This window comes from Collinsella sp. WCA1-178-WT-3 (M1) (genome assembly GCF_009696325.1).
GTDB lineage: Bacteria > Actinomycetota > Coriobacteriia > Coriobacteriales > Coriobacteriaceae > Collinsella.
In genome coordinates, this window is sequence record NZ_VUME01000009.1 from 1 (window position 1) to 57,671 (window position 57,671).

At 60.4% G+C, this 57,671-nt stretch carries 45 protein-coding genes and 1 tRNA gene (1 of these 46 running past the window's edge); 18 read left to right on the top strand and 28 right to left on the bottom strand.

Features of this window, described 5'->3' with window-relative positions:
* Positions 1-572: 572 nt before the first annotated feature.
* From rplT to recJ, 9 genes are all read right to left on the bottom strand, one after another.
* Positions 573-932 carry a 50S ribosomal protein L20 gene (gene rplT, locus FYJ40_RS06410; protein WP_006234421.1) on the bottom strand — a complete coding sequence of 120 codons (360 nt, stop codon included), beginning with the start codon at positions 930-932 and terminating at the stop codon, positions 573-575.
* 46 nt (positions 933-978) lie between these two features.
* Complete coding sequence (gene rpmI, locus FYJ40_RS06415; protein ID WP_006234422.1) at positions 979-1,170, bottom strand: 50S ribosomal protein L35; 192 nt, start codon at positions 1,168-1,170, stop codon at positions 979-981.
* 32 nt (positions 1,171-1,202) lie between these two features.
* A complete protein-coding gene (gene infC, locus FYJ40_RS06420; RefSeq protein ID WP_006234423.1) occupies positions 1,203-1,772 on the bottom strand; it encodes a translation initiation factor IF-3 in 570 nt (189 codons plus the stop codon).
* 432 nt (positions 1,773-2,204) lie between these two features.
* Positions 2,205-2,291: transfer RNA gene (locus tag FYJ40_RS06425), tRNA-Leu, on the bottom strand.
* Positions 2,292-2,330: 39 nt separating this feature from the next.
* Positions 2,331-3,764, bottom strand: coding sequence for a transglutaminase-like domain-containing protein (locus FYJ40_RS06430; RefSeq protein WP_154517214.1), 1,434 nt, complete (start codon positions 3,762-3,764; stop codon positions 2,331-2,333).
* Between the two features lie 253 nt (positions 3,765-4,017).
* Complete coding sequence (gene fba, locus FYJ40_RS06435) at positions 4,018-4,884, bottom strand: class II fructose-1,6-bisphosphate aldolase (RefSeq protein WP_154517212.1); 867 nt, start codon at positions 4,882-4,884, stop codon at positions 4,018-4,020.
* Between the two features lie 194 nt (positions 4,885-5,078).
* Positions 5,079-5,762 carry an MBL fold metallo-hydrolase gene (locus FYJ40_RS06440; RefSeq protein ID WP_154517209.1) on the bottom strand — a complete coding sequence of 228 codons (684 nt, stop codon included), beginning with the start codon at positions 5,760-5,762 and terminating at the stop codon, positions 5,079-5,081.
* Between the two features lie 86 nt (positions 5,763-5,848).
* Positions 5,849-8,209: a bifunctional (p)ppGpp synthetase/guanosine-3',5'-bis(diphosphate) 3'-pyrophosphohydrolase gene (locus tag FYJ40_RS06445; RefSeq protein WP_154517206.1), complete on the bottom strand. Its 2,361-nt coding sequence runs from the start codon at positions 8,207-8,209 to the stop codon at positions 5,849-5,851.
* Positions 8,210-8,223: 14 nt separating this feature from the next.
* Entirely contained in the window at positions 8,224-11,511 is a 3,288-nt protein-coding gene (recJ, locus tag FYJ40_RS06450) for a single-stranded-DNA-specific exonuclease RecJ (RefSeq protein ID WP_154517203.1), read from the bottom strand.
* Between the two features lie 275 nt (positions 11,512-11,786).
* Between recJ and FYJ40_RS06455 the strand changes: the two genes are divergently transcribed.
* Positions 11,787-12,785 carry a bile acid:sodium symporter family protein gene (locus FYJ40_RS06455; RefSeq protein ID WP_154517200.1) on the top strand — a complete coding sequence of 333 codons (999 nt, stop codon included), beginning with the start codon at positions 11,787-11,789 and terminating at the stop codon, positions 12,783-12,785.
* A 30-nt stretch (positions 12,786-12,815) separates the two neighbouring features.
* Here FYJ40_RS06455 and FYJ40_RS06460 read toward each other — a convergent pair whose 3' ends face one another.
* The 8 genes from FYJ40_RS06460 to FYJ40_RS06495 form a co-directional block, all read right to left on the bottom strand.
* Positions 12,816-13,613 carry a DUF4931 domain-containing protein gene (locus FYJ40_RS06460; RefSeq protein WP_370450629.1) on the bottom strand — a complete coding sequence of 266 codons (798 nt, stop codon included), beginning with the start codon at positions 13,611-13,613 and terminating at the stop codon, positions 12,816-12,818.
* A gap of 3 nt (positions 13,614-13,616) precedes the next feature.
* Positions 13,617-14,294, bottom strand: a complete 678-nt coding sequence (locus FYJ40_RS06465) for a copper homeostasis protein CutC (protein WP_154517197.1) — start codon at positions 14,292-14,294, stop codon at positions 13,617-13,619.
* A gap of 123 nt (positions 14,295-14,417) precedes the next feature.
* A complete protein-coding gene (locus FYJ40_RS06470) occupies positions 14,418-15,119 on the bottom strand; it encodes an ABC transporter ATP-binding protein (RefSeq protein WP_154517240.1) in 702 nt (233 codons plus the stop codon).
* 12 nt (positions 15,120-15,131) lie between these two features.
* Positions 15,132-15,992 carry an ABC transporter ATP-binding protein gene (locus tag FYJ40_RS06475; RefSeq protein ID WP_154517194.1) on the bottom strand — a complete coding sequence of 287 codons (861 nt, stop codon included), beginning with the start codon at positions 15,990-15,992 and terminating at the stop codon, positions 15,132-15,134.
* Positions 15,982-17,061: a branched-chain amino acid ABC transporter permease gene (locus FYJ40_RS06480; protein ID WP_154517191.1), complete on the bottom strand. Its 1,080-nt coding sequence runs from the start codon at positions 17,059-17,061 to the stop codon at positions 15,982-15,984. The genes FYJ40_RS06475 and FYJ40_RS06480 overlap by 11 nt, the downstream gene beginning before the upstream one ends.
* Positions 17,062-17,070: 9 nt before the next feature.
* The gene (locus tag FYJ40_RS06485) at positions 17,071-17,952 is read right to left on the bottom strand and encodes a branched-chain amino acid ABC transporter permease (protein ID WP_154517188.1); all 882 of its coding nucleotides are present in this window, start codon (positions 17,950-17,952) and stop codon (positions 17,071-17,073) included.
* 139 nt (positions 17,953-18,091) lie between these two features.
* On the bottom strand, positions 18,092-19,279 hold the full coding sequence (locus tag FYJ40_RS06490) for an ABC transporter substrate-binding protein (protein WP_154517185.1): 1,188 nt from the start codon (positions 19,277-19,279) through the stop codon (positions 18,092-18,094).
* Between the two features lie 269 nt (positions 19,280-19,548).
* Entirely contained in the window at positions 19,549-20,715 is a 1,167-nt protein-coding gene (locus FYJ40_RS06495) for an ABC transporter substrate-binding protein (RefSeq protein WP_154517182.1), read from the bottom strand.
* Positions 20,716-20,965: 250 nt separating this feature from the next.
* Here FYJ40_RS06495 and FYJ40_RS06500 point away from each other — a divergent pair, with 250 nt between their 5' ends.
* Both FYJ40_RS06500 and FYJ40_RS06505 read left to right on the top strand, forming a co-directional pair.
* Complete coding sequence (locus tag FYJ40_RS06500; RefSeq protein WP_154517179.1) at positions 20,966-22,309, top strand: homoserine dehydrogenase; 1,344 nt, start codon at positions 20,966-20,968, stop codon at positions 22,307-22,309.
* Between the two features lie 214 nt (positions 22,310-22,523).
* The gene (locus tag FYJ40_RS06505; protein WP_154517176.1) at positions 22,524-23,273 is read left to right on the top strand and encodes an SDR family NAD(P)-dependent oxidoreductase; all 750 of its coding nucleotides are present in this window, start codon (positions 22,524-22,526) and stop codon (positions 23,271-23,273) included.
* Between the two features lie 408 nt (positions 23,274-23,681).
* Here the strand turns inward: FYJ40_RS06505 and FYJ40_RS06510 are convergent, their stop codons facing one another.
* Positions 23,682-25,244, bottom strand: coding sequence for a cation:proton antiporter (locus FYJ40_RS06510; protein WP_154517170.1), 1,563 nt, complete (start codon positions 25,242-25,244; stop codon positions 23,682-23,684).
* A 184-nt stretch (positions 25,245-25,428) separates the two neighbouring features.
* On the opposite strand from FYJ40_RS06510, the gene FYJ40_RS06515 reads away from it, so the two are divergent.
* Entirely contained in the window at positions 25,429-29,175 is a 3,747-nt protein-coding gene (locus FYJ40_RS06515; RefSeq protein ID WP_154517167.1) for a phosphoribosylformylglycinamidine synthase, read from the top strand.
* Between the two features lie 100 nt (positions 29,176-29,275).
* Positions 29,276-30,211, top strand: a complete 936-nt coding sequence (locus FYJ40_RS06520; RefSeq protein ID WP_154517164.1) for a DMT family transporter — start codon at positions 29,276-29,278, stop codon at positions 30,209-30,211.
* A 101-nt stretch (positions 30,212-30,312) separates the two neighbouring features.
* On the opposite strand, the gene FYJ40_RS06525 is transcribed toward FYJ40_RS06520, so the two are convergent.
* Together FYJ40_RS06525 and FYJ40_RS06530 are read right to left on the bottom strand one after the other, a co-directional pair.
* A complete protein-coding gene (locus tag FYJ40_RS06525) occupies positions 30,313-31,464 on the bottom strand; it encodes a diguanylate cyclase (RefSeq protein WP_154517161.1) in 1,152 nt (383 codons plus the stop codon).
* Positions 31,465-31,614: 150 nt separating this feature from the next.
* Positions 31,615-32,637, bottom strand: coding sequence for a 2-keto-3-deoxygluconate permease (locus tag FYJ40_RS06530; protein WP_154517158.1), 1,023 nt, complete (start codon positions 32,635-32,637; stop codon positions 31,615-31,617).
* 515 nt (positions 32,638-33,152) lie between these two features.
* Here FYJ40_RS06530 and FYJ40_RS06535 point away from each other — a divergent pair.
* On the top strand, positions 33,153-33,965 hold the full coding sequence (locus FYJ40_RS06535; protein ID WP_154517155.1) for an HD domain-containing protein: 813 nt from the start codon (positions 33,153-33,155) through the stop codon (positions 33,963-33,965).
* On the opposite strand, the gene FYJ40_RS06540 is transcribed toward FYJ40_RS06535, so the two are convergent.
* The 3 genes from FYJ40_RS06540 to FYJ40_RS09225 are packed head-to-tail and all read right to left on the bottom strand — an operon-like array spanning position 33,962 to position 37,587.
* Entirely contained in the window at positions 33,962-35,167 is a 1,206-nt protein-coding gene (locus FYJ40_RS06540) for an electron transfer flavoprotein subunit alpha (RefSeq protein WP_154517152.1), read from the bottom strand. The two genes, FYJ40_RS06535 and FYJ40_RS06540, sit on opposite strands and share 4 nt — an antisense overlap.
* Positions 35,168-35,983 carry an electron transfer flavoprotein subunit beta/FixA family protein gene (locus tag FYJ40_RS06545; RefSeq protein WP_154517150.1) on the bottom strand — a complete coding sequence of 272 codons (816 nt, stop codon included), beginning with the start codon at positions 35,981-35,983 and terminating at the stop codon, positions 35,168-35,170.
* A gap of 2 nt (positions 35,984-35,985) precedes the next feature.
* Entirely contained in the window at positions 35,986-37,587 is a 1,602-nt protein-coding gene (locus tag FYJ40_RS09225) for an FAD-binding oxidoreductase (protein ID WP_370450627.1), read from the bottom strand.
* A 344-nt stretch (positions 37,588-37,931) separates the two neighbouring features.
* Between FYJ40_RS09225 and FYJ40_RS06555 the strand changes: the two genes are divergently transcribed.
* From FYJ40_RS06555 to FYJ40_RS06595, 9 genes are all read left to right on the top strand, one after another.
* Positions 37,932-38,228, top strand: coding sequence for a hypothetical protein (locus FYJ40_RS06555; RefSeq protein WP_154517147.1), 297 nt, complete (start codon positions 37,932-37,934; stop codon positions 38,226-38,228).
* Positions 38,225-38,734 carry a hypothetical protein gene (locus FYJ40_RS06560; protein ID WP_154517144.1) on the top strand — a complete coding sequence of 170 codons (510 nt, stop codon included), beginning with the start codon at positions 38,225-38,227 and terminating at the stop codon, positions 38,732-38,734. The genes FYJ40_RS06555 and FYJ40_RS06560 overlap by 4 nt, the downstream gene beginning before the upstream one ends.
* A gap of 87 nt (positions 38,735-38,821) precedes the next feature.
* The gene (locus FYJ40_RS06565; protein ID WP_154517141.1) at positions 38,822-39,424 is read left to right on the top strand and encodes a hypothetical protein; all 603 of its coding nucleotides are present in this window, start codon (positions 38,822-38,824) and stop codon (positions 39,422-39,424) included.
* A gap of 91 nt (positions 39,425-39,515) precedes the next feature.
* Complete coding sequence (locus tag FYJ40_RS06570; protein WP_154517138.1) at positions 39,516-39,665, top strand: hypothetical protein; 150 nt, start codon at positions 39,516-39,518, stop codon at positions 39,663-39,665.
* Between the two features lie 39 nt (positions 39,666-39,704).
* Positions 39,705-41,096: a hypothetical protein gene (locus FYJ40_RS06575; protein ID WP_154517135.1), complete on the top strand. Its 1,392-nt coding sequence runs from the start codon at positions 39,705-39,707 to the stop codon at positions 41,094-41,096.
* Between the two features lie 88 nt (positions 41,097-41,184).
* On the top strand, positions 41,185-41,901 hold the full coding sequence (locus FYJ40_RS06580) for a DUF554 domain-containing protein (RefSeq protein WP_154517132.1): 717 nt from the start codon (positions 41,185-41,187) through the stop codon (positions 41,899-41,901).
* Positions 41,902-41,989: 88 nt separating this feature from the next.
* Positions 41,990-43,750, top strand: a complete 1,761-nt coding sequence (locus FYJ40_RS06585; protein ID WP_370450626.1) for a TerB N-terminal domain-containing protein — start codon at positions 41,990-41,992, stop codon at positions 43,748-43,750.
* Positions 43,743-45,041, top strand: coding sequence for an ATP-binding protein (locus tag FYJ40_RS06590; RefSeq protein WP_154517129.1), 1,299 nt, complete (start codon positions 43,743-43,745; stop codon positions 45,039-45,041). Before FYJ40_RS06585 ends, FYJ40_RS06590 begins: the two co-directional genes overlap by 8 nt.
* 116 nt (positions 45,042-45,157) lie before the next feature.
* Positions 45,158-47,602, top strand: a complete 2,445-nt coding sequence (locus FYJ40_RS06595) for a DEAD/DEAH box helicase (protein ID WP_370450625.1) — start codon at positions 45,158-45,160, stop codon at positions 47,600-47,602.
* 204 nt (positions 47,603-47,806) lie between these two features.
* Here the strand turns inward: FYJ40_RS06595 and FYJ40_RS06600 are convergent, their stop codons facing one another.
* The 4 genes from FYJ40_RS06600 to FYJ40_RS06615 all read right to left on the bottom strand — a co-directional run bounded on the left by FYJ40_RS06600 (position 47,807) and on the right by FYJ40_RS06615 (position 52,300).
* On the bottom strand, positions 47,807-48,682 hold the full coding sequence (locus FYJ40_RS06600) for a spermidine synthase (RefSeq protein ID WP_154517123.1): 876 nt from the start codon (positions 48,680-48,682) through the stop codon (positions 47,807-47,809).
* Positions 48,683-50,590 carry an elongator complex protein 3 gene (locus FYJ40_RS06605; protein ID WP_154517120.1) on the bottom strand — a complete coding sequence of 636 codons (1,908 nt, stop codon included), beginning with the start codon at positions 50,588-50,590 and terminating at the stop codon, positions 48,683-48,685.
* 97 nt (positions 50,591-50,687) lie between these two features.
* A complete protein-coding gene (locus tag FYJ40_RS06610; protein ID WP_195838579.1) occupies positions 50,688-51,584 on the bottom strand; it encodes a DUF4097 family beta strand repeat-containing protein in 897 nt (298 codons plus the stop codon).
* On the bottom strand, positions 51,584-52,300 hold the full coding sequence (locus FYJ40_RS06615) for a helix-turn-helix domain-containing protein (RefSeq protein ID WP_154517114.1): 717 nt from the start codon (positions 52,298-52,300) through the stop codon (positions 51,584-51,586). The genes FYJ40_RS06610 and FYJ40_RS06615 overlap by 1 nt, the downstream gene beginning before the upstream one ends.
* A gap of 267 nt (positions 52,301-52,567) precedes the next feature.
* Between FYJ40_RS06615 and FYJ40_RS06620 the strand changes: the two genes are divergently transcribed.
* The 3 genes from FYJ40_RS06620 to FYJ40_RS06630 all read left to right on the top strand — a co-directional run bounded on the left by FYJ40_RS06620 (position 52,568) and on the right by FYJ40_RS06630 (position 57,391).
* Positions 52,568-53,440 (top strand): class I SAM-dependent methyltransferase, encoded by an 873-nt coding sequence (locus FYJ40_RS06620; protein ID WP_154517111.1) that lies wholly within the window; start codon positions 52,568-52,570, stop codon positions 53,438-53,440.
* 120 nt (positions 53,441-53,560) lie between these two features.
* Positions 53,561-54,442 (top strand): tRNA (guanosine(46)-N(7))-methyltransferase TrmB, encoded by an 882-nt coding sequence (locus tag FYJ40_RS06625; protein ID WP_154517108.1) that lies wholly within the window; start codon positions 53,561-53,563, stop codon positions 54,440-54,442.
* A gap of 267 nt (positions 54,443-54,709) precedes the next feature.
* Positions 54,710-57,391, top strand: coding sequence for an RNA helicase (locus FYJ40_RS06630; RefSeq protein ID WP_154517105.1), 2,682 nt, complete (start codon positions 54,710-54,712; stop codon positions 57,389-57,391).
* 79 nt (positions 57,392-57,470) lie between these two features.
* Here FYJ40_RS06630 and FYJ40_RS06635 read toward each other — a convergent pair whose 3' ends face one another.
* Positions 57,471-57,671: the 3' portion of a DUF2130 domain-containing protein gene (locus tag FYJ40_RS06635; RefSeq protein WP_154517102.1), read on the bottom strand. Its footprint extends 1,557 nt past the window's final position; the window shows 201 of its 1,758 coding nt (coding positions 1,558-1,758); the start codon falls outside the window, past its right edge; the stop codon is at positions 57,471-57,473.

The following is a 57,671-nucleotide window of genomic DNA, read 5'->3' on the forward strand; positions in this document are numbered from 1 at the left end:
TTCATCCTGAGCCAGGATCGAACTCTCCGTCCAAATATGTTTGGGCCTCGAGCCCGTCCGGTCCTCTCAGTCATCGCTGATCGGTTCCGTTCGATTCATATGGTTCTGTTAGATAGGAAAAGGAATTCTCGGGGCCGCCTCTCGGCGGCCTTGCGAAAAACGAATCCAAGTCAGACCATTTCAAATGGTTCGATGTCTGCCCGGATGCGACACATCTGGTGTGTCCATCCTCGCAGTATCCGGTTCTCAAGGTGCACGCCTGCGCGTCTCATCCGGTCCGACCGGGCCGCGCGGCAAGGAGATATATTGCCAGACCGCGAAGCGATGTGGGACGTCAATTCCACTCTTCATAAGTCCTACACAATATATCGCTTTCTATATAAGTAATAGAAAGGCTGGTGCAGAAATACTGCACGTATCAGATGATGACCCTTCGGTTAAGAGATATATAAAGATCGGTCACCTGTAAGTGTCTATCTACCCGCGCTTTTGCTATATAAACCAGCGCCTTAGATAAAAAGAGGGAGCGCCGCGCACAGCGCGACACTCCCCTAGCGATTCAAGAGAATCAATTAGGCCTCGAGAGCCTTCTTGGCGATGGTAGCCAGCTCGTTGAAAGACTCGATGTCCTCGTAAGCCATCTGAGCCAGGACCTTGCGGTCGAGCTCGATACCGGCGACCTTCAGGCCGTGCATGAACTGAGAGTAAGAGATGTCGTTCAGGCGAGCAGCAGCGTTGATACGGGTGATCCAGAGAGAGCGAATCTCGCGCTTCTTATTGCGGCGGTCACGGTACTGATACTGCAGAGAGTGCTGGACCTGCTCTTTAGCATGCTTGTAAGTACGCGAAGCGGCACCGTAGTAACCCTTCGCACGGTGCATAACGGTACGGCGCTTCTTCTTGGCGGCAACAGCGCGCTTAATACGTGCCATGTTCTATCAACTCCTAGACGGTTAAACGAAAAACGGGAACGCTAACTTAGGCGAGACGCGACTTGATGACCTTGCGGTCGGCAGCGGCGATCTCGGTCTCCTGACGGAAGCCACGCTTACGCTTGGTGGACTTCTTGCTCAGGATGTGGCTCTTGAAAGCCTTGGCGCGCATAAGCTTGCCGGTACCAGTCTTGCGGAAACGCTTCTTGGTGCCGCTGTGGGACTTCATCTTAGGCATGAAATACTCCTTAATCGGTTACAGAACACTAGTTACTTAGTATCACTTGCCGCTTTATCCTCATCAAAGGCGCCCTTAATCGGGGCGAGCAGCATAAGCATGTTACGGCCTTCCATCTTAGGCTTGGACTCGACCGTAGCGTAAGGCTTAAGATCCTCGGCGAGACGCTCGAGAACGTTAAGACCCTGCTCCGGGTGAGCCATCTCACGGCCGCGGAACATGATGGTGATCTTAACGCGTGCGCCCTTCTTGAGGAAACGCAGAACGTGGCCCTTCTTGGTCTCGTAGTCGCCAACGTCGATCTTGGGTCGGAACTTCATTTCCTTAACCTCGACCTTGGACTGGTTCTTACGAGCAGCCTTGGCCTTCATGGCCTGCTGGTACTTGAACTTACCGTAGTCCATGACCTTGCAGACCGGCGGCTCCGCGTTGGGAGCGATCTCGACAAGGTCGAGACCCTGATCGTCGGCGACGCGCTGGGCATCGCGGATGGCGAACAGGCCGAGCTGAGAGCCATCGACGCCAATCAAACGGCACGAAGATGCAGTGATCTCGTCGTTGATGCGGGTGTCATCAGACTTAGCTATTTTCCCTACCTCCATTCATAAAAAAATAACCCGGCGCTTTTTTGCAACCAGGTCGTACACATAGACATCCTCGATATGAGGAAGAGAATCTAAGTTGTATGACCAGTCAGCTGCTCATTGGCGCCAAAAGGTGGGAACCCTCGGGTTCCTCTTTAGGGCATTGCGGAAACAACGCCTTGGCGATAATAACACGTACCGCTCGTTATCACATTACGTACACGAAAAAGGGGGCCTCGACCCCCTTGAACGCTCTTTTGCATGTATGGTGCCCGAGGCGAGACTCGAAGGGCCTTCGCTTCGCGAAGCCCCGGGCTTCGGGCGCATGGCGCCCTCGCCACGCTCCGCTACAAACAGGCCACAGGCCTGTTTGCTTAACGCTCCGCGCGCTCACGCGAGTTCGGCACGAAAAAGGGGGCCTCGACCCCCTTGAACGCTCTTTTGCATGTATGGTGCCCGAGGCGAGACTCGAACTCGCACGTTGTTGCCAACGGTGGATTTTGAGTCCACTGCGTCTGCCAATTCCGCCACTCGGGCACGTATTGCGTGAGTTAGTTTATCACAGCTTTCCGTAGATTAGTCCGAAAATGGAACTTCGAGCATTTCGATGAGTTCGACCGTGCGGAGCATCTCGCGCTGACGGCATCCGCGACCGTCGACCGAGGCCTCGCCCATCTGGTTATCGTAGGGGTCCTCACGCATACCGTCAAAGACGGGTTCAAACTCTGCCTGGAACCGACAGTTTGCCACCATGCGCCATGGATCGAGGTTGCCAAAGTAGTGGCGGCGGCGCCATTCCTCCCCCATCCTGCGTGCCGAGGATCCAAACGAGACATCGGCGTTAAGCCAACCCGTCTGCGGTGTATAGAACTCCGCCCAGTCATGCGAGCCCACCGAGTCGGGCGCAACGTACAGGCCGCTCTGCCAACGTGCGGGCACGCCGGCGATGCGGCACATGGTGATAAACGTGAGTGCCATAACACCGCAGTCACCGCGAAGCGAATGCGCGCAGTCATCGGCGATAGAGCCCAGAAGCAGATACGGTGGCTGGTATCGATAGTCGATATGATGCGTCAAATAATCATAGATAGCCCGAGCGCGGTCGAGCTGATCCTCGAGACCATCGATAACATGTTCGGTCAGCTGCTGCAGATACGGCGTGAATGCAATATGCGGTCGGTCCTCGGAAATATCCTTGGGCAGCGGCGCGTCCATACACGGATGCGCCGGAAGCGCTCCCCCGTAGATATCGCAATAAGCGGCATCAATCAGATAACGATAGGTCACTGAGAACGATCGATCAGCCGAGGAAACCCACGAGGCGGTACGCGCCAAAGCGTTCGCGGGAGCAAGGACCCCCTCCGGCGTCATATCGAGAATCTCGATATGAGACTGCTGGCGGCAGGCTGCGGCAACGGGAAGCCACGCGCGAACGGCCTCCCCCTCCAGAGCACCGGGAACAGACACGGATGCTTTAAGCGTAATGGCACGAGACAGCCCGCCCTGTGATTCCATCTTCTTAAGCATCTGGTTGCGCAGCGCAGTTCCATCCGTAGAATCGGGACGCAGGCCCGGAACCTCCTTGGGATACACACGCAAAGAATCAAGGAAGTTGTCGAGAACGAACAGTTCACCATCGATAAAGCGCCAGTCGATGCGTTTGCGATCGATTAGGTCGTCAAACTGATCCTCGGTAAACTCCGGCCACTCCTCGCGGATCATCGCAATAGCCTGATCGCGCGACACCGAAAAATGAAACGACGTCTCGATCATGCGATACCGCTCGGCACGAACGCAAGCGGCCAACGAGGGATCAGGGCTCTGCTCCAAAAGACGGTCGCAAGCCGCAACAGCCTGCGCCAGGTACCCGGCGTCCTTGAGACGAAGGATCTCAGGTGGCAATCCAATGTCGAGATGCCGGAAATCATCACAACAAACATCAACAGAGCAACCAACGGGGCCCTCGGCAACAACCTTTCCATCGGCAGGCAAAACATTAACGACAGCCATAACCACTCCCACGCAGAACGACAACCCGAGACCATTGTACCGACATAAAAAGAAAGCCCCAACAAGGGAGCCATCAACACCGCTGAACGGTAGTCAAATAAATAATTCAGCCCAGTAACCCTGTAGCGAGTTAACGAAGGAGGCCCCGTTTCCCCGGAGCTGATTCCATCGCGCGACTTCTGGCGAAGCCAGGTGAGCGCGAGGGAAACAGCGTAGGGGAAACGGGGCCTCCGGCGGGAAGTTAAACCGCTACTTACGCCTTGTTGACGGAGCCAAACTCCTCCATGAGCTCCTTGGTGCGGGCAACGATGGCCTCGCGACCGGGCTTCAGGAGCTTGCGGGGGTCATAGCCCTTGCCCTGCTGATCCTTGCCAGCCTCAACGTACTCACGCGTGGCGGCAGCGAAGACAAGCTGCAGGTCGGTGTTGACGTTGATCTTGGAGATGCCCAGGGAGATGGCCTTCTTGATCTGATCCTCGGGGATGCCGGTACCACCGTGCAGAACGAGGGGCAGGTCGCCGGTCTGAGCCTTGATCTCGCTCAGACGCTCGAAGGAAAGACCGGCCCAGTCGGCGGGATACACGCCGTGGATGTTGCCGATGCCGCAGGCGAGGAAGTCGACGCCCAGGTCAGCAATCTGCTTGCACTCAGCGGGGTCAGCGAGCTCGCCGTTGGAAGTCACGCCGTCCTCGGTGCCGCCGATGCCGCCGACCTCGGCCTCGATGGACATGCCCTTGGAATGGGCAAGCTCAACGAGCTCCTTGGTGCGATCGAGGTTAAGCTGGAAGGTTTCCTCGTGAGAGCCGTCATACATGATGGACGTGAAGCCGGCCTCGATGCACTTGAAGCAGTCCTCGTAAGAACCGTGATCGAGGTGAAGGGCGACGGGAACGGTAACACCCGTGGCCTCGACGGCAGCCTTGACCATGTCGGCGCAGACCTTGAAACCGCCCATCCACTTAGCGGCACCAGCGGTGCACTGAAGGATCAGCGGAGACTTGGCCTCCTCGGCGGCCTGGAGAATAGCCAGAGTCCACTCGAGGTTGTTGGTGTTGAAGGCACCGAGAGCATACTTGCCGGCCTCGGCCTTCTTGAGCATGTCTGCTGCGTTGACGAGCATAAAAGAAACCTCCTGTAAGGTTGCTCCGATAACGCATGAGATTTTACCACGGCGTACCCGAGCGTAAACGTTCGTTTGTTCACGAATATCGTCCAAACAGACTTTTTTTGACCGTTTGCCCTACGGAATCGGCCCGTTGGGGAAAATATCTTGACGTTTGGACACTTCTCGTGCTTAAGCAGCTGACTACAAAGCTACATCTGCATGAAAGGGTTCTGCATGAGCTCGCGCGCCATAGTGGTCGAATCACCATGCCCCGTTAAACAAACGGTATCGGCTGGAAGCAGCTGGGCGAGCTTGGAGAGCGAGCGCAGAATCGCCGCCTCGTCTCCACCGGCGAGATCGGTGCGGCCGTGGCTGCCCGGGAACAGTGTGTCGCCAACAAAGGCGATGCTTCCCTGCTCGGTGGCGGCGAACAAGACAATGCCACCCGGTGTGTGACCGGGCGTCTCGATCACCTGCAGGCAGATATCACCCAATCCAATCGTATCGCCCTCAGCAAGCAATCGCGTCGGCTCGCCCGGATCGGGCGTATCGATGCCCCACATCGCTCGCTGCTCCTCGATATTCTCACGAGATACCAACACGTCCTTCGCACCTAACTCATATAGGAAACCCTTACCGACGGCGGCTCGCGCTCCGGCAACGCCACCTACGTGATCGGCATGGCCATGGGTGCAGACAGCGCCTAGCACGTGCGCGTCAGGATGCTTGGCATAGATATATTCCACAAGACGCTCACCTTCCCAGGCCGGATCGATAATCAGGCATTCGCCGCTCGAGATTACGGCGTAACTGTTGGTCTGAATGGGGCCGTTTACAAGCGCCTCAATCGAAGCCGTACCCCGAGGGGTTAAGTCCAAAGCCGCAGTGACCATGAGCACGTCCTCCTTCTACAAGCGTCGAGGCATCAAACGATGCCTCGAACGTAGCCAATATCATTACCGTTGTGCGTTCGTCACGCCTATACGCGACGCTTAAGCTGAGCCCCACCCTCGCCAGGCATCAGACGGCGTGCGTCATAGACCGAGTCGACACTGCTGATGGATGCCAGCAGCGGATCCAGACCGCTCGCGTCCGAAATCTCGACCATAAAGCGCAGGGTCGCAATGCCCTCGCGGTTGGTCGAGGTAGCGGCGGAAAGGATATTTCCGCCTGCATCGCCAATGGCGATGGTGACATCCTTGAGCAAGCCCATACGATCCAAGCACTCGACCACGATCTCGACCTGGAAAAGCGTATCGGCAGCACCATCCCACTCCACGTCAATCATGCGCTCGGGGTGTTCCATGAGACCCTTGACGTTGGGGCAGTTGGCACGATGCACCGAGACGCCTCGACCGCGCGTGATAAAGCCCACGATGTCGTCGCCCGTCACCGGATTGCAGCAATGCGCCAGACGAACCAGCAGGCCGCTGTTGCTCTCGCCCTTGACGATAATGCCGTTACTTGCACTCTTGCCACGCTTTTGCGGTTTGCGGTTGGAACCGCGGGCAGGCTGCTTGACGACCTCAGCGATGGCTTCGGCCTTGGTGAGCTGCTCCTCGGGCTTGGGATCCAAGATTTGCTCGACCTTATTGCCCACAGCACGCGGGGCGACCTTGCCCGCGCCAACGGCTGCGAACAAGTCCTCGAGTTGCTTGAAGTTAAACTGCTCCGCCACGGCATTGAGTGCACGCGTGGATCGCGGCGTAGAGATGCCGTACCCGCGCTTGCGCAGGTCCTTGGCCAGCATATCGCGACCGGCAGCAGCGTCATCGTCTTTGGTCGCAGCGGCGAAGTAACGGCGAATCTTTGACTTGGCCGAAGGCGTCTTGACGATCTTGAGCCAATCGCGCGACGGCTTGGAGCTCTTGTTAGTCAGGATCTCGACACGGTCACCCGTCTTGATTTCGTGCGTGAGCGGGGCCACCGCACCGTTGATTTTGGCGCCGACACAGTGGTTGCCGACCTCGGTATGAACAGCGTAGGCAAAGTCGAGCGGTGTAGAGCCCGCACGAAGCGCCATGACCTCACCCTTGGGCGTAAAGACAAAAATCTCCTGGTCAAACAGGTCGACCTTCAGTGAGTGCAGATATTCTTTGGCATCGGTGATCTCGTCAGAGGCTGCCCAATCGAGCGAGTGCTTGAGCCAGTTAATCTGATCGTCCAGACGCTGTGCGTCGTTGGTCTTGGAGGCAGACGATCCGCCCGATTTCTTATATAGCCAGTGGGCGGCGATGCCGTACTCGGCCTGCTCGTGCATCTCGTAGGTTCGAATCTGAATCTCGAGCGGACGGGCCGTGGGGCCGATAACCGTCGTATGGAGCGATTGGTAGTTATTGACCTTGGGCATGGCGATATAGTCTTTAAAACGACCGGGCATGGGATGCCACAAAGTATGCACGGCACCAAGCGTGGAATAGCAATCGCGCACCGAATGGGTGATGACGCGCAGCGCCACCAGATCATAAATCTCGGAGAACTCCTTGCCCTTGCGCTTCATCTTTTGATAGATGGACCAATAGTGCTTGGAACGACCGTTGATCTGAAAACCCTCAAGGCCAATGCGGTCGAGCTCATCGGTAAGCGTCTTGATAGTCTCGGCCAGAAAGCGTTCGCGAACCTCGCGTGACTCTGCCACCATGCGGGCGATGCGCTGGTAAGCGTCGGGTTCAAGGTAGAAGAAGGACAGATCCTCGAGTTCCCACTTGATAGAGCTCATGCCCAGGCGGTCGGCCAGGGGCGCATACACATCCATGGTCTCGCGCGCCTTAAACAGGCGGCGGTCCTCGCGCAGGGCGGCAAGCGTGCGCATATTATGCAGGCGGTCGGCGAGTTTGACGATGATGACGCGAATGTCCTTGGACATGGCGAGGAACATCTTGCGCAGCGTAAGCGCCTGCTTTTCGTCCATGTTGTCGACTTCGATGTTGGTGAGCTTGGTCACGCCGTCGACGAGCTCTGCCACGGTTTCGCCAAACAGACCCGAAACATCGGCAAGCGAGGTATCGGTATCCTCGACGGTATCGTGCAGCAATGCAGCGCACACCACATCGCAGTCCATCTTAAGGTCGGCCAAAATGATAGCCACCTCGACGGGATGGTTAATGTACATCTCACCCGAGCGCCGCTTTTGGTTGCAGTGCTTCTCGGCAGCAAAGCAGTAGGCCTGCTCCACCTTGGAGAAGTCATCCTCACTCATATATTTAAGGCACAGGCGCTCCAGCTTGTCGTAGCTGTCCGCCATAATCTCGGGCGGCAGATCATCGGCATGCGTATAGTGCTCCATCTCCGAAAAGGGCTGGAGGGCGGAATCATGGGCGGTACGGGCTGCGGCATCCATCGAGGTCCCCTTCCCTAGGCCCGCGGTACGATCGGGCGGTTAATTTTGGTAAGCATATCAGAAGCGCACGAATCGAGTGCCCAACTCCGGAAAGCCGAGAACTCCATGCGCGAGCGCAAGCCCTCCAAATAGCGGATCGACCTGCTCAACTGCACGCGCCCGGGGTTTTCGGTCATCGCGATGCGACGGGTATCGTCAAACCCCGAAACGTGACAGAAACCGAGCTCTTCGAAGATTCCCAAGCCGCTTGCCACCGAACGCTCATCGACCGGCGTGCGCGCGTCGATTGCAAGGCACATCTGCGCAATGTCGATATCGCTTGCGCAGAATGAATCGTCCCCCGTCTTGCCACGATTGGAGCGCCACATGGTCTGCAGCGCCCGATAGAGCGTGACAAGCTCATCGCGCTCGGGCGCGTAACAATCGAGCAGGCGCTCATTAATACGAGCGTCACGAGACGAATAGAGCAGGTGAATCACGGCAGGCTGCCCATCGCGGCCGGCACGGCCACTCATCTGGTTAAACTCAATCGCGCCAAACGGCATGTGGTAGAGCACGACATGGCGGATATCGGGCAGGTTGACGCCCTCACCGAAGGCCGAGGTTGAAACGATGCAGCTCAGGCTGCCATCTCGAAACGCCTCCTCGACGCGTCGGCGATCGGAACGCGCAAGCCCGGCGTTATAGAACGCGATATGGGTCGCGCAGTCGGGCACACGTTTGCGCAACGTCTTGGCAAGCGCCACGGACTGGTCGCGCGAGTTCACGTAGATGACGGTCTTCTCCCCCGTCGCAACGATCGAAACCAGGCGATTTTCACGGCTCGCAAGGTCACGATCGTCCTCGAGTTGTAGGTTCTCGCGAACGGTCTCGTCGACCACCGTGCTGGTAATCGGCAATACGCGAGCAAGCTCTGCCACAACTGGAGCCGTCGCGGTAGCCGTTGCCGCCATGACAACGGGGTCGCCCAGGGCTTTAAGAATATCGGGCATATCGAGGTATGCACTCCGGTCACCACCCTTAGCAAGACCGGCATGGTGCGCCTCATCGATAACAACGAAGCCAATACGTCCAGAACGCGCAAATCGATCGCGGTGGATAGACAAGAACTCGGGCGTCGTGAGAACGATACCGGTGCGACCCGAAGCAAGGCCGGCGAACACGTCATCGCGTACGGCCTCCACGGTCTCGCCAGTCAGCACGCCGACACCAATGCCGAGCGCGGCCATCGTCGAGGAAAGGTGATAGGCCTGATCGGCAACGAGCGAACGCAGAGGATAGACAAAAATACTCGCACGCCCGCGAAGAACCGCCTCGCGCGCGGCATGCACATGGAAAATCAGAGACTTGCCACGCCCCGTCCCCATAACGGCCAAAACGCTCTGATGGTCGGCAAGCGCGTCGAGTGCCTCGACCTGCGCGCGATGCGGCTGGTTCGAGCCGATAAAGCTATGGATAAGCGAGCGCGTGAGCTCGGTATAAGAAAGCTGGGCGAGCGTCTCGCGTTTACGCGACTCCAGGCGCAGACCAGAATCCGCCGGTTGCACGCCGCGGCGAAGCTCACATGCCGGATCGTCGATATTGGGCGCCGCGGTATCGCGCACCAAGACATCTTTGATCATGAGCTTGGGCTTCACACGTCCCTGCCAATGCTCGGCCACGGCCTCGAACACCAAGTCGACGGCGCTGTCGCAATTGATGAGCCTATCGATCTGCGGCACGCGGAACATGATGGCCGGCACACTCGCGGCACCATCGGTCGCCACAAAGCGCATGTGCTCGCCGGTTTTGCCCACCACGGCGCGATCGCACATCGTCACGCCCTCGGCGGCCAGAAGCGGCACCTTATTGCCCTGGCCAAACGGCTCAAGACGGGAAATTTGCTCGATGGTCTCGATATTTAGCTCGGAGAGATCAACGGTGGCGGCAACCTCGTCAGTGTCCTCAAAGTCCTCGGCGGGAAGCTCCGATAGCACGGCCGAAAGGCGACGGCGGAACTCATCGAGCTTGGATGCCTCGATGGTCACACCCACCGCACCGGCATGCCCGCCGCGACGAATCAGCAGGTCGGAGCAACGCTCGACGGCGTCGAACAGGTTGATCTTGCCCACCGAGCGGCCCGATCCGCGCGCAACGCCATCCTCGATCGAGAAGAGTAGCGCCGGCACGTGATAGCGATTGGTCAAGCGGCTCGCCACGATGCCCTTGACGCCCTCGTGCCAGCCCTCGCCGCCCACGACGATTGCGCGCCCGCCGTCATAAGTCTCCTCGACCTTCGCCATGGCATCGCGCGTAAGCTCGGCCTCGATCTCGCGGCGTTGGCGATTGATTTCCTCGAGCTCGGCGGCAAGCGCGCTCGCTTCGATGGGGTCGCGGGCAAGCAGCAGGTCGAGCGCCAGCTTGGGATCGGCCATGCGGCCGGCAGCATTCAGACGGGGGATGAGCGAAAACGACAAGCCGTCGGCCGTAATGGTAGAAAGGTCGGCCTTGGCAAGTGCGGCAAGCGCGATATAGCCGGGACGGGCCGTCGCGCGCATCTGCTGGATGCCCTCGGCGACCAGTGCGCGATTCTCGGGCGTAAGCGGCATCATGTCGGACACGGTGCCCAGCGCCGCGACCTCTATCAGCGAACGCCAATACGACGGCTTGCCCAAACGCTCGCCCAGGACCTGCACCAGCTTGAGTGCCACGCCGGCACCGGCAAGCTCGCGCGAGGGACCCTTGTCCTCGAGCTTGGGGTCGGTCAGGGGCACGCCCTGCGGCACCTGGTCGGACGGCTCGTGATGGTCCGTGACCACCAAATCGATCCCCAGGCTCTCCAGATAGGAGGCCTCTTCCTTGGCGGCAATGCCGTTATCGACGGTCACGATCAGCTGGGGGCGAGCGAGCTCGTTAACGCGGTCGAGCGCCGCACGCGACAGGCCGTAGCCCTCGTCAAAACGATGCGGAATAAACGGCGTGACGTTGGCGCCAAACGAACGCAGCGCCTCGGTCAACAGACAAGTCGACGTAATGCCGTCGACGTCAAAATCGCCAAAGACGGCGATGCGCTCGTGGCTGCGAATAGCACGCTCAACGCGGTCGACGACGACCGCCATACCCGGAATAACGAGCGGGTCCGCCCAGTCGCGATCGAGCGAAGGCGTCAGAAAAAGCTGGCCTTCCTCGATGGATGTAATGCCGTGCGCAACCATAATGCGCGCCACCAGCCCGGGTATGCCCAGGCCAGCCGAAAGCTCCTTTTCGAGCTCGGGGTTTTGCTGAGCGACCGCCCAGCGATGCGTTGTCTTAAGCGATGACAAAGGCGCCCACCCCCGATAGGGGCAGGTCGCCGCGATACCTCTCACGGTTCATAGCGATGAGTCCTCTGTGTATGCCCGCTTCGGCAGGCAGATCTGTTGAACGGATTTATTATACCGTGCGGCGCGGACGCACAACGTCCAGCACGCCGTGGTTTCGATAAACGAGGGCGGTAATACCCTCGAAATAATCGGGCGTTTCAGCCACACGGACGCATGCGAGCGTCTAGCATATCCATTCAAAACGGATTCACGAGCAAAGGGAGTCACAAGCGCATATGAAGCAATGGGTTGGACTGGGTAAGTTCCTCGCGGGGCATATGCAGATCATCGTTCCGATTTGCGTGACGCTTGGCGTGTTCTTTCCCCAGCAGATCGGCGTACTCAAGCCCATCGTCCCCACCCTGTTTGCCTTTATGACGTTCCAAGGTGCCCTCAGCAACACCTTCCATCAGGTAGCCGAAGTATTCCGCCGTCCGCTGCACCTGATTTTGGCGCTGCTGGTCTCGGCGGTGCTTATTCCCATAACAGCCTATGCCATGGGGTCGCTGTTCTTTGGCTCCAACCCCAACCTAGTCTGCGGTATCGTGCTCGAGTACAGCGTACCTGTGGCAGTCACTGCCTTTATGTGGATTAGCATGTTCGGCGGCAACGGCCCGCTCGCGCTCACCATCATCCTGACGTCCTCGGTTATCTCTCCCGTTACGATTCCGCTCACGCTTAAGCTCTTGCTGGGCGCCACCGTCTCGATCGACGTGCCGGGCATGATGAAGAACATGGCCTTCATGATCGCTATCCCCGCCCTGCTCGGCATCGTGATTAACGAACTCACGCGCGGATGGGGACACGAGAAGCTCTCCCCCGCGCTCTCGCCCGCCTGCAAGTTCATGATGATGGGTGTTATCGCGTCGAACTCCACCGCCATGAGCGAGTACGTGCTGCACATGAACGCGGTGCGCTTGGAAGTCGCCCTCTTTATTTTGATCTTCGCCATCAGCGGCTTTGTCGTCGGTATTCTGGTCGCCCGCGCACTGCATCTGCCGTATAGCGAAACGACTACCATGTGCTTTACCTGCGGCATGCGCAACATCTCTTCGGGCGCCGTCATCGCCACGCAATACTTTCCGGGCGAAGTCGTATTTCCCGTCATGTGCGGAACGCTGTTTCAGCAGGTACTTGCCTCGCTTATCGGGCATCTCTTTGAGCGTCTAACCGGCGAGGAGCGCGCTGCCCAGCGCAAGCGCGTCGAGGCCGGCCGCGACGCCATGGCACGCTAGGCTGTCCGCATTACGCGGGTGTTAGTCTTGCTATATGAGCGTTTCCAGATGCGCGCGCAGACGCTCAGCATCGATATCGAGCGTCGTCTCGGCATTGACCTGGACCAAACGATAGCCGACAAAGTAGGGCGAAACCACCCAACGCGGCAGCGCCTTGGCAATGGTCCGACCGCCCAGGTGATAGAAGAACAAGTTGTACGAATCTGCACGGCCACCGTGGTGCTCGTTTAGGATATAACGCAGAGCTACCTGGATCACATCGGCGAAGAGATCCGCCTCGGCTTGGTCCCGCGTGTCATCGCTGGCGGCGATTCCCCGCGGAGCTGAAACGTTGACCTCAAAGAACCCCATAATCGGTTCGGTTGAGATGTTGACCGCAATTCTCCCCTGTTGCCAGACATTGATGCCTTCGAAATTGGCGGAAGTCAGCGAAGCATAGCCATCTTCCTGCTCCAAACCCACAATCTGCATGTGCGGATGAACGAGACTACCGCCCGAGAGCGGACCCTTGTTCTTGTACATGAGCACGCTTCGATACTGCTGTGAATCGATCATCTGCTGCCAGCAACCCAGGGCAAACCGCATCACATGATGCAGCTCGTCCGGCGCATAGGTCACCAGATCTGCGTCGTGGTCGGCCGACTCGATCAGCACGGTTTGACGGGTGGCGCGCAGGGTCTTGAACTTATTCTCGAGCCAGATACAGTCACCGTCGCGCCGGATGATATTGGCGAGTTCCTCGGTATCGCAAAAGGGGCACGCGGTGCCAGGGCGCCGGTTGTCGTCGGGCTTCCCGCTCGCCTGCTCAACGTCAAATACCAGGGGCACGGGTTATACCTCCAGCGGCACGATCTTGGTGCCATGGAGCTCGGAGACGCCCAGTGCCGTAGCCACGGTATCGCGGTTGGCCGTGGAAATGCCGCCGCCGGGAAGGATGGTCAGGCGATCGTTCGCGTAGTCGATAAGGTGCGACAGATGCTCCAGGTTGTCCTCAATCGGCGTGCCGGCGGCACCGCCATGCGTCAGGATGCGCGTTATGCCGCAGTCGGCGAGCGTGTCAATCGCGTCGAGCTGAGCCTCGGGCGAGAGCTGGTCAAACGCCATGTGAAAGGTGATGTCGATGGGCTCGCGCTTGCACTCCTCGGTCGCGCAGCCCGCAGCCATCACAAGGGCGCCCAACGCAAGTTCATCGAGCGCCCATCCACCGGCACAAGGCTTGCAGCAGCCAAAGACCAAGCCATCGACGCCGGCACTTACGGCAAGGCCCAAGTCCATCTCCATCATGCGCAGCTCGTCCTGGTTGTAGTGAAAGTCGCCGCCACGCGGACGGATCATGCACATCACCCGTGCATCGTGCTCGCGAGCATAGCTGGTCGTAGCGCTGATAACGCCGGCCGAGGGCGTGGTGCCTCCAACCGCAAGGTTGTCGCACAGCTCAATGCGTCCCGCACCGGCCGCAATGGCCGCCGGCACCCGCTCAAAGTTCTCGGCACAAAACTCGTACAGCATAGATAGACCCCCAGATGACACTTGAATTTCCACACGGCATTGTCGCACTTTAAATACCAAGCCAACGGATCATTTCAAAAGGGGCGCTGACCGAGTTGGTCAGCGCCCCTATTACTGGATGGATTAACCACCAAGATAAGCTTTGCGAACGTTGTCGTCGTGCAGCAGCTCTTGGCCGGTGCCGGTCATGGTGATCTTGCCGGTCTCGAGCACGTAGCCGCGTGTGGCGATGGAAAGCGCCATCTGCGCGTTCTGCTCGACCAGGAGCACCGTGGTGCCGGCCTTGTGCAAATCCTCGACAATCTGGAAGATCTGCTCGATCAGGATCGGCGCCAGACCCATGGAGGGTTCGTCGAGCATGAGCAGCTTGGGGTTACTCATAAGGGCACGACCCATAACGAGCATCTGCTGCTCGCCGCCCGAAAGGGTGCCGGCCACCTGGCGACGGCGTTCCTTCAGGCGCGGGAACTGCTCGTAAACACGTTCGAGGCCCGGGGCAACCGTGGACTTGGGCTGTGTATAGGCACCCATCTCCAGGTTCTCCTCGACCGTCATCTGCAAAAAGGCACGACGCCCCTCGGGTACCTGAGACAGGCCCTTGCCAACCAGCTTGTCGGCGGGCGTATGGATAATGTCCTCGCCCATAAACTTGATGGAGCCGGTCTTGGAGCGCAGCAGGCCCGAGACAGTCTTGAGCGTCGTGGACTTGCCGGCGCCGTTAGCGCCAATCAGGGCAACGATCTCGCCCTCGTTAACGTTAAAGGAGATGTCCTTAATGGCGTGGATGGCGCCGTACCAGACGTTGATGTTGTAGACGGAAAGCATCGGCTCTGCCATTTAGTTCTCCCCCTTATCCTGCTTGCCCAGATAAGCCTCAATAACGGCTTCGTTGTTCTGGATTTCCTCGGCCGTGCCCTTGGCGATGACCTTGCCAAAGTTAAGCACGCAGATACCCTCGCAAATATTCATGACGAGCGACATGTCGTGCTCGATGAGCATGATGGCAATGCCAAAGGTGTCGCGAATCTTGACGATGTTCGCCATGAGCTCCGCAGTCTCGGACGGGTTCATGCCGGCGGCAGGCTCGTCGAGCAGTAGTAGCTTGGGATTGGTGGCAAGCGCGCGGACGATCTCCAAACGACGCTGAGCGCCGTAAGGCAGCGAGCCGGCCTGCTCGTTTGCCAGATGTTCCATATCAAAGATAGACAGAAGCTCCATGGCGCGCTCATGGGCGGCCTTCTCGTGCTTCCAATACGTCGGCAGGCGCAGCACGCCCTCAAAGCCGGAGTAGCGCTCCTGGTTGTGCAGGCCGACCTTTACGTTGTCCTCCACCGTCATGGTGTTGAACAGGCGGATGTTTTGGAAGGTACGAGCGATACCCATGCGGTTGACCTGGTAGACGGACTTGCCCGAGGTGTCCTCACCGTCGAGCAGGATGGTGCCGTGCGTGGGCTGGTACACCTTGGTGAGCAGGTTGAAGACCGTGGTCTTGCCGGCGCCGTTGGGGCCGATAAGACCGGCGATCTCGGTCTTACCGATGGTCAGGCTAAAGTCGTCGACCGCCTTAAGGCCGCCGAACTCAATGCCCAGGTGGATGCACTCGAGCGCCGGGCGCTCGCCCAGGTCGCGGTCGGGAACGATGGCGCCAGAAGGATACGGGACCATCTTGCCCTTGTTGAACTCAAAATTACTGGGCATCGGTTGCCACCTCCTTCTTGGAAGCAATGCGGTCCTTAATGCGCGCGAAGAACGCCTTGAGCTGCGGGTTGTTAGTAAAGACCATGACCAGAATCAACACGATGGCGTAGATGAGCATGCGGTAGTCCGAGAACTGACGGAGCAGCTCGGGGAGCACCGTGAGCAGCGCCGCCGCGATGACGGAACCGCGCATGTTGCCCAGACCGCCCAGGACCACGAACACCAGAATGAGAATCGACGTGTTGAAGTCGAACTTAGTGGCGGAGAGCTGCGAGAAGTTACCGCCGAAGAGGGCTCCGGCAGCACCGGCGAGAGCGGCGGAGACCACGAAGGCGATCATGCGGTACTGGGTGACGGAGATACCCACGGACTCGGCAGCGATCTTGTTATCGCGCACGGCCATGATGGCACGACCGGTGCGGCTGCGGACCAAGTTGAGCACAATCACGAGCGCAACCATAACCAGGATGGCGCCAGCAAGGAACGTCGAGTAGGTCGAAACACCAGATGCGCCCTGGGCACCCTTGATGATAGCGGTGCCGTCTTCGAGCAGGTGTAGGTCGTCGATCGTGGAATTGCCCGTGATGTTAAAGATCACGTGCAGGCCGCGGGAATCGACGCCCACAATGAGGCAGGTAACGATCTCTTTGATAATCTCGCCAAAGGCCAAGGTTACGATGGCCAGGTAGTCACCGCTCAGGCGAAGAACCGGAATACCGATCAGGAAGCCCAGAATGGCGGCGGCGATAGCGCCGACCACAATGCTGATGATCAGACGCACCGGGTCGGACGGAACGGCGCTCTCCAGCGCGACGGCGGTGACGATTCCCGTATAGGCGCCGACGCTCATAAAACCCGCGTGGCCCAGCGACAAGTCGCCCGCGATGCCGACGACGAGGTTGAGCGAGATGGCCATGACGATATAGGCCGTGATGGGAACCAGCTGACCGACAATCATGCGCGGAATCATGTGGTTAGACTGCATAAAGAACACGATGGCGAACGCCACAACGCACATGGCGTACGTGACAAAGTCGTGACGCGTCTGCTTGTCTGTAAGAAACTTCATAACGCTCACCTACACCTTCTCGGGTACGTACTTGCCCAAGAGGCCGGCAGGCTTGACGAGCAGAACGATGATCAAAACGCCAAAGACGATGGAGTTGGCAAGGCTCGTGGAAATGTAAGCCTGCGCCATCGCCTCGATGATGCCGATGAGAATGCCGCCGACAAAGGCACCGGGGATGGAGCCGATACCGCCGAAAACGGCAGCGTCGAAGGCCTTGATGCCAGGCATGGCGCCCGTGGTGGGCTGCAGAACCGGCGAGTAGGAGCACAGGAGCACACCGGCGATGGCGGCAAGGGCGGAGCCGATGGCGAACGTCATCGAGATGGTGCGGTTGACGTTGATGCCCATGAGCTGAGCGGCGGCCTTGTCCTCGGACACGGCGCGCATGGCCTTGCCCATCTTGGTCTTACCTGTAAAGATCATCAGACCGGCCATGATAACCAGGCAGGCGACGATGGTGACGAGCGAGACGGCACTTACGTTGAACTTGGCCAAGAACTCCGGCACCGGGAAGGTGACGAGCGAAGTGAAGTTCTTGGGCGTGGCGCCCCACAGAAGTTGCGCGGCATTCTGCAGGAAGTAGGACACACCGATGGCCGTGATCAGAACGGCCAGCGGGCCTGCTTGGCGCAGCGGCCTATAGGCCAGACCCTCAATGAGAACACCGAGAACCGTGCAGACCACACAAGAGAGAACTACAGATGCCCAGCCCGGGAGGCCGAGATACGACGTGGCGCAGAACGAGACATAGGCACCGACCATGATGACATCGCCGTGAGCGAAGTTGAGCATCTTGGCGATACCGTAGACCATGGTGTAGCCCAACGCGATGATGGCGTAGACGCTGCCCATGGACAGGCCGTTGACCAGGTATTGGATAAAGACCGTCATGTTCCACATCCCCCTTTCGAATAGGTTTCCAGTTGATGTATGAAACAGGGACGTTACGTTGTCCCCAGATACCAAGCAAGCAGGGAAGGCGAAAACCTCCCCTGCTTGGGATCAAAACCGCTCTATGTAAGGCGGCCTATTAGGCCAATACGTACTTGCCGTCGGTGATGACATACGCCGTAGGATCCTTCTGGACCTGGCCCTTGTCGTTCCAGGAGAGCTTGCCGGTCAGACCGTCAACGGTAATCTTGAGCATAGCCTTGGGCAGCTTCTCGGCGACCTCGGTCGGGTCGGCGTCGACACCAAGACCGGCCTCCTTGAGGGCCTCGACCACCGCGTGCACGCCGTCGTAGGCATCGGCGGCAAACTGGTCGGGGGTATCGCCGTACTTATCCTTGTAAGCGTTGACGAAGTCGGCGTTCTTCTCGTCGTCGGCGGAGAACGGGGTCATGAGCAGCAGACCCTCGGCAAGAGAGGTGTCGAAGCCCTCGACGCCCAGGATACCGTCCATGCCGTCGCATCCCATCATCTTGACGTCGTAGCCCATGTCCTTGGCGTTCTTGAGCAGGACGGACGCCGGCGTGTAGTAGATCGGCGCAAAGATCATGGTGGCGCCGGCCTGCTTGGCCTTGGTCAGCTGGTTGGTAAAGCTCGTAGCGGAGTCGTCCTTAAAGGTCTCTTCGTCAACAATCTCGAGCTTAGACTCAGCGGCCTGGGCCTTAAAGGAATCTGCAATGCCCGAAGAATAAGCGTCGCCGGAGTTATAGAACAGCACGAACTTCTCGTCCGCATACTTCTCTGCCAGGAACTTGGCAGCGTTGACGCCCTGGTTGGGGTCGGTAAAGCAAACCTGGAAGACGCAATCCTTTCCGTCGGTGACGTCCTCGGAGGACGCGGACGGGGTGATCATGAATGTCTTGGGGTCGTTACCGCACTCTGCGGCAACGGCAACCGACGCACCCGTGGTGGTCGGGCCGACGAGGGCCTGCATGCCCCAGTCGAGCAGGTTATTAAAGGCGTTGACGGCCTTCTCGCCGTCGGCCTGGTCGTCCTCGGCCTTGCTGGCAAGCGGCAGCTCCTTGGTGGAGAAGTCCTTGCAGCCAAGCTCGACGCCCTGGGTAACGGACTTGCCGTAAGACGCGGCGGCACCGGTCAGCGGGCCAATGGTGCCGATCTTAAACGAAGCGTCGCTCGAAGCGGAACCGCTGTCGCCGCCGTTGGAGGAGCAGCCAGCTAGAATGGACATCGCCCCCAGACCTGCTGCGCTCGCGATAACGCTCCTGCGATTCATAACAGGGTTCAATGACTTACCGGTGAGGCTCGACATGCGGCTCTCCTCTCAAATCTCGTCGGGTTTCGGTTACCCGACAGGCCATCCTCCGCCGTCTTCGGCGCTCGCAAAATAGTAGACGCTTTAGTTGAGAAAAGTGGCGATTATTTCAACTTTTCTTTTGCCTTGTCCATTTATCCATAATTATGCGTATTTCTTTCGGTTTATACAGTTTAAAGATTTTATTGTGTGAAAGTAATGTTTCCGTTTTGTTACAAGCTTTCCTGCCCTGAATAACATGGCCCCACCGGTCTCGTTATATGCACTTAGGCGGCGATGTACTTGCCGTCCTGAATCACATAGGCCGTAGCGGGCTTCTCGACTTGGCCCTCGTCGTTCCACGTGAGCTCGCCTGTCAGGCCCTCAATCTTGATCTTGCGCATAGCCTTGGCAAGGTCGCCGGCAATGTCGGCGCCGTCGACCGTAATGTCGATGTCCGCCTCATCGATTGCCTCGACAATCGCGTGGATGCAGTCATAAGCATCGGCGGCAAACTGGTTGGGCGTCTCGTTGTAGGCGTCCTTATATGCCTTGACGAAGTCGGCGTTCTTCTCATCGTCGGCAGAGAACGGGGTCATGAGCAGCACGCCCTCGGCAAGAGAGGTGTCGAAGCCCTCAACGGAGAGCAGGCCGTCCATGCCGTCGGTGCCCATGAGGGTCATGTCGTAGCCCATGTCCTTGGCGTTCTTGAGCAGGACGGACGCCGGCGTGTAATAGATCGGGGCAAAGATAAGCGTGGCGCCGGCCTCCTTGGCCTTGGTGAGCTGGTTGGTAAAGCTCGTGGAAGAGTCGTCCTTAAAGGTCTCGGTATCGACGATATCGAGCTTGGACGCCTTGGCCTGCTCGGCAAAAGCGTCGGCAACGCCCGAGCTATACGTATCGCCGGAGTTGTAGAACAGGGCGATCTTGGCGTCTGCATACTTCTCGGCCAGGAACTTCGCGGCGCTGGCGCCCATGGTGGGATCGGTGAAGCAAACCTGAAAGACCGTGGTCTTATCCTTGGTGACGTCGAGCGACGAGGCCGAAGGCGTGACCATGAGCATATCGTCGGCGATCTCGCCCGAGACGGCGACGGCGGCACCAGTCGTGACGGGGCCGACGAGCGCCTGCATGCCCCAGTCGCACAAGGTATTGAAGGCGTTGATGGCCTTCTCGCCGTCGGCGACGTCATCCTCGGACTTAAGCGAGAGTTTGAGATCCTTGGTCGAGAAATCCTTGGCGGCGAGCTTGGCACCTTTCTCGGCCGAAACGCCATAGGTTGCCGCGGCGCCGGTCAGAGGGCCGATGACACCGATCTTGAAGGTCTTACCGCCATCGGCGGAGCCGCCGTCTGAGCCACCCGACGAGCAACCAGCGAGTGCGGCAGCGCTGCCGAGCGCCGCGGCGCCGGCGAGAAAGTTCCTACGGCTGAGCGTGCTGTTGATGTTGAACATGGTGTCCCCCTTTTTCGCTGGCCGCGGTGCGGCCGTCTTGCGGTACGGGGCAAACCTTATGGCGCAAACGTTGACAGTTTGTTACGGAAGTTCGTTTGTAGCGAGCATGTTTCCAATGTTTCCGCAGCGTTTCGGGGGTGCCGTTTTGTGCGACTCCTGTTGCCTGGCGAGCGCGCGCTCTCGGTTCACGCTAGAATGCACTCAACATTACTTGATCAATCAATCTATAAGATGCACGAAGGAGCTATCTATGAGCGAACCCCTGCGCACCGTGAACGTCGGTCTGATCGGTCTGGGAACCGTCGGCGGCGGCGTGGCCCGTCTGATCAAGAGCCACCACGATGAGTACCTGGCCGCCTACGGCATCGACCTTAAGCTGACCCGCGCCTGCGCGCTTGCCTGGGAGCAGGCCGAGGCAGCCGGTATTGAGCGCGAGGCCTTTACGAGTGACTGGCACGACGTCGTTACCGACCCCGCCGTCGATATCGTCGTCGAGCTGATCGGCGGCGAGCATCCCGCGACCGAGATCTTCACCACCGCCTTTGAGCACGGCAAGCACGTCGTCTCTGCCAACAAGGCCCTGCTGGGCCGTCACGTCGAGACGCTTGCCGAGAAGGCGCGCGCGTGCGGCGTGCAGATTAAGTGCGAGGCCAGCTGCGGCGGCGGCATCCCCATCGTGAGCACGCTCGAGCACGACCTGGTGGGCAACAAGATCCTGACCATCGCCGGCATCCTCAACGGCACCACCAACTACATCCTGTCGCGCATGGACGCCGAGGGCGCCGATTACGCCGACGTGCTTGCCGACGCGCAGGCCAAGGGCTACGCCGAGGCCGACCCGTCCGCCGACGTCGACGGCTTCGACGCCGCCAGCAAGACGGCCATCCTCGCCTCCATCGGTTTTGGCACCCGCGTTACCACCGATGATGTGTACCAGCAGGGTATCCGCACCATCGGCGCCGAGGACATCGCCCAGGCCCGCGAGCTCGGCTACACCATTAAGTTGCTCGGCATCGCCCGCAACACCGAGGCCGGCGTCGACGTCCGCGTGCATCCCACGCTGATCCCCGCCGACCACATGCTCGCCAAGGTCAACGGCGCCATGAACGCCGTCTACGTGGTAGGCGACGCCGTGGGCGAGACCATGTTCTACGGTGCCGGCGCAGGCTCCTTCCCCACCGCGAGCGCCGTCGTGGGCGATATCCTGTCGCTCTCCGAGCAGATCAGCCGCGGCGTGGCTCCGCTGCCCGAGATTGAGCCCTATGGCCACAACCTCGCCTTTAAGCCCATGGACGAGCTCCAGACCAAGTACTATGTGCGCCTGAAGGTCGCCGACCGCGTGGGTGCCCTGTCCGAGACGGTCGATATCTTTGCCAAGCACAACATCTCGATCTCGCTCATCAACCAGGTCGAGGACGGCAAGTCGGGCGTCAGCGATGCCTGCTCGGTCATCTTCCTGACGCACCGCGCGCTCGAGAAGGACGTCCAGGCTGCCGCCGCCGAGCTTGCCAGCGTCGACTGCGTGGCCGAGGTCGCCAACGTCCTGCGCATCGAGAACGTCGAGGCCTGGACCGAAGGCGTCATGGCCAACTAACCCAACGCTCGCCCAGCAATACGCGCTTTGAGGGCTCCCGTCCGATGTGGGACGGGAGCCCTTTTGCCTCCTGCCCTAAGCACAACGGCAGAGCACATTTGCGCGAGCCGCTCATCGGTAACGCGCGCTGCCGTTCACCGATATGCAAACGCGGTCGATTCCGGCTACCGCTACGCTGTGCTGAGAATGTCCGCCCGCGATGAGAGGAAACACTATGTTGCTCGAGGGCAAGAAAGCGATCGTCACCGGAGGCACGCGCGGTATCGGCTATGCCATCGCCTGCCGTTTTATCGAAGAGGGTGCCGCAGTCACCGTCTTTGGCTCGCGCCAGGAGACTGCCGACGCGGCCGTTGAGAAGCTGGCGGCCGCCTATCCCGACGCCAAGGTCTGGGGCCGCTCCTGCGACCTCACCTCACTCGAGGCCGTAACCGAGGCTTTTACCCAGGCTGCAACCGACATGGGCGGCTTGGACACGGTCGTCAACAACGCCGGCATCTCCCAGCGCTCGCCGCTTTTGGACTACACGGCCGAGGAGTTCGCCAAAGTCATGGACCTCAACGTCGTCGCCGTCTTTAACGGTCACCAGGCGGCCGCCAAGATTATGACCGAGGCCGGCCACGGCGGCACCATCACCACCACGAGCTCGATGGTCGCCAAGTACGGTCAGCCCTCCGGCGTCGGTTACCCCACGTCCAAGTTTGCCGTCAACGGCATGGTCCAGTCGCTCTCGCGCGAGCTCGCCCCCATGGGCATTCGCGTCAATGCCGTCGCACCCGGCGTAACCAAGACCGATATGGTCGCCAACCTGCCCGAAGAGGTCATCAAGCCCATCATCGCCATCATTCCGCTGGGTCGCATGGGCGAGCCCGAGGATGTCGCCAACGCCTTTGTTTTCCTGGCGAGCGACATGTCCTCCTACGTCACGGGCGCCGTGCTCCCCGTCGACGGAGCCGCCCGCTCCTAAAGGTCGCAAGCCACGACTTCGAACCTCAACGAGGCCCAACGCAAAAGGCGCGCTGCCTGCATCAACCGCAGACAGCGCGCCTTCTTCTGTTTGTAAGGGAAACAGCGTCCCGGTATTTCAGCTCCGAACGGGACACAGCTTCCCTCAGGGCCATGTTTCGGAAAATGCGCCCCGTTTTGAACGCTAATTCTGGGACGCGCTTTCCGCAAGGCCTTTGATTCGGAAAGCGCGTCCCATTTTGAACCTTCAGACTGGGACGCGCTTTCCGGCAGGAGTCCAAAGCGGAAACCGCATCCCACTCCGGGCGTCCATTCTGGGATGTGACTTCCCGATGGGGGCCGATGCGGAAACTGCGTCCCGTTTCGGGTCTTTAAAGCGGGACGCGGCTTCCCCTAGGGAAGCATCTCGTTATTTGCCGTCGTCGTCCTGGGCTTCATCGCGCGCGTAGAGCTCCAGCATGCGGCGGCGGTATTCGCGCACGGCGAGCTTGGCGCGCTCCAGGCGGCGGCGCTCACGCGGAGTCAGCTTGGACGGGTCGATCTCGTCGCCATAGGTCTTCTCAGCCAGCAAATGAGCGGCGTCCACGATGCGGGCATCGATGTGGCCGCTTGCCGCCTCGATCGAGAGGCGGTCAGCAATGGAATCAAGGGTAGGTATGCCGTCGAGCGAACGCCCATGGCCATGCGAGGTCAGCAATTCGTGTTCGCGCGCGAGCAGGCTCGCTAGGTCGTGGTGAGCGCGCAGGATATCGAGTGCGTCGGCAGGGTGCTCGGCGACCTCTGCCACGGCAGTGGCCGGCGCGGCATCGACCACGCGATAGAAGAGCTGCGCGAGCAGCGGCATCAAGAACACCGTGATGGCACCGGCGGCTACCATAACCGAGGCGACGTCTTGCGACAGAGCGCCTGCGTTGACGGCCACACTCGTCACGGCAACGATGATCGGCAGGGCCGTGGTGCAGTACAGGGCCACGGTAATGCGGCCATACGCCGAAACGTCACGTGTCGCAGGACAAATGCTCATAGAGACAAGGATCGGCACGGCGCGAATGATCAGCAACGCCGCGATAAAGCCCACGAGCAGACCCGGGCGCGACGCCACGGCCGTCAGGTCAATCTTTGCGCCCGACACGGTAAAGAACACCGGAATCAAAAAGCCATAGGCCAGGCCATCGAGCTTGGTCTCGAGCGTATGGTTGCCCTCGGGGATGATATAGCGCAGGACAAAGCCAGCGGCAAAAGAGCCCAACACGATGTCGAGGTCAAAGATGGCGGAAAATGCCACGAGTGTGACCAGGATGAGCACCGTCAGGCGCACGAACGTCTGCGACGTCGTGTCGGCCCGTTCCTCGACAAACGCAAAGAAGCGGCTGCCGACGCGCTTGGAGCGGCTCGGAACCACGGCCAACAGCACACAGACCAGTGCAAACAAGCCAAGGATCACGAGCGTCTGGATACCAGTACGAGCGGAGAGCAGCACCGACATGGCAAGCACGGGACCGAGCTCTCCCCACGTGCCATAGGCAAGGATGGAGTCGCCCACGCGCGTGCCGGTCAGCGAACGCTCACGCATGATGGGCACGAGCGTGCCGAGCGCCGTCGAAGTGAGCGCCAGCGTCACGGCGATACCGTCGAAATGGCTGACCGAGAACCACGGGGTAAAGCGCACGGCAAGCCAGGCGATGCTAAACGTGACGACCCACGTCGCCATACCGTAGCGTCCCTCGACGCCCGTGATGTTCTTGGGGTCGATCTCAAAGCCGGCAAGCAGGAACAAAAAGGCCAGACCGAGCTCGGACACAAGCGATACCTCGGCATCTACATGGATGACGCCGAGCATGTGAGGTCCCAGCACCGCGCCGAACACGAGCAAAAAGACCGTCTCGGGAACGGGCTTTCCGGGAATCGCCGATGCGATAAAGGGGCTTGCGAAGGCCACAAGCGCGATGATGGCGAGCGAAACGAATGCCATGTGATGCCTTTCTCTTGTTTGCGCTTCACTGTAGCACCCTCGCCGTCCTCAATACGCCATGAGCTGTCGTATCATAGTGACGTTTACAAACATGTGGCTCAAGGCGACCGCGAGGCTTGTCCCGCAAACCGACCGCTGCCGCATACCGCACCGTACGCCCAACCGATCAGGAAGGCAGGAACCAATGGTCTCTCGTATTTACGTGGAGAAGAAACCCGGGTTCGACGTCGAGGCTCAGCAGCTCAAGGGCGAGCTGACCGAAATTCTCGGCATCAAGGGCATCGAGGCCCTGAGGATCATCAACCGCTACGACGTCGAGGGCATCGATGAGGAGCTTTTCCGCTCCTGCGTGCCGACCGTCTTTAGCGAGCCCCAGGTCGATGTGACCTACGACGAACTCCCCGCAAGCGATGGCGCCGTCTTTGCCGTCGAATTCCTGCCTGGCCAGTTTGACCAGCGCGCCGACTCCGCCAGCGAGTGCGTGCAGCTCATCAGCCAGGGCGAGCGCCCCGCCGTGCGCTCCGCCAAGGTCTATATGATCTCGGGCGCTCTGGACGAAGCCGCCATCGAGGCCATCAAGCACTACGTGGTGAATCCCGTCGAGGCCCGCATCGCCTCGCTCGACCTACCCGAGACACTGTACATGGAGACCCCCGAGCCCCAGCCCGTCGAGGTGCTCGACGGCTTCCGCGAACTCGACGAGGCCAGCCTTGCCGCCTTTATCTCCGAGCGCGGCCTTGCCATGGACGAGGCGGACATCGCCTTCTGCCAGCAGTACTTCCGCGATGAGGACCGCGACCCCACCATCACCGAGATCCGCGTGATCGACACCTATTGGTCCGACCACTGCCGCCACACCACCTTCGGTACCGTCCTGGACGACGTGACAATCGATGACGCCGTGGTACAGCAGGCCTTCGACCGCTATATGGAGATGCGCCACGAGCTCGGTCGCGACGCCAAGCCCGTCTGCCTCATGGACATGGGCACCATCGGTGCCAAGTACCTTAAGAAGACCGGCGTCATGACCGATGTCGACGAGTCCGAGGAGATCAACGCCTGCACCGTCAAGGTGAAGGTCGATGTCGACGGCGAGGACCAGGACTGGCTGTTCCTGTTTAAGAACGAGACCCACAACCACCCGACCGAGATCGAGCCCTTCGGCGGTGCCGCCACCTGCGTGGGCGGCGCCATCCGCGACCCGCTCTCTGGCCGCAGCTATGTGTACCAGGCCATGCGCGTCACCGGCGCCGGCGACCCCACCGTCCCGGTCTCCGAGACGCTCGAGGGCAAGCTGCCGCAGCGCAAGCTCGTGACCACCGCTGCCGCCGGCTACTCCAGCTACGGCAACCAGATCGGCCTTGCCACCGGTCAGGTCAACGAACTCTATCACCCCGGCTATGTGGCCAAGCGCATGGAGGTCGGCGCCGTCGTGGGCGCCACCCCGGCAAACCACGTGCGTCGCGAGTGCCCCGCCCCCACCGACAAGATCATCCTGCTGGGCGGCCGCACCGGCCGTGACGGCATCGGCGGTGCCACCGGCTCCTCCAAGACTCAGAATACCGATTCCATCGAGACCTCGGGCGCCGAGGTCCAGAAGGGCAACGCCCCGGTCGAGCGCAAGCTGCAGCGTCTGTTCCGCCGCGGCGACGCCTGCCGCCTGATCAAGCGCTGCAACGACTTTGGCGCCGGCGGCGTCTCGGTCGCCGTGGGCGAGCTTGCCGACGGCCTGTATGTCGACCTGGACACCGTGACCAAGAAGTACGATGGCCTGGACGGAACCGAGCTCGCTATCTCCGAGTCCCAGGAGCGCATGGCCTGCGCCGTCGCCGACGGTGACGTCGAGGAGTTCATGGGTTATGCCGCCGAGGAGAACCTGGAGGCGACCGTCATCGCCGAGGTCACCGCCGAGCCGCGCATGCGTATGGCCTGGAACGGCGTCGCCATCGTCGATCTGTCCCGCGAGTTCCTCAACTCCAACGGCGCACCCAAGCACCAGGTCGCCCGCGTGTGTGCCCGTAGCGTGTGGCAACCCAGCTGGGCCGGCACCACGCTTGCCGAGCGCATGACCTCGCTTGTCACCGATCTCAACGTCGCCTCCAACAAGGGCCTTTCCGAGCGCTTCGACTCCACCATCGGTGCCGCTACCGTGCTCATGCCCTTTGGCGGCAAGACGCAGCTCACCCCGAGCTCTGCCATGGTCGCCAAGTTCCCCGTGGACGGCGAGACCACCACGGCGAGCGCTATGGCATGGGGCTTCAACCCCTACCTGATGGAGGCCGACCAGTTTGCAGGCGCCTACCTGTCCGTGGTCGAGTCCATCGCCAAGCTCGTTGCCGCCGGCTTTGAGCACAAGCGCGCCTACCTCTCCTTCCAGGAGTACTTTGAGCGCCTGCGCACCGAGCCCGAACGTTGGGGCAAGCCCATGGCAGCCGTCCTGGGCGCCCTTATGGCCCAGGTCGACCTGGGTGCCGGCGCCATCGGCGGCAAGGATTCCATGAGCGGCTCGTTTGAGGACGAGGCCGGCGAGCTCAACGTTCCGCCGACCCTGATCAGCTTCGCTGTCGCCGTGGGCCGTGCCGCCCGCGCCGTCTCCCCCGAGTTTAAGGGCCTCACGCACCGCGTCGTTCGCATTGCCCCCGCCACCTATGGCGAGGACTACCGCCCCGATGCCCAGCAGCTGCTCGCCGCGTTTGACGCCGTCGAGGCGCTCACCGCTACCGGCGACGCCCTGGCCGTCTCCACGCCCGGCTACGGCTGCGGCGCCGAGAGCCTCTTTAAGATGTGCGTCGGCAACCAGATCGGTATCGAGCTTGCCGAAGATGTGGACGTGGAGAGCCTCTTCACCCCGCTCTACGGCAGCTTTATCGTCGAGCTCGCCGAGGACGCCGAGCTGCCCGAGGTTGCCGACGGCGTTGTCGTCGAGCCCCTGGGTACCACCGTCGAGGGCTATGTCATCGACACCGGCTCCGAAGTCATCGAGCTCGCCGAGCTCCAGGAGGCCTGGGAGAGCGGTATCGAAGGCGTCTTCGCCTACCGCAGCGCCAGCGAGACCCCCGAGGTCGAGGCCATCGACTTCCGCGCCAAGGATATCCACGTGTACGGCGGCGCCAAGATCGCCCGCCCGCGCGTGATCATCCCTGTGTTCCCCGGCAACAACTGCGAGTACGATAGCGCCCGCGCCTTCCGCGCCGCCGGCGCCGAGGCCGACACCTTCGTGATCAACAACCTCACGCCCGAGGCCGTCGCCGAGAGCACCCACGAGCTCGCCCGCCGCATCCGTGCAAGCCAGATCGTCATGATTCCCGGCGGCTTCTCGGGCGGCGACGAGCCCGACGGCTCCGCCAAGTTCATCACGGCGTTCTTCCGCGCTCCCGAGGTCACCGAGGCAGTCCGCGACCTGCTCAAGGCCCGCGACGGCCTGATGCTGGGCATCTGCAACGGCTTCCAGGCCCTGATCAAGCTCGGCCTGGTGCCCTACGGCGACATCGTCGACGCCACGCCCGATGCGCCCACGCTGACGTTCAACACCATCGGTCGCCATCAGAGCCGTCTGGTGCGCACCCGCATCTCGTCCAACCTGTCCCCGTGGCTGTCGCAGTGCAGTCTGGACGACCCCTACACCGTCGCCATCAGCCACGGCGAGGGCCGCTTTGTCGCCAACGATGAAGTGCTCGCCCAGCTGATCGCCAACGGCCAGGTCGCCACGCAGTACGTGGGCGAGGATGGCAAGCCCAGCATGGATCTCTCCGTCAACCCCAACGGCTCCGCGCTCGCCATCGAGGGCATCACGAGCCCCGACGGCCGCGTCCTGGGCAAGATGGGCCATGCCGAGCGTCGCGGCGACAACCTGTACCGCAACGTGCCCGAGCATGTCCCCGGCGATAAGTTCATGCCGATCTTTGAGAGCGGCGTAGCCTACTTCGCTTAAATACGTTCCCATCGGGTACAATCCCCTCGGGTAACAACACCCGCCACCGGCACACCCGGTGGCGGGTTCTTTTTTACTTCGCGCATACAGGAAGGACATCATGGAAAGCCGCAAGCCGTATCTCGCCACCCTGCCCGGACTCATCCTGGGCTGCCTCGTCTGCTGCGCACTCTGGGGGTCGGCTTTCCCCTGCATCAAGATCGGCTATGAGCTCTTTGGCATCCCCGCGCACGATAGCGCCTCGCAGCTGCTCTTTGCGGGCTTGCGCTTCACGCTTGCCGGCGCCCTGGTTATCGTTGGGATGAGCGCGGCCCAGCGCTGCCCACTCGTTCCACAGGCTCGCGACATTAAGCCCATCTGCATCCTGTCGCTCTTCCAGACTATCGGGCAGTACTTCTTTTTCTACCTGGGACTCTCGCGCGCCAGCGCCATGTCGAGTTCCATCATCGAGGCCAGCGCCAACTTCCTCGCCATCCTCTTTGCCGCTCTGGCGTTTCGCACCGAAAAGCTCGATGCGACCAAGGTGCTCGGCTGCGTACTGGGATTTGCCGGCGTCGCATTCGTCAACCTTTCGGGTGCGGACGGCACCTTTGGCTTTACACTCGACGGCGAGGGATTTATCTTGGCTTCCACTATTGCGGGCGCCCTGTCGACCTGCCTCATTGGCATCTTCTCGCGCGAGCATGACGGCGTCTTGCTCGCCGGCTGGCAGTTTTTAGTCGGCGGTTTGATCCTTACCGCCATCGGGTTTTTGATGGGCGGCGCGCTATTCCCCACCGAAATCGCCCCCGCCATCGCGCTCATCATTTATATGGCGCTCATTTCCGCCGTCGCGTACTCGCTGTGGTCCCGCCTACTCGCCGTCAACCCCGTTAGCCGCGTTTCGGTCTTTGGCTTTATGAACCCGGTCTTTGGCGTACTGTTGAGCGCGTTGTTGCTCGGAGAGGGCGCTGGCACGAGCCCCGTTACCGTAATTGTGGCCCTGCTCTTGGTCTGCAGTGGCATCATCATTGTCAACAGGCCCAAAAAGGCCTAACGAATTGCTCTAATTTAGCAGAGGGGATTCACATACTTTAGTTTAATGGAGTACATCGGAGAGCCAAGGGCCGCCATGCACGCAAGCGTGTGCCCCTTTTTCTAGCGTATCTGGGCGCCGGCTTTCTTCTTCTCGCGCTTTACGCGGTAGAGCTCCGCGTCGGCAGCACGGAGCAAGTCTTGCCAGGTATCGACGCCATCACCAACCCGTGCGTAGCCGATGGACATCCGCAACAGATACGGAACCTCGGCGCGCGCGAGCTCGTCGTTGATTGCCGCGCACAGATGCAAGATATCCTGCTCCGCTATCGCCTTTTGAAGCACCACGAACTCATCGCCGCCATAACGCGCGATAAAGCTACCAGACGCCGAGCAGACTTCTTTGAGCGCAGCGGATATGACCTGAAGAGCATGGTCGCCCTCCACATGTCCATAGCGGTCGTTAATCTGCTTAAAGCCGTCGGCGTCCATCACAAGCAGATACACGTCTTTGGCCTGATCCACATTTGAGAAGAGCGACAGTATATAGGTCTCAAAACGGTTGCGATTGTTGAGGCCAGTCAACGGGTCGGTCGAGATGAGCTGCTCCTGGAAGACAATGTAGAGCAGCAATATGCTAATCATTATGCCGACACAAAGGCCGGGCAACGAGTATACAACCTGAAAGGTACCGCCCACCAGGGCCGGAATGGCGAAAAATGCCAAGGTTCGATAGATGGTCTTCGTCTGCAGGCTCTCGACCCTGCGAGACTGCACAAACGCATGTAGGGACGTATGTATAACGTAACAGTAGCTGACAATGGGCTGGATCATATAAGCAGAGCCGCGACTATACACGCCCTGCGAATCGATATAGAACAGGGCGTGCGTCCAGTAACTGGTAAACGCCAGCACGACCACCAGAACCGTAGGCGACGCTACAAGCACCACCCTATAGCGCGAGGCCAAAAGGCGAGAACCCTGCACCGTCTCGGAATAGATAAACCAAGTGAGACACACGATGGCAAAGAGCGAAAACGAAACCGCGTTGGAAATCCAGTTGACAGCAATGCCCAACGTGCCGTCCACACCATCCAATAGCACCCAGATCATATCGAATAATATGTACGCGGCAGAGGTGTAGCCAAGCATGCTAAACAATAGCTGCTGGGTGCTCGAGAACAAGGAGCGACGACTCCGCACGGCAAGCCCGATAAGAACAATCATGCTTAGCAGGAATATCTCAATCTTGAGCGCCTTAACCACCAGGCCCATCTCCCCATCATCAAACCGACAGCGCTTCTCCGAGCCGCACGTATCACCATAACTCCCCCAATCCAGAGGGGAATGAGGGAATAATACCAGAGCGCCCGGGCGCTCTCACGGCGCGAGTTGCACGCCAGCATCATTGATGGGCGCCGATGGCTACTCGCCATCGATGTCGGCCGCGACGGCTTCCTCGATGGCCTCGACACCGGCGGGCGACAGGTCTTCCTTGCCCTGGCAGAACTTCTTATCGACCCAACCGGTCAGAATCGGAGCCATGATTGCCGTAATGATGACGGCGGTGGCGATCTGAGCGTATGCGGTGGGCGCAAGATCGGCATAGCGCGGCGCGACCTCGGCAAGAGCAACCGGCGTGGTCATAGCCGTGCCGGCGATGGTGGAACAAGCCACGGCGGCTTTGCCGCTACCGCCGCACAGGCGCTCGAACGCAAAGGTGATGGGACCGACGACAAACAACGTGACAAGGCCCAGCAAGATGCCGGAAATGCCGCCGGTGATAAAGCTCGACAGGCTCATAGACGCACCGAGCTGAAATCCGATGACGGCGATCGCAGGATTGGTGCCGGGAACCAGCAGGTTCTTGATGAACGGGAAGAGGTTGCCCAAAACCATGCCAATCACGAGCGGCAGGATGGAACCGATGATGGTACCAACGGGAATGTTGGCAAGACCAGAGACACCAAGAATGATCATGGTAACCGCAGGGCCCGCCGTGAAGAACAGGATGCCCACGGCGCCCTGCTCGGACTCGTCGCCAAACTCGCCCATGATGCCCGTGTAGAGCGCCATGTTGCAAAACGTAATGCCGCCGATGATGGAAACCGAGCTCAGGCCCAAAAAGTTGTCATTAAAGAAATACGCAACGCTCAAGCCCAGCACGGCTGCCACCACAAGCTTAGGAATCAGTACGACGATGCCGGTCTTGATGGCACCCGGCGTGGACTTAAAGCTGATGCCGGCACCCACGAACAACAGGATCGCGGCGACGATGGTATTGGAACCGCCGCGGCAGGCGGCGGTAAAGAAGCCGCCGATCTCGAAGACCTGCGGGCAGAAGGTATTGAGCAAAAGGCCGACGATCATCGGGTAGATCATGATGTCACCCGGAATGCGCGGTACTTTGAATTTCTTTTGCTCGTTGGCGATCGCTTCCTGTGCCATGAAACCCCCATTTCCGCCGACGCAGAACAAAAGCCCACGTCATGCTTTGCTACAGTAAAGTTTGACCATGGTACCAGAAGAAGCAGACCGGCTCGGTGAGAAATCCGATTCGTGGGGCCCGGACGGTAAACGCACCCCACTCCTATACGAGGCTCAAAACGATATAGAGCCCGATACCCGAGACGCAGCACCACAACATCGACTTTGTCTTGATTGCCACCGCAGCGACGCCGACAGCCGCTGCGAAAAGAGCAGGCAAATAAAGAGCGATGTGCAGACGAAACCCGCAATAGCGGTGGGAACATCGACAACGGCGCACCTATCGCAACATTGGTAAGCATCACCGGCCAGACGGTTTTAACGATTTTGAGCACCATAGCGTTCCTCGTCCCGACAAGCTTTCCGAGCCGCATTCGACGACATGGCAGAATCATCGCCCGGCGGCAACCGAGTTCACCTACAATTGCCACCGGATCGAAAGACACAGAAAGACACAGCTTTTTTAGGAAGTCGTTATGACAGCTATCGATCGAACGGGGGCAATCGCGGCCTTCAGGACCTACACCGATGCCTACGATGCCGCCAATCCGCGTATCGCGCTCAAAATCGAGCATACGTACCACGTTGCCGAGGCATGCGATGCCGTGGCACGCAAGCAGGGCTGGTCACCGCAGGACATTGACCTGGCGTGGCTTTGTGGGCTGTTGCACGATATGGGCCGCTTTGAGCAGCTGCGACGCTGGGACACGTTTAAGGATGCCGAGAGCATGAGCCATGCGAAGTTGGGCCTCGAGGTCCTCTTTGGCAAAAACCCTGCAGACGCGCCCGCGGCAACAAGTATCCGCGACTTTATCGACAGCCCGGCAGAAGACGAGCTCATCCGCGCGAGCATCGCCTATCACAGTGACTTTCGCCTGCCGGCACAACTCGACGAGCGTACACGGTGCTTCTGCGATATCGTGCGCGATGGCGACAAAATCGACATTATGCGCACCATCGCCGACAGCACCGTCGACACCATCCTCAAGGTGGATGAGGACGCATTTCTCGCCAGCCACTTCTCGGCGCCGACGTTGGCCGCCTTTGACGAGCACCGCTGCGTCGCACGTGATGAACGCGACGAGCCCGCGGACTACCTGGTAGGACTCATCTGCTTTATGTTTGAGCTCGTCTATCCGGCGAGCCGCGCGCTGGCGCGCGAGCAGGGCGATATCTACCGCCTGCTCGACGCGCCCTTTGGTATTACGCAGCCCTTTACCGACCCCGCCACACAGGCAACCTGGAGCCGTCTTAGGGAAGAGATGCGCGACTGGCTGGCGCGCGCCTAGCGCTCAAGCTGGGCTAGCAGCTCCTCGACGACCTCGACGGCATCACCGACAACCTTGTACTGGGCAGCACCAAAGATGGGGGCATCCGGGTCCTCGTTGATGGCGATGATGCATTCCGCCCCACCGATGCCGGCAAGATGCTGGATGGCGCCCGAAACACCGATACTCACAAGCATCTTGGGCGAAACCGATACGCCCGTCTGGCCAATCTGATGGCGATACTCCAACCAGCCGGCCTCCACGACAGGTCGCGTGCAGCCAAGCTCGGCTCCCAGAGCCTCGGCGAGCCTTCGCATCAGCGGCAGGTTTTTCTTGGAACCAATGCCGCGACCTACCACGACCAGGCGCTCGGCATCGGCGATTGAAGCCTGCTGTCCCCACTCCTCGGCGGGAATCGAGATCTCGACACGAGCCTTAGCATCATCCGCAAGTGCTATCTGGGTGATCGTGCCGGAGCGGCCGTAGTCAAAGTCGGGCGCCTTAAAGATGCCGGGGCGCACCGTTGCCATCTGGGGACGATGATTGGGGCAGACGATGGTGGCCATCAGGTTGCCGCCAAACGCCGGACGCGTCTGTTGCAGCAGCCCCGTCTCCGTATCCATCGAAAGCACGGTGCAGTCAGCCGTAAGGCCCGTCTGCAAACGCACGGCAACGCCGGGTGCCAGTTCGCGGCCAAAGGCGGTCGCTCCGTACAGAATGGCCTCGGGCTTGCGCTCTGCCACCAAATCGCAGATGAGGCGAGCGTAGACCTCCACATCGTTCTGGCGCAGACGCTCGTCGCGACAGATCAGGACCTCGTCTGCACCGGCGCAAACCAGATGCTCCAGGTCACCGAGAGAACCCTCGGGGCCCATGCCGACCAGCGCCACCAGGCGACAGCCGCGTGTATCCGAAAGCTCGCGGCCCTTGCCCATGAGCTCGAAGGCAACGGGAGCCACCGTATCGTGCTCGTCGGTCTGCGCGAATACCCAAATGTCTCGATATGCATCGAGGTCAACCGCGCCGGCGGCCTCGTCGCGCTCGATCGAAATGGCATTGACGGGGCAAGCGTCGACGCACCCGCCGCATAAGATGCAGCCGTCGGTTACGCGGGCGCAACGGTTGGGCCGCTCGCCTTCCACTACGATGCCGCCCGAGGCACAGGCGCGAACGCAGCGACCACAGCCGATACAGGCTTCGCTATCGATAATCAGTCCGCTCATCTATGCCATCCCCTCGATAATCTTGGCAAGTTTCGCCGCCTGCTCGGACGCCGTTCCGTCAACGGCCTCGCACGTTTGGTCGCGGTCGGGCACAAACGATCGCACGACCTGTGTCGGCGAGCCGGCAAGACCGCAGCGCGCGGGGTCGGCGTTCACGTCGGCAGCGTTGACCACGCGCACGTCCGCCTCCTCGGCCGCACGAATACCGGCGATACTCGGCATACGCAGTTGGCCAATCTCCTTGGCAGTCGTCATCGCGCACGGCATCTCAAGATAGACCGTCTCCTCGCCGGCATCGCAGCCGTGAACAAGCGCCAGTGAACCACAGGTCGTAAAGCCCGCACTCTGCACGCAACTCACGTCGGTCACGCAGGGAATCTCGAAGGCACCGGCAAGCTCGGGACCAATCTGGGCCGTATCGCCGTCCACCGCCATCTTGCCGCAGATGAGCAGGTCGAAGTCCTCGTCGAGCGCCTCGATGCCGCACTTCAGGGCATAGGTGGTTGCCAGGGTATCGGCACCTGCAAAGGCGCGATCGGTTAGCAGCAGTGCGTCATCGGCGCCTCGGGCGATGCAGTCGCGCAATAGCGATTCAGTCGCGGGGATGCCCATCGACACCACCGTTACGCGCACGTCCATGCCAAAGCCGATAAAGTCGTCCTTCAGCGCCAGCGCGCATTCCAAAGCGCTCGCGTCAAAGGGATTAATGACCGCCTGCTTGCCATCGCGCACGATGGTATTGGTCTTGGGGTCCATCTTGACCTCGGTGCTGCCCGGCACCGCCTTGACGCACACCACCATATGGAAATCGCTCATCTTCACGCGCCCCCTTTCTGGACGAGCTCATCCAAGAGCTTCTCCGAAAACAGGTTACCGCGGCCCAACTGCCCGGCAGGATCGAGCTGGAGCTTGAGCCGCGCCGACTCGACCATGGCCTCGTGACCGTACATCGTCTCCAAGAAGCCCGCCTTGATCTTGCCGACGCCGTGTTCGGCGGAGACGGCGCCGCCCATGGCCGTGACCTCGGAAGCCCACTGGGCAAAGAGCTCTCCGCCGCGGCGGTAATCTTGCGCATCGCGCGGCAGAATGTTCACATGCAGATGGTTGTTACCGATGTGCCCCCAGGCGGCAGATTCAAGCCCACTTTCGGCCAACGTGCGGCGATAAAGGGCGATGACATCGGCCAAGCGTGCGTTGGGCACCGACATATCCGACCCCAGCTTGGTAATGGTGGGGTCCGTGCGGCGACGCTCGTCGATGAGCATGTTGACGCTCTCGGGCACCGCATGGCGGAAGAATCGCTGACACTCGCGATCGACCTCGGTGCGCGCGACCCATGTCGCATCGTCGCTGCCGCCCGCAAGCTCCAGTACCCACCCCAAGTGATACAGCTCCTCAGTCGCCTGGGCTTCGTCGTCGCAGTCGAGCTCCACGTAGACACAGACCTTGGCGTCTTTGTCGAGCGCCGGCAGCGAGGCGAACGCGGTCGACTGCTCACGCTGACGACGCAGGATATCCAGGGCGCCCGCATCGAAATATTCGATGGCAGCCGCGTGGGACAGGACGGGACGTACAGAATCGGTGAAGGACACGGCCTTGTCTTCGCTGTCAAAGAAGCAGCTCACGCCCCAAACGACCGCAGGCGCCGCCTGCAGGGCAATCTCGAGCTCGGTGATGACGCCGAGTGTGCCACACGCACCGATAAACAGATCGATGGCATCCATATCGTCAGCAACGAAATAGCCCGAAGCATTTTTGGTCTTGGGCATGGTGTAGTCGGGAAGGTCGAGCTCGAGCGTGCGGCCCTGCACCGTGACGAGCGAAAGGCGACGACCCTGTGCAAAAACCTCGCCACGGTGAAGCTCGAGCAGGTCGCCATCGGTCAGCACGACATGAAGGCCCGTGACGTGAGGGCGCATGGGGCCGTAAGCGTAGCTACGGGCGCCGGAAGCGTTGCATGCCGCCATACCGCCCAGGCAGGCAGATGCCTCGGTGGGATCGGTAGGAAAGAATTGCTCGGGAGCTTCCTGGAACTCCTCGTAGGCCTCAAGCGATGCCTGGTCCCAGCCGGCAGTCGGCAGCACTTTCTTGCCCAGTTGCTTGCGCAGCTCAGACAGCACGACGCCGGGCGCCACGCGCAAAAGAAAGCGGCCCTGCTCATCGCGGCGAATGCCTAGGTAGCGATTCATGCGGGAAGTATTGAGAATGTGACCGCCATGAGGCACGGCGCCGGCGGCAAGACCGGTCCGGGCGCCCTGAACCGTCACCGGGACACGCTCGGCATGGAGCTTTTCCATAATGGCGCGGACCTCGTCCTCCGTTGTCGGAAACGAGATGCTCGAGGCCTCGCCCGATGTGCGAGACTCATCGCGACCATACTCTTCGAACTCGTCGGTGAAGGGTTTGATGGTTGCAGACACGCGAACTCCCCCTTTAGCTAACTACAGTGTTTGCAGGGAAATGTTACCGCATCGTTTCACCGACATGTTCGAGACCGTCTCCATAATTGACGTTTTTAACGTTCGCGCAATTCGGCGAACGGTGGAATTTTCGAGACAAGCGACGCTTTTGCCACACGTTGCCGCGCAGCCACAACATGTGCATTTATCAGTCAAAAATAGTTGAGATTTTTTTCACATGCTTTTACCTGCGGAGATATCGGCTCGTCAAGCAACTGGTTAGTTATTGGGCAAGTTGCGGCTGATACGGTCGGCATCGACAGCCAAACCAATAGGAGTTTTGGCCCCAGAGCAGGGAGGTTTCCATGGCATATTACTGGCCCCAATACGGTTTCGCCATCGAAGTCGATGACGACCCCTATCTCTTGCCTTTCGACGAAGATGCATTTCCAGGTACGGAGGTCTACCACGTCACCACCGATGTGATCTGCGACCCCGAGTCGTTCTCGGCGCTCGCCCACCACATCGCGCGTATCCACAACATCGAGCTCCCTCACGACTTCGACGAGCTCATCTACTCGCGCCGCCTGATGCTTCACATGCTCTTTGGAGCGGACCCGTCCACGTTCGCACGTGTCTACACCACCAAGGACGCCGCATGAGTGCGAAGAAGCCACCCCGCCTTGCAGGACTGGGGCGTCGCAAGAAACTCGTCGTTGCCTGCCTGGCTGTCGTCTGCGCCCTCATCGCCGTAGGGCTATACGCCTGGCAGTCGCAGCCCGTGCCCGAAGCGGGCGCCTCAGTCACGACGGCAGAAGGTAAATCGCGCCAAGAAATCCAGGATGAGCTCGACGCCATCGTCCGCAACAACATGATGACGATCTCGGTCGCGCCGGTCGCACAGTTGCAGGAAGGCGGCAAGTTGCGCGTCAACGTGCAAAACGTCCAAGACAACAAGTTTCCCCAGCGCTTCCGCGTGATTCAAAACGACGAGACCATCTATGAGTCCGGTGTGGTCGAAGCCGGCAAGACGGTTGAGACCTGCCCCGCCGGCGATATCCAAGAAGGCGAGGCATATATCGAGATTCAGGCACTCGATGCCAAGACCTACGACACCCACGGCAATCCGACGCGCGTCAAAGTGCGGGTGGCACAGGCAGAAGGCTAGTGGCCGACGCGCTCGCAGGGGCAGCACCCTGTCCCCATTCGTCCAACCATCACGGAAACAGTCCGTGACGAGCAGAAAGGATCGATTATGAACACACCCATGAATCTGAGCGGAGCCAGGGCACTCGCCGTGGGCGCAGGGCTTACGCTCGCACTTGCGATGGGCGCCGCGCCAACGGCGGCCATGGCAGAGGTGCGCGTTGGAACCACCGATGTGACGGTGAAGGCCGACATTAGCAATGTTTCGTTTAAGGCGCCAACGGTCATCCCCTTTGCCGCCAAAGCCGACGGAACGCTTGTAGGACCCTCCGACGAGACAATTACCATCGACAACCTCTCGGCATATGGCATCCACGTCACCAACATGAAGGTCACGGCCAAGAACGACTGGACAATCGTTGCAGACGCAAAGACGGGCTCGGCCCAGAACTCCATCGATTTTAAGGTTGGCCCCGATACGGCAGAAAAGGATGCCAGCTCGGCGACTCAGACTACGGGCCTCGATCTTTCCACAGACGCAAGCTTCGACATGAAGTACAAGGACATTGGCGACGGAACGGACAAAATTAGGCTCAATGTGAGTGGCCACGTCGCCCGCGTCACGCGTGACATCTACCACGCCACCGGTACGGGAGATCAAGTGGCAAGCATCACCTGGACGGTCGAGCCCGGTGCGCACGCCACGTCCTAAGGCGATTGCACTGGCCGCCATCGTCGGCATCTTGGCGTCCGCACCCGCAATGGCCTTTGCTCAACAAGAGCAAGCGCAAGCGGCCACAGAAGTGACCGTCGATCTTTCGGGCCTTAATCGCGGCAGCCGTCACGAGCCGCTCGTCCAGACGAGCGACACCCGACAACTCATTGCGGTAGGCGTCGCCACGGTGGGAGCAGGACTGACGTGCCTTGGCCTGCACATCAAACGCAACCAATAGCCAAGCACGACCGGAGTACGCGGAATAGATAGGAGAACCATGGCACCCAAAAACCTTTTGCCCGTTGCCGCGCTCTGCAGCGCACTGGCGAGCGGTACGCCTCTCGCCGCTTGGGCGACGCCCGCCACGGCAAGCTCCTTACCGCAAGCTCTGAACCCCGCGTCGAATTCGTCGGGTATCGTCGTCTGCCAACGTTTTTCGCTCGCACATGCCACGGTCCGAACCTCGGGATGCCTTCACCGCAATACGGTCGACTCGATAGTCGTGGATATCAATCGACCGGACAAGGAGAACGGCCCCCAGACAGGTTGCGCCATCTGCACATGGAAATCGGCTGCAGTCGACGCCGATGGCGACCCATGCGACTTAGAGCTGCGCATCGATATTGCCTCGGTCGATGACTCGGCGAACGGGGCAAAGGTCGTCTTCGACAGCGCGGCCCATGAAGAAGAAGGGGGTGTATGCCTGGGCTGCGTTCCCTCGAATGTCGATGGCGCGCAGCCCATCATCTCCTTTACGGCGTCGCTGCGGCTGACCAAGGCGGACACCGAAGCCATCGCAACGGGAGATGCGCCTTTGCTGTTCTACGCTGGCGACGCGGACGACCAAAAGGCTCAAAGCACCAGGCAGAAGGGCTCGCATAACCTCACGCGCGGATCAGAACGCGCCCCCATCAATATCGATGCCCAGGAGCCGGGCGTGCAGCGCATTCTCGCCGATCCGGCGCTGCTCCAAATGACATGGCACGGAGTTGGGTCCATCGAGATTGCCGCTCCTATATCGAGCGATAATGACAAATCCCCCAAAGACGAGGTCGCAGACGCACCGGCACATGTTGACGATGCATCATCAGAAGACAACGCTGCGGTTCCTCTCGAGAAGCCAAGCGGCAGCGCCACCGAACTAGGCGATTCCCAACCGAAAGACGGCCTGGACTTTGCCGCTCCCCCAGGTGTCGACGAAGGCAACTGTTGCATGATGGTCGCGCTCGACCACACGGAAACCGTCGATGCTGCAAGCATTGAGCCAGTCGCTGCCAATGCGCCCCGCCGCAAAAATATCCTCATCGCATTCCCCAAAACCGTCGAGCTCGTCTTTTTGCCTTCGGGCGAAGTCGTCGCGCCTACGGCACTTACAGCAGTGGGAGCAAAGAACGCATCGAACGATATCCAAGCTATCTCGGCACTTGATGCCACAACGACCGCCAAGTTACACCTTTATTCCGTTGCAGCAGACGGAACGCGAACCGAAGAATTCGACGGAACCAAGCTTTTGGTTCCTCGTCGCATCGGTATCCAAGAAGACGTCCCCTATCAAATGGAACTTGAAGGGTTCGATCGCGCACGAGATGCCGACATCATTGCCGCAGCCATCGAATCCCCGCAGCACCTCATGACGCTGCGCTTCGACTTTAGCCCCATCCTGTCCTAGACCGCTAACCGCCGCTTGGCTCGGATACTGAGCGCCCCCTCCCCGTTCTGCTACGATTGCCGCGTTGGCATCAATTACAGGAGGGTTCATGCCGGGTTTAGGAACGATCATCAACGTCGCGCTTTTGATCGCGGGCGGTCTGCTTGGCCTTATGGGCGGGCGCTTCATTACGCCTCGCATCCAAGACACGCTCATGAAGGCGTCGGGGTTGTGCGTTCTGTTTATCGGCCTGGGCGGCACCATGCAAAAGATGCTCGTTATCGATGGAGAGGCGTTGGCGACCACCGGCACCACCATGCTTATCGTCTCATTTGCCCTCGGTTCGCTCATCGGCGAGGCCATCAACCTGGAGGCCGCCATCGAGAACCTCGGCGAATGGCTCAAGCGCAAAACCGGCAGCGAAGGCGACAACGAGTTCACCAACGCCTTTGTCTCGGCATCGCTCACCGTGTGTATCGGTGCCATGGCCATCGTAGGATCGATTCAGGACGGTCTGCTCGGCGACTGGTCCACGCTTGCCCTGAAGGGCGCGCTGGACTGCATCATCGTCTGCACCATGACGGCCTCGCTTGGCCGCGGCTGCATCTTCTCGGCCCTGCCCGTTGCCGTATTCCAGGGCACGATCACGCTTTTTGCCGGCGCACTCTCCCCCATCATGACCACCGCAGCCCTCGACAGCCTTTCGCTTGTGGGCTCTATGCTCATCTTCTGTGTTGGGGTTAACCTTATTCGACCTCAGACCTTCCGCACGGCCAACATGCTCCCCTCCGTCGTCGTGGCGGTCATCTACGCCCTCTTGTTCTAAATCTATCTACGTAGCGATATCTCGAACACCTGTTTGATGCTGTGCTATGATATGAGGTCACCGAAGCTGCGTTAGGAGAGGAGAAGCGGTGGCCGACCAGGACGTCAAGATGCTCATCGAGCGCATTATGGCCGAGGCCCGGACCCATCAGTCCGCCCGCTTCTCAAACGAAATCTATGCCGACGAGCCGATTCTCAAGACCGGTCGACAGATGCAGAACTTCCTCCCCGACCAGTACCGCAAGATGCGCGAGATATCGCGCTGGCAAGATGATCCCAAAGGCGGCGCGGGACGTTGGCTATCGGAGGCGGAGCTCTTTTACCGCCAAGGCCTGCTGATGGCCGACTTCGAGGACGATTGTCCCTACAACGGCACCTTTAAGTCGTACTTTCCCACCTACAATGCCATGAGCGATCGACAGTTGCGCGGCTACTTTACCTGGCGTGCCCAAGTGCGCCGCGGAACTGTCGAGGAAACGTCTACGTCTTTTGCCTTCCTGTATCTCTATGAGCTGATCTGCGGCATTGGCGTAGATGACCCACTCGATGGCTTTAGCAAAATCAAGGCCTTTTGGAACGCCTATCGTGCCTTCGAGCCCGGCATCGACCGGTTTGCACGCGTGTGGTTGCAAGATTACGCCGTTTTCCACGGGCTCGACCCCAAACTGCTTCGCGACTCTAAAACCGTCATGTTCGATAACGCCCTTATCGAGCTGCGGCGCGCGGCTCGAGACCTTGCACCTGCACCGACGCCGCCGGACCTGGCGCCTGCGCGTCGCAAGACCTCCGAGCCTACGCTCCCCCTCCCGCCCGACGAGGCGGGCGAGGAGCGACTCATGGCCGCTATCAACGCCCTCTCCACGTATAACCTCAATAACTCTAGACTCGATCGCAGCCACCATCGCGACCTACGCCACGTGGCATGTGCCGTGTACGTCCGCATGGCGCGCTACTATGACACGCATCGAAAGACCGGTATCGTGGCGAGCTTGTTTGGGGAGGAGACGGCCATGCCCTATACCATGTTTGCCTCGGCCGTGTTCTTTGCGCCCGAGCGCCACGAGGACTGCGAATACCGTCTTGACCCCATCCATATCTACCGCTGCCAAAACGGTTTTTGGGAATGCATGCGAATTCACGGCAGCAGGCAAAAGAGCAGCAAGCTTGGTGAGATGATGCGCGCCTGCGACCAACGTCTGCGCCTGGCCCTAGCCCCCGCCCACCCCCTGAAGGAGGAGAAGATCCCCAAATATCTGGCCAAAATCATCGATGACGAGATCGTGGCATGGCTTTCGTGGGATGCCGCACACCAGCCCGTCAAGATCGATATCGATTTGAGCCAGCTGGGGCACATTCGGAGCGCCGCCGCGCAAACGCGTGAAGCGCTTTTGATTGATGAGGAGCGCGAGGACGGCACGCCCGTGGAAGCCGAGGCAACGCTTATCGAGCAGCCGGGCCGCGAGTCTGCGCCCGGCATGACTGCCGAACCTGGCGAGATGACCATACAGCAAGACGAACCCGACGAGCCGACTGTCTCCGCCGAAGAGTTTGGCGTCATGGCACCGCTCCTCGTGTCTGCGCCCGCACTCGTAACGCCCGCGTCTGCCGAAGCTACGAACAAACTCGCGCCCGCCGAAGATGCCTTTCTTCGCGCGCTCCTCGAGCAAAACACAGCGCAAGCGACATCGGCAGTGGAGAGGTCGGGCCAGAGTGAGGATATGCTCGTCGACAGCATCAACGAGACGCTCTTTGACCTGGTGGGAGACACCGTTATCGAGTTCGGCGCGGCAGGACCGCAAATTATCGAGGATTACGAAGCAGACGTGAGAGGATACCTAGACCATGAGTGATATCGCATCCGCAGCACCCCGCGTGCCCAAGCGCGTCGCTGCCGTCATTCTCAACTCACTCAAGGGCGGTGTGGTCCCGCGCATCGGCCTTCCCTATATCACCGTAGGGCGCGAGGTCGAGATCCGCGCCCTGCTCACCGATTTGAGTCTCATCGCCGACGGTGGCGCGAGCTTCCGGTTTCTGGTCGGTCGCTACGGCGCAGGCAAGAGCTTTTTGCTCCAGACCATCCGCACGCACGCCATGGGCGAGGGGTTCGTCGTCGCCGATGCCGACCTGTCGCCCGAGCGCCGCCTGCAGGGCGGTCAGGGGCAGGGCCTTGCCACCTACCGTGAGCTCATCCGCAACATATCGACCAAGACGCGCCCCGAGGGCGGTGCGCTCAACCTTATTCTGGATCGCTGGGTCGCCTCGTGTGCCGACGTCGACGAGTCGGTCGTCAATGCCCAACTGGCCCCGCTCGAGGAGATGGTCCACGGCTTCGACTTCGCCCGCATGCTCCGCCGCTACCGCACGGCCGTATCCGAGGGCGATGAAGAGGCCATGAGCCGCATAACCAAATGGATCCGCGGCGAATACCGCACCAAGAGCGAGGCTCGCGCCGAACTGGGTTCCTCAACCATCATCAGCGATGACGACTGGTACGACTACGTTAAACTCATTGCGCGCTTTTTGGTCTGCAGCGGCTACAAGGGCATGCTGGTGCTCATCGACGAACTCGTGAATCTGTATAAGATTCCCAACGCGATCACGCGCCAATACAACTACGAGAAGATCCTGACCATGTACAACGACACGCTCCAGGGCAAGGCGCAGTACCTGGGCATGATCATGGGCGGCACGCCAACCTCCATCGAAGACCGCCGCCGCGGTGTGTTCTCCTACGAGGCCCTGCGCAGCCGACTCGCTCAGGGCCGCTTTGCACGCGAGGACCTTAAGGACATGCTCGCGCCCATCATCCGTCTGCAGCCACTCACCTACGAAGAGTTGCTGGTGCTGATCGAAAAACTCATGCAAATTCACGCCGGCTACTTTGGCTGGACGCCCACGCTTACCGAGAGCGACCTGGTGGACTTCCTCAAGATTGAGTTCGGTCGCGTGGGAGCCGACACGCATCTGACGCCGCGCGAAGTCATTCGTGACTTTATCGAGCTGCTCGACATCCTATGCCAAAACCCCGACGCCAACGTGGCCGAGCTGCTGCAAAGCGTCGGCGGTGACGCGCCAGCAGCCGCAACAGACGACACCGGCACCGCAGGCGCCGACCGCAACTTCGCCGAATTCGCCATCTAACCTGCCAAAAAGGGACAGGTTTATTTTGGCAGGTTTTATCTGGGAAAACATTGAAGCAGTCATGCAGCAAGCCACTGCCCGCCGCGTTGAGAGATTCGCTTTTGAAAGGAGGCCCCGTGAACGCCTTTGACCGCTACGCCCCGTTTATCCAAGACTTCATCTACTCCCACGATTGGGAGAGCCTCCGCTCCATTCAGGTTGCGGCGGCAGATGCCATCTTTAACACACAAGACAATGTGCTCCTGACGGCATCCACGGCTTCCGGCAAAACCGAGGCGGCCTTCTTTCCCATCCTGACCGAGTTTTGGGAGAAGCCGCCCGCGAGCGTGGGCGCCCTCTACATCGGCCCCCTCAAGGCGCTCATCAATGATCAGTTCGTCCGCCTTAACGACCTCTGCGAAGAGGCCGATATCCCTGTCTGGCACTGGCATGGCGATGTCTCGCAGTCGCACAAGGCTAAGCTCATCAAAAAGCCGAGCGGCATCTTGCAGATTACGCCCGAGTCACTCGAGGCGCTCCTGATCCATAAGCACATGGCGATCCCGCGCATGTTTTGCGACCTGCGCTATGTGGTCATCGACGAGGTCCACTCGCTCATGCGCGGCGACCGTGGCGGGCAGACGCTCTGCCTTATCGAGCGACTCTCGCGCATGGCCGGCGTGCAGCCTCGCCGCATTGGCCTTTCGGCCACCATCGGCGACCCCGAGCGCACGGGCGCTTTTCTCTCACAGGGAACGGGACGTGACTGCGTTATCCCTCGTTTTGAGGAACCGCGCCGCGTATGGCGCATCTCCATGGAGCACTTCTACAACTCGGGTCCCCAGGCACAGCAGCGGGGATTCGAGAGCATGGGTCCTCAAGAGGCCGAAGTGCTTGCCTCCGAGCGCATTGAGGCAGCGGCACCCACGGCGCTGCCGGCCGACACCCAAGGCATGTGCCACAGCGGACAGCCCACACAGGACAAGCGCCGTCAACGTCGCGAACGGGCACAGGGTAAGGCTACCTCCGGGAACCGCTGCACTTCTTCGGCCCCCGAGGGCGAAGTCGACATCCCCCGGGCCGCCGAGCAAGCGCTCCTCAACCCCACCGACACCGCACCCGACAACGCCGATCCCGGCATGGGCTATATCTTCGAACACACCCGCGGGCGCAAGTGTCTGGTCTTTGCCAACTCGCGCGAGGAGGCAGAGGCCGTATGTTCCATGCTGCGCAGCTACTGCGAGAGCCGACACGAGCCTGACCGTTTCCTCATCCATCACGGCAATCTTTCGGCATCGTTGCGCGAGACGGCAGAAGAGCTCATGCGCGATGAGGAGCAGGCACAGACGACCGTCACCACCTCTACGCTTGAGCTTGGCATCGATATCGGCCGTCTGGAGCGTGCATTTCAGATCGATGCGCCATTTACCGTCAGTTCCTTTTTGCAGCGAATGGGCCGCACGGGACGCCGCGACCTTCCGCCCGAGATGTGGTTTGTCATGCGCGAGGAAGAGCCCGAGCCGCGCACGATGATGCCCGAAACCATTCCGTGGAAGCTCCTGCAGGGCATCGCACTCGTACAACTCTATCGCGAGGAAAAGTGGGTCGAGCCGCCCGAGCTCGATCGACTCCCCTACAGTCTGCTCTATCACCAGACTATGTCGACGCTTGCCAGCACCGGAGAGCTCACGCCGGCAGAACTTGCCCAGCGCGTGCTCACGCTCAGTTATTTCCACCGCGTCTCAGCCGATGACTATCGCGTGCTGCTGCGCCACCTCATTAAGATCGACCATATCCAGGTCACCGAGGGCGGCGGGCTCATCGTGGGCCTCGCGGGCGAGCGCATCATCAACAATTTTAAGTTCTACGCCGTGTTCCAGGAAAACGAGGAGTTCACCGTCCGCAGCGAGTCGGCCGAGCTGGGCACGATCGTCAATCCCCCACCGCCCGGTGAACGCATCGCCATCGCCGGGCACTGCTGGATTGTCGAGGAAGTGGACTGGAAGCGCCATACCGTCTTTGCTACGCAGGTCAAGGGCCGTGTGCCGGCCTACTTTGGCGACTGCCCCGGCGACATCAACACGCATGTACTCGAGCGCATGCGTAAAGCGCTCAACGAACATGCCGCGTATCCGTACCTTATGGGTAACGCGCGGGCCCGCTTGGCGCAGGCTCGCCATACGGCCGAGATTTCGGGTGCGGGCACTAGGCCACTCATTAACCTGGGCGGCGACACCTGGGTGCTCTTCCCCTGGCTGGGCAGCTATGCCTTTTTGGCGCTCGAGCGCATGCTCAAGATTAAATGTGCCGCGGAGCTGGGCCTTCGCGGACTCGACCCGTCGCGCCCGTACTTTATGCAGTTTAAGATGAAGGCCGACGAAGAGACGTTCTTTGAGATACTCACCGCCGAGGCCGAGAAGGACTTCGATCCCATCGAGCTCGTCTATCCCGGCGAGGTGCCTTACTTTGATCGTTACGATGAGTTCGTTCCCGAAGAGCTCGTGCGTAAGGGCTTTGCCGAAGGCGTGCTCGACATAGAGGGTATGAAGCAGCGTGTCCGCAGCTGGCGCGACCACGCCTAAAACGGGGCTGACTATATGAGCAGTCAATTTGGGACGGGGCTATTTTAGCTGCCCTTGCAGGTAAGGCGAAAGGTTTGGCCGATTAGCGGCAGGGATAGCTAAAATAGCCCCGTCCCAAATTGACTGCTCCCGATGTGGAGCGAGCCGGCATCCGAAAGCAGCTAAAAAGCCCCGTCCCAGAAAGACTGGTCGCAGAAAGACGCGCTAGTCGTGAAGGACGGCGCCGAGGAAGTCGGCGTCAAAGGGCACGGCTTCGGCAAAGACATAGTCGCCGTCGCTGGCGATGAGCAGGCAGTTTTCCTCGCCGCCGAACTCTGTATCGCCACAGGGGACCACCCAGGCGTGGGCGAATACCTCGAGTGCCGTGGCAGCGCAGTCGCGCAGGAACGTTACATCGCTCCCCTCGTTTGCACTCACGATATTGGCAACGTAGATACCCCCGGGGTTCAGGCTGCCCCGCACTAAACGCAACGCCTCAACCGTCGCCAGCTCGCGTACGGGCTCGGCACCGCCAAAGCAATCGCTCACGACCACGTCGTAGCGACGATGGCCCACGCTCGTCACACCCAGATACGAGCGAGCCTCAGCGGTTATCACCCGCAGGCGATCGCCCGCCGCGCGCTCTAGCTCGTCTAGGTAGAACCAGCGGCGCGCCAGGCGCGTAATCTCTCCGTCATACTCGATAACGTCCATGCGCAGGCCCTCGTGCGACATCAGCGCAAATTTGGGATAGGCAAACCCGCCGCCACCTAGCATAAGCATACGACTGATACCGTGACCATAAACGTCACGCATCGCATCCTCGGCCTCAAACACGTCGTCAAACGCGCGATAATACGCAAAGACGGGCTCCGCCCAGCGCTCGCCGACGTAACTCGCGCTTTGGTAGACACCGCCTTGCACCAATACGCGGACTTCATCGCCGCCCTCATCGTGCACGCGTTTCACACGCGCCAACCCATTGCGGGTTCGCGTGACCTGCAGGCAGGCAGCACGAACAGCGACGGCAGCCGCGCCCAGCGCCGCGGCTCCCAGAGCAACGCCGGCAACAACGCCGGCAGAAACACTCGGCTTGTTCATCTAGAGCTCCTTTTGCAGATAAAGGCCATGGTCATAAAATCCAAGATGGCGATAGTACTCGCGCGTGCCGATCGCGCTGATCACGTTGATGTGCGTATAGCCCGCGTCCCGAGCAATATGGCACGCACGCTCCACCAGCGACCGCCCCAACCCGTGATGCTGCGCCGCCTGGCCCTGGTCGCCCACGCGCGCCGCCATGCCGTACACGTGCACCTCGCGAATCATCGCCTCGTCCGGCGTCGTCGGCAACTCGTCCGCATGCGCGGCAACAAACGAATGGTCGGGCAGCGACAGGCGCAAAAAGCCCGCAATCTTGCCCTGCGGCGTCACCCACTGCAAAAAGCGCTCGTGCGTCACCGGCGTCTCGTACGCCACATCCTCGTCAAGGGTCAGCTCATCCAAGTCGGCACCCGCCGTGCTGATCTCGCGATAGCGAATCTCACGCACCGTCGCACCGTCGCCCCGAGCAGCCAGGCGGTTCTCAACGAGCTGACGCAGGTTGGGCTTCTTGTTGCCCACCATAATGTCGTCGGAGCTAAAATCGCGGATCATGCGGCTGATACGGCAGAACGGCGGCGTCACCACGATGTCATCGGCCAGCACGTCGAGCAGCTCCTCCTCGGTATAGGGACGCCACTCGCCGCGCTCGTAACAGCCCACCAGACGCGAGCCCTCGATGAGCGCGCACGGGTAGACCTTGACCTCGTCGGGCATAAAGGCCTCTTCGGTCACAAAGCGTTCGTAGTCGCGCTTGTCCCCCTCGGGCGTGGCGCCCAGCAGGTTAAGCATAAAATGCGCATGGATCTTAAAGCCAAACAGGCGCGCAAGCGAAAACGCCCGCTCGATTTGCCCCACCGAAATGCGACGCTCGTTGATATCGAGCAGGTACTGGTCGAGGCTCTGGATGCCCATCTGGATCTTGGTGCAGCCCAGGCGGCGGATGAGCGTAAGCGCCTGCGGCGTTACAGCATCGGGGCGCGTCTCGATAACGAGTCCCACCACGCGATGCTTCGCCGTCTCGTTGATGCGCTGCTGACGCTCGAGCTCCTCCATCGTTGCCGTCTGCCACTCGGTGACCTCGCCCCACGGCGTACCGGGGCCGTACAGACGACGCACCGCACGGTTATAGCCGCCCACGGCAGCATCCACACGCTCCTGCTCGTCGGCAACGCCGGCAGCGAGCTCGGCCTCGTCTGTCGCAATGCCGGCAGCCCGATAGCGCTCGCGGCGCTCCGCTACCACCGGCGGCAGGGCATCGGCGGGTGCATCGTCGAGCAGACGCCCCGCCTCGGCACGGCTGACACCCGGACGCGCCAACATGGGGTTGGCCGCCACGCCGGCGACGGCATCGTCATTGAGCGCACGGAAAAGCTCCGACATAAACCATGTCTGATAGCCTTCCGGATAGTCGCTCCAGGTGCCACCGAGCACAATGAGCTCAATCTTATCGGTCGCATGCCCCATCTGCGAAAGCGCGGTCAGACGAGCGCTCACCTGCAGATACGGATCGAAGCAATTTTGCTCCGCACGGGCGCACGCGGGCTCGGCATGCAAATAGCTTTTGGGCATACGCAGGTCGTTGGGGCAAAACAGGCAATCGCCCGAGCACGGCCACGGCTTGGTGATGACGGTAATGGTCGCTACGCCCGAAGCCGTGCGGCGCGGCTTCATGCGTAGCACCTGCAGCAGTTGACGTTCCAGATCGGCATCGACATTCCACGCAGCCCAACGAGCCGGATCCTCACGTTTAACCCGCTGGTAGAACGGCAGCAGACGGCGCTTGGCCAGATCGCGCTTGTCGGCACCCTCACGGCGTGCCTCGGCATGTATCAGTTTGACGAGCGCCTTGTCGTCTACGGTCTCGCCGCGACGCAGGGCCTCAAGTATGTTCAAGATAATCTGTTCCATGCCCCCATTGTAAAGGCAAAGGCGCCGGAGCCCGTCACGGCTTCGGCGCCTTCATCAAAGAGCACGCCTATATGTACCGATCTCCGAAAACCGCGTGTCACTCCGGATCAAACGACATGTCACCCGAACCGACCTCAAAACGATACGTGGCAGACTTATCCCCGTTGTCGAATTCAAGATTCAAAATGGTCTCGCCGTCGTAGCCAAGCGGAAGGAAATCGCTCTCGAAGTCGCCGCTGCCCAAGGTGACGCTCGCCTTAAAGCCCGTCGAGTTCGGGACCGTCATCTCCACATCGCCCGAGCCCACACTCACGTCCATCGACTTCGCGGGGGCCTGGTAAAGCTCGAACGTCACATCGCCCGAACCGACCTCAGCGCTGAGCGCATCGGTCACGCTGCCCGAAAACTCTACATCTCCCGCACCCAGGAAAAGGTCGAAACCATCACAGATGACACCGGCAATCTGCAGATCACCCGAGCCCACGTGCGCGTTGACTCCCTTCAAATGTTCGGCAACACGGCGTGGCAGCTCAACCGTAACTGAGCGATCGATTGCCTTACCGTCATCACTTCCAAACTGGGAAACCTTGAGCGTCGAGTCCTCGACGGATGCGATGTTTTGCGTCGCGGCCTTGGAGGCATCCATACCCTCGGCAACGCGCCCCCGCTCGATAACGCGAGCCTTGTTGCCATCAACAACCTTGACGTCCACCGAAGCCGCATTGATATCGAAATCGAGGTAGCGGAACTCATCGGCATCAAAAGTCACACTCGAAAGTTGCTGAGGCCGAGCGGAATAGTTACCGCTATTCAAGGAATCGTCCTCGTCAAACATATCGTCAAAATCAGACAAATGGCCAGATAGAATACCGGTCGTACGCACCATATCGGAATGAGCCAATAGCCGCGAAATGCCAAAGACAAGCCCAATGATGAGCACAAACGCTCCGACGCCAACGCCCAAGCGTACCTTGGATTCATGCGAAAGCTTCATCATTCATCACCCTCTTTGGCAATCGGCTCAGCGGTGGTCGCGGTAGCCACGTCAGTATCAACCGCAGCGGAAACATTCCGAGCCCTAGCCGTCACCGATGCCGGACCAACCTGAATATCACCGCGCGCCCAATCGCCATCGAGCGCACGCGCCACCCAGTGATAGATGGGAATCGTAAAGAAGATGAGCGCAGCAAAGGGGCCGGCACCAAACGGGAACATCAGCAAAAAGAACAGTAGCCAGCACACGGCCCAATACGGGAACGACTGGAACGGGCCCTTCGCCGGAGTCGAGCCAACTGCACCACCACTCGTCGCCTGCGCCGTAGCGGCGTTGGCGGCCTGCGCACTCCAGCTTGCCGCTTGTGCCGCCTTGGCCGCAGCATCACTCGCCTGCGTTGCCGCCTCGGTGGCGCGTGCCGCCGCCTCATGGGTGCGGGCGCGCTCCGCGGCCTCGGCCTCGCGCTGACGGGCGCGGTCCTCGTTCTCAAACTCGATATCGTCCTCGATCTCGTCGCTCGGATTGAGCAGCTCGTCTAGGCTCACGCCATAGAGCTTGGCGAGCGAGATCAGGTTCTCGGTATCGGGCGAGCTCTCCGCGCGTTCCCATTTGCTGACCGCTTGGCGCGACAGCCCCAGCTTTCGTGCCAGCCCTTCTTGACTAAAGCCTTTGCTGCGGCGAAGGTCGGCGAGCCGCTGCGCAGTTTCTACATTCATGGTTCCTCCTATGTGATGCCAGCCGTGCCGCCGGACCGTTGTTGTTCTTAAGGCGCCTTGCACAGTTAAAAATCTATCCGCCACCGCCAAAAGCATGCCACCTATTCTAGTGAGATTTTTGACAACCGGCGGTTGCGGGCACATATGAGCTGCGGAAATGTGTCCAAACAAAGCAATGACACGTAGCTTGGTTGTCCCCGTTGCAGCGTTAACGGTAGTATGGTCGTACTGTTTATTCCGCACCGCCAACGGAGGGAGTTCCGCGCCGTGAACCGCGATTTCGCCTCATCGCTCATCCAGCTCAACAACACGTTCTATCGCGAGCACTCCGCCTCCTTTTCCGATACGCGTCAGGCCCCGTGGCCCGGCTGGGTGCGAACCATGGACATCGCGCTCGAGCAGCTCGACGTCGCCACAATCGAGCATCCCGTCCGCGTCTTCGATCTCGCCTGCGGCAATATGCGATTCGAGAACTTTGCCGCCGGCGGCGCACTTGCCGCCAAGGGCGTCGACGGCGCAAACTCCTCGGCAGATGCCAGCTGCCCGTTTGAGTTCTATGGCGTCGACTCGTGCCAAGACCTGGCCATCGATGCGCACGGTCACGCCCTGCGCATTCCCAACCTGCACTTCCAGGAACTCGACGTGCTCGATGCCCTCATGAAACTCAACCCCGCCGAGACTCCCGACGCGCTTTTCGACGCCCCGCTCGCCGACATCTCGGTCTGTTTTGGCTTTATGCACCACGTGCCGTCGTGCGAGTACCGCGTACGCGTGCTCGACGCCCTGGTGCGCCAGACGCGCCCGGGCGGCATCATCGCCATTAGCTTTTGGGAGTTTATGAACGACGAGCGCATGGCGCGCAAGGCCGTTCGCGCCGAGGCCCGCGCCGAGCTCACCCCGCCGTTTGAGGGTTACGATTCCGCGCAGTTTGAAGCCGGCGACCACCTCATTGGCTGGCAAAACGACCGCCATGCCTACCGCTATTGCCACCACTTTGACGATCAGCAGATCACCGACTTGGTGCGCGGCGTGCGCACGTTCTACAAGAGCGGCGAGGTCCCCGTACGCGAGCTTGAGCGCTTCCATGCCGACGGTCGCAGTGGCGAGCTCAACCGCTACGTAATCCTCAAGCGCCTGTAGGCACCGACGACTTGCCGTCGAGCCGTACCGCATCTTTCGGGCAAGCTATGCCTACCCTTTTTTTCAACCCATTGATGGAACGCGCAGCTATGCGTTCCATACTTATGACCAAGGAGCCTCATGGGAGCCGTCCACGTTCGCACGCCTAAGAACTTTGTGCTCGAAGAGCGCCTGGAGCGCTACGCCGATGCGATTGAGACGAACCCTGAAATCTATGCCGGAGATTGGCGCGAGGCCTGTGCGCCCGCAGGCAGCAAGTCTTTCGAACACCTTCACCTGGATCTTGGCTGCGGCAAGGGAACGTACCTTGTAGAGCGCGCGGCCCACGAGCCAAACACGCTCTTTATCGGCATGGACCAGGAGCCCATCTGCATCGCCTATGCCGCACAGAAAATCTGCGAGCAGGAACTGACCAACGCACTCGTCCTGCCCCGAGGCGCCGCATCGTTGCCGCAGCTGTTTGCCACAGGCGAGCTCGATGCCATCACCATCAACTTTCCCACGCCGCAGCCCAAGGCCAAGTACGCCAAAAAACGACTCGTCCATGTCGACCATCTGATGCTCTACCGCCCGCTTTTTTCAGCCGGCGCCACCGTCACGCTGCGCACCGACAGCAAGCCATTGCGCGACTACGCCCTGGGGCAGTTTGCCGCGGCCGGCTACGACACACTTTGGGTAAGTGACGACGTTCGCCGCGACCATCCCGAGCATCCCGAGACCGAATACGAGCGCCGCACGCGCGAGATGGGTGCCGCCGTCTATGGCATTTGCGCCACTCCCGACGCGCTGCCCAGCGACGAACAGCTCACGGCGGGGCGCGCGCAGGAGCAAAGCCTTGCGTGCTACCTGCCCGACAATCTCGATGAGCTCACCTACGTGCCCCTCGGCATGGAAGAGGCCGTCGAGAACTTTAAAAACCGCGCCCGCAAGGGCAAGAAGCGCTTACCGCAGGAGTCCCAGGGGCCTCTGATGGTCGCGGCTTCGGCAAACAAGCGCAAATAGGCGCCAGCAAACGACCCTCAAATCTAAGTGAGTAGACTTTTTTGCAATAGCCAAGCACAACTCGCATAACCAATACTAAAACCGCAGGTAGAGCCTTTGCGCAAAAGCCATGTGCTCGCAATATTGCAAAAAGTCTACTCACTTAGCTGGCAACTGCACCAAACAGCTGGGCAGAACGCCCATTTCCTGCATTTTCTTGCCTGCGAACGCATCGATGCGACGCTACGCCATAATAGTTGGCGGACAATCGCGAGAGAAAGCAAACACATGGCACAGACCACGACAGATACCGCCGCCAGCACCGTCTCCGGTGCCGGCGCCGCCAGCTCGTTCTCGGGCGGCACGGGAACCGAAGCCGAGTTTGGCTCGCTCGGCGCGCTCTCTCCCACCTGGTGGGAGCCCGAGGACGGCAGCGAGCCCGAACCATGGCTCACGCCCGATCAGGCCTTCGAACGCTTCTTTGAATGGACGAGCGACCGTGGCATTGAGCTGTGGGATCACCAAGAAGAGGCCCTCATGGACCTGGCCGCCGGCGATCACATCATTTTAGGCACACCGACCGGATCGGGTAAATCGCTCGTCGCACTGGGCATGCTCTTTATGGGCATGGCTCAGGGCAAGCGCTGCTATTACACGGCCCCCATCAAAGCCCTGGTCAGCGAAAAGTTCTTCGACCTAGTACAGGTACTCGGCCGCGATAATGTCGGCATGATCACCGGTGATACGCATATCAATACCAAGGCGCCCGTCATCTGCTGCACGGCCGAAATCCTTGCCAACGATGCGCTGCGCGAGGGCGAGGGCGCCGACGTGGGCTGCGTGGCCATGGACGAGTTCCACTACTTTGCCGACCCCGACCGCGGCTGGGCCTGGCAGGTACCGCTGCTCACCCTGCCCCACACGCAGTTTATGCTCATGAGCGCCACGCTCGGCGATGTCACCGCGATCGCCACCTCGCTCAAGGAACACACCGGCGCTGCTTGCGACTTGGTTGTCGATGCCCCGCGTCCTGTTCCGCTGAGCTACGACTATGTGACGACCTCCCTCGAGGGCACGGTCGAGCTCGCCATGCGCCGTGGCGAGGCCCCGCTCTATATCGTGCACTTTAGCCAGGATGCCGCCCTTGCGACGGCACAGTCGCTCGCCAATTTTGGCATCGCCAGCAAGGAGCAGCGCGAGGCCATCAAAGAAGCGGCAAAGGGAACGAGCTTCTCCACGGCCTTTGGCAAGATTCTCAAGCGCCTGCTTGGATGCGGCGTCGGCGTGCACCATGCTGGCATGTTGCCGCGCTATCGCCTGCTGGTCGAGCGCCTGGCGCAGCAGGGCCTACTGCCCGTCATTTGCGGCACCGATACGCTCGGCGTCGGCATCAACGTACCCATCCACACCGTGGTGCTCACCGCGCTCACCAAGTTCGATGGTTACAAAATGCGTCGTCTGCGCGCCCGCGAGTTCCATCAAATTGCCGGCCGCGCCGGTCGCTCGGGCTTCGATACCGAGGGCATGGTAATCGCCGAGGCACCCGAGCACGAGATCGAGAATGCCAAGCTTATGGCCAAGGCGGGCGACGACCCCAAAAAACTCCGTAAGATTAAAAAGAAAAAGGCCCCCGAGGGCTTTGTCTCATGGAACAAGCAAACTTTTGAGCGCCTGATCGAGACGCCACCCGAAACACTCAAGCCACGCCTGCGCATCACGCACTCTATGGTGATTAGTGTGGTCGAGCAGGGCGGCAATGCCCGAGCCCGCGTACATGACCTCATCGAGACAAGCCTGCAGACCCCCGAAGAAAAGGCCAAGCTTGAGGTTCGCGCCGACGAGATCTTCGCCACGCTCATCGACTCCGGCGTCGTCGTGCGCACCGAGGTGCCGCCCGCACCCGACGCTCCGGCTGACGCCGCGCCGGACATCGACTACGCGCTGACGGTCGACCTGCCCGAGGACTTTGCGCTCGACCAGCCGCTCTCGCCGTTTTTGCTTGCCGCGCTGGAGCTGCTCGACCCCGAAAGTGAGACCTATACCATGGACCTCATCTCGATGGTCGAGGCCACGCTCGAGGACCCCAAGCAGGTATTGCGTGCACAGGAGCGCGCCGCACGCGATCGCGCTATGGCCGAGATGAAGGCCGACGGCATCGAGTATGAGGAACGCTTGGAGCGCATTCAAGACGTCACGTACGAAAAGCCGCTCGAGGATTTGCTCGACGCCGCTTTTGACAAGTACTGCCAGGAAGTGCCCTGGGCAAACGACTACCAGCTCTCTCCCAAGAGTGTCCTGCGCGATATGCTGGAAAGCGCGAGCGATTTTAAGGGTTACATTCAAAAGCTCGGCATCGCCCGCTCCGAGGGCATTTTGCTTCGCTACCTGGCAGAGGCCTACCGTTCGCTCGACCGCACCGTACCCATCGAGAAGCGCGACGAGCGCCTGCGCGACATTATCTCGTGGCTGGGCTTTGTGGTGCGCTCGGTGGACTCGAGCCTGGTGGACGAGTGGGAGAACGCCGGCAACCCGGCAGCCCTCGATGCCGCGCCGCCACAGGGCATCGACGAGGTCGTGGCGGACCGCCGCGGCTGCACGCTGCTGGTGCGCAATGCGCTCTTCCGCCGCGTGACCCTTGCCGCCCGTGAGCACGTTCGCGACCTGGGCGAGCTCGACGACGACTGGGGCATGAGCGAGATCCGCTGGCAAAAGGCCCTCGATGCCTACCATGAGCAGCACGAGGAAATCCTCACCGACGGAGATGCCCGCAGCGCCGCGATGTTTTCCATCGATGAGTCCGACGAGAAGACCGCGCACGTATGGCACGTGCACCAGATCTTTGCCGACGAGGACGGCGACCACGACTTTGGCATCATGGGCGATGTCGATCTGGACGCCACGCAAGACGGCGGTGAAGTCATCTTCAAAAACTACCGCGTCGGCTTTATCGAAGACCTGCTCGAGGACTAGTCGAACATATTGGAACGAAACGAAGCGGGGCCGTTGGCAATATCGCCAGCGGCCCCGTTTTTGCACTATACGCTATGCCTTACTCGGTATCCTCGACCTCATACGAATCCGCCTCGGCTGGCTCATCGTTTGTCTCTGGCGCAGCCCCGCGCGCCTCGTCAAACGCCGCCTTCATGGTCTTGTTGCCCCACGTGAGCTTGCGGATGGTAAGATCGTCGGCCTTCTTGTTGGCTAGGCGCAGATTGTTCTCGGAGGACAGCAATGCCTCCTTGGTTTTCTG

Excerpts from the sequence above, each read along its gene's own strand:
- FYJ40_RS06510 (WP_154517170.1), bottom strand. The coding sequence starts at position 25,244 with ATGGCATTCGTTTCGCTCGCCATCATCGCGCTTGTGGCCTTCGCAAGC.
- rpmI (WP_006234422.1), bottom strand. The coding sequence starts at position 1,170 with ATGCCTAAGATGAAGTCCCACAGCGGCACCAAGAAGCGTTTCCGCAAG.
- FYJ40_RS06500 (WP_154517179.1), top strand. The coding sequence starts at position 20,966 with ATGAGCGAACCCCTGCGCACCGTGAACGTCGGTCTGATCGGTCTGGGA.
- FYJ40_RS06610 (WP_195838579.1), bottom strand. The coding sequence starts at position 51,584 with ATGAAGCTTTCGCATGAATCCAAGGTACGCTTGGGCGTTGGCGTCGGA.
- FYJ40_RS06545 (WP_154517150.1), bottom strand. The coding sequence starts at position 35,983 with ATGAGCGATTTCCATATGGTGGTGTGCGTCAAGGCGGTGCCGGGCAGC.
- FYJ40_RS06530 (WP_154517158.1), bottom strand. The coding sequence starts at position 32,637 with ATGGCACAGGAAGCGATCGCCAACGAGCAAAAGAAATTCAAAGTACCG.
- FYJ40_RS06580 (WP_154517132.1), top strand. The coding sequence starts at position 41,185 with ATGCCGGGTTTAGGAACGATCATCAACGTCGCGCTTTTGATCGCGGGC.
- FYJ40_RS06440 (WP_154517209.1), bottom strand. The coding sequence starts at position 5,762 with ATGGTCACTGCGGCTTTGGACTTAACCCCTCGGGGTACGGCTTCGATT.
- FYJ40_RS06475 (WP_154517194.1), bottom strand. The coding sequence starts at position 15,992 with ATGCCCAGTAATTTTGAGTTCAACAAGGGCAAGATGGTCCCGTATCCT.
- FYJ40_RS06590 (WP_154517129.1), top strand. The coding sequence starts at position 43,743 with ATGAGTGATATCGCATCCGCAGCACCCCGCGTGCCCAAGCGCGTCGCT.
- FYJ40_RS06575 (WP_154517135.1), top strand. The coding sequence starts at position 39,705 with ATGGCACCCAAAAACCTTTTGCCCGTTGCCGCGCTCTGCAGCGCACTG.
- rplT (WP_006234421.1), bottom strand. The coding sequence starts at position 932 with ATGGCACGTATTAAGCGCGCTGTTGCCGCCAAGAAGAAGCGCCGTACC.
- FYJ40_RS06630 (WP_154517105.1), top strand. The coding sequence starts at position 54,710 with ATGGCACAGACCACGACAGATACCGCCGCCAGCACCGTCTCCGGTGCC.
- FYJ40_RS06480 (WP_154517191.1), bottom strand. The coding sequence starts at position 17,061 with ATGAAGTTTCTTACAGACAAGCAGACGCGTCACGACTTTGTCACGTAC.
- FYJ40_RS06515 (WP_154517167.1), top strand. The coding sequence starts at position 25,429 with ATGGTCTCTCGTATTTACGTGGAGAAGAAACCCGGGTTCGACGTCGAG.
- FYJ40_RS06555 (WP_154517147.1), top strand. The coding sequence starts at position 37,932 with ATGGCATATTACTGGCCCCAATACGGTTTCGCCATCGAAGTCGATGAC.
- FYJ40_RS06490 (WP_154517185.1), bottom strand. The coding sequence starts at position 19,279 with ATGTCGAGCCTCACCGGTAAGTCATTGAACCCTGTTATGAATCGCAGG.
- infC (WP_006234423.1), bottom strand. The coding sequence starts at position 1,772 with ATGGAGGTAGGGAAAATAGCTAAGTCTGATGACACCCGCATCAACGAC.
- FYJ40_RS06445 (WP_154517206.1), bottom strand. The coding sequence starts at position 8,209 with ATGGATGCCGCAGCCCGTACCGCCCATGATTCCGCCCTCCAGCCCTTT.
- FYJ40_RS06535 (WP_154517155.1), top strand. The coding sequence starts at position 33,153 with ATGACAGCTATCGATCGAACGGGGGCAATCGCGGCCTTCAGGACCTAC.
- FYJ40_RS06505 (WP_154517176.1), top strand. The coding sequence starts at position 22,524 with ATGTTGCTCGAGGGCAAGAAAGCGATCGTCACCGGAGGCACGCGCGGT.
- FYJ40_RS06540 (WP_154517152.1), bottom strand. The coding sequence starts at position 35,167 with ATGAGCGGACTGATTATCGATAGCGAAGCCTGTATCGGCTGTGGTCGC.
- fba (WP_154517212.1), bottom strand. The coding sequence starts at position 4,884 with ATGCTCGTCAACGCAGCAGACATGCTCAAGAAGGCCGAGGCCGGCAAG.
- FYJ40_RS06495 (WP_154517182.1), bottom strand. The coding sequence starts at position 20,715 with ATGTTCAACATCAACAGCACGCTCAGCCGTAGGAACTTTCTCGCCGGC.
- FYJ40_RS06485 (WP_154517188.1), bottom strand. The coding sequence starts at position 17,952 with ATGACGGTCTTTATCCAATACCTGGTCAACGGCCTGTCCATGGGCAGC.
- FYJ40_RS06560 (WP_154517144.1), top strand. The coding sequence starts at position 38,225 with ATGAGTGCGAAGAAGCCACCCCGCCTTGCAGGACTGGGGCGTCGCAAG.
- FYJ40_RS06615 (WP_154517114.1), bottom strand. The coding sequence starts at position 52,300 with ATGAATGTAGAAACTGCGCAGCGGCTCGCCGACCTTCGCCGCAGCAAA.
- FYJ40_RS06520 (WP_154517164.1), top strand. The coding sequence starts at position 29,276 with ATGGAAAGCCGCAAGCCGTATCTCGCCACCCTGCCCGGACTCATCCTG.
- FYJ40_RS06465 (WP_154517197.1), bottom strand. The coding sequence starts at position 14,294 with ATGCTGTACGAGTTTTGTGCCGAGAACTTTGAGCGGGTGCCGGCGGCC.
- FYJ40_RS06605 (WP_154517120.1), bottom strand. The coding sequence starts at position 50,590 with ATGGAACAGATTATCTTGAACATACTTGAGGCCCTGCGTCGCGGCGAG.
- FYJ40_RS06455 (WP_154517200.1), top strand. The coding sequence starts at position 11,787 with ATGAAGCAATGGGTTGGACTGGGTAAGTTCCTCGCGGGGCATATGCAG.
- FYJ40_RS06430 (WP_154517214.1), bottom strand. The coding sequence starts at position 3,764 with ATGGCTGTCGTTAATGTTTTGCCTGCCGATGGAAAGGTTGTTGCCGAG.
- FYJ40_RS06625 (WP_154517108.1), top strand. The coding sequence starts at position 53,561 with ATGGGAGCCGTCCACGTTCGCACGCCTAAGAACTTTGTGCTCGAAGAG.
- FYJ40_RS06525 (WP_154517161.1), bottom strand. The coding sequence starts at position 31,464 with ATGGGCCTGGTGGTTAAGGCGCTCAAGATTGAGATATTCCTGCTAAGC.
- FYJ40_RS06470 (WP_154517240.1), bottom strand. The coding sequence starts at position 15,119 with ATGCTTTCCGTCTACAACATCAACGTCTGGTACGGCGCCATCCACGCC.
- FYJ40_RS06565 (WP_154517141.1), top strand. The coding sequence starts at position 38,822 with ATGAACACACCCATGAATCTGAGCGGAGCCAGGGCACTCGCCGTGGGC.
- FYJ40_RS06600 (WP_154517123.1), bottom strand. The coding sequence starts at position 48,682 with ATGAACAAGCCGAGTGTTTCTGCCGGCGTTGTTGCCGGCGTTGCTCTG.